General features: G+C 71.6%; 48 protein-coding genes and 1 pseudogene. 14 read left to right on the top strand and 35 right to left on the bottom strand.

Annotated elements, in window-relative coordinates; translation table 11 throughout:
* Positions 1-177 precede the first annotated feature (177 nt).
* Positions 178-1,728 carry an NCS2 family permease gene (locus tag ACFYPN_RS02690; RefSeq protein WP_389296500.1) on the bottom strand — a complete coding sequence of 517 codons (1,551 nt, stop codon included), beginning with the start codon at positions 1,726-1,728 and terminating at the stop codon, positions 178-180.
* A gap of 263 nt (positions 1,729-1,991) precedes the next feature.
* On the opposite strand from ACFYPN_RS02690, the gene ACFYPN_RS02685 reads away from it, so the two are divergent.
* The gene (locus ACFYPN_RS02685) at positions 1,992-2,567 is read left to right on the top strand and encodes a SigE family RNA polymerase sigma factor (RefSeq protein WP_389296499.1); all 576 of its coding nucleotides are present in this window, start codon (positions 1,992-1,994) and stop codon (positions 2,565-2,567) included.
* Positions 2,567-3,283, top strand: coding sequence for a hypothetical protein (locus ACFYPN_RS02680; RefSeq protein WP_389296498.1), 717 nt, complete (start codon positions 2,567-2,569; stop codon positions 3,281-3,283). Before ACFYPN_RS02685 ends, ACFYPN_RS02680 begins: the two co-directional genes overlap by 1 nt.
* Before the next feature lie 121 nt (positions 3,284-3,404).
* On the opposite strand, the gene ACFYPN_RS02675 is transcribed toward ACFYPN_RS02680, so the two are convergent.
* From ACFYPN_RS02675 to ACFYPN_RS02610, 14 genes are all read right to left on the bottom strand, one after another.
* Positions 3,405-4,730, bottom strand: a complete 1,326-nt coding sequence (locus ACFYPN_RS02675) for a polysaccharide lyase family 1 protein (RefSeq protein WP_389296497.1) — start codon at positions 4,728-4,730, stop codon at positions 3,405-3,407.
* 74 nt (positions 4,731-4,804) lie between these two features.
* Positions 4,805-5,629 carry a rhamnogalacturonan acetylesterase gene (locus ACFYPN_RS02670; protein WP_358761347.1) on the bottom strand — a complete coding sequence of 275 codons (825 nt, stop codon included), beginning with the start codon at positions 5,627-5,629 and terminating at the stop codon, positions 4,805-4,807.
* A 139-nt stretch (positions 5,630-5,768) separates the two neighbouring features.
* Entirely contained in the window at positions 5,769-7,103 is a 1,335-nt protein-coding gene (locus ACFYPN_RS02665; protein WP_358761346.1) for a sugar ABC transporter substrate-binding protein, read from the bottom strand.
* Between the two features lie 62 nt (positions 7,104-7,165).
* Positions 7,166-8,896: a pectinesterase family protein gene (locus ACFYPN_RS02660; protein WP_389296496.1), complete on the bottom strand. Its 1,731-nt coding sequence runs from the start codon at positions 8,894-8,896 to the stop codon at positions 7,166-7,168.
* A 251-nt stretch (positions 8,897-9,147) separates the two neighbouring features.
* Entirely contained in the window at positions 9,148-10,683 is a 1,536-nt protein-coding gene (locus ACFYPN_RS02655; RefSeq protein WP_389296495.1) for a family 43 glycosylhydrolase, read from the bottom strand.
* Positions 10,680-11,507, bottom strand: coding sequence for a PmoA family protein (locus tag ACFYPN_RS02650; RefSeq protein ID WP_358761343.1), 828 nt, complete (start codon positions 11,505-11,507; stop codon positions 10,680-10,682). The genes ACFYPN_RS02655 and ACFYPN_RS02650 overlap by 4 nt, the downstream gene beginning before the upstream one ends.
* Positions 11,504-12,664: a Gfo/Idh/MocA family oxidoreductase gene (locus tag ACFYPN_RS02645; protein WP_358761342.1), complete on the bottom strand. Its 1,161-nt coding sequence runs from the start codon at positions 12,662-12,664 to the stop codon at positions 11,504-11,506. The genes ACFYPN_RS02650 and ACFYPN_RS02645 overlap by 4 nt, the downstream gene beginning before the upstream one ends.
* A gap of 6 nt (positions 12,665-12,670) precedes the next feature.
* Entirely contained in the window at positions 12,671-13,579 is a 909-nt protein-coding gene (locus ACFYPN_RS02640) for a carbohydrate ABC transporter permease (protein ID WP_358761341.1), read from the bottom strand.
* Positions 13,576-14,505, bottom strand: a complete 930-nt coding sequence (locus tag ACFYPN_RS02635; RefSeq protein ID WP_358761340.1) for a sugar ABC transporter permease — start codon at positions 14,503-14,505, stop codon at positions 13,576-13,578. Before ACFYPN_RS02635 ends, ACFYPN_RS02640 begins: the two co-directional genes overlap by 4 nt.
* Positions 14,506-14,634: 129 nt before the next feature.
* The gene (gene araD, locus ACFYPN_RS02630) at positions 14,635-16,362 is read right to left on the bottom strand and encodes an L-arabinonate dehydratase (protein WP_389296494.1); all 1,728 of its coding nucleotides are present in this window, start codon (positions 16,360-16,362) and stop codon (positions 14,635-14,637) included.
* Complete coding sequence (locus tag ACFYPN_RS02625; RefSeq protein ID WP_358761338.1) at positions 16,359-17,261, bottom strand: dihydrodipicolinate synthase family protein; 903 nt, start codon at positions 17,259-17,261, stop codon at positions 16,359-16,361. The genes araD and ACFYPN_RS02625 overlap by 4 nt, the downstream gene beginning before the upstream one ends.
* 26 nt (positions 17,262-17,287) lie before the next feature.
* Entirely contained in the window at positions 17,288-17,980 is a 693-nt protein-coding gene (locus tag ACFYPN_RS02620) for a GntR family transcriptional regulator (protein ID WP_358761337.1), read from the bottom strand.
* Between the two features lie 530 nt (positions 17,981-18,510).
* Complete coding sequence (locus ACFYPN_RS02615) at positions 18,511-19,731, bottom strand: hypothetical protein (RefSeq protein ID WP_389296493.1); 1,221 nt, start codon at positions 19,729-19,731, stop codon at positions 18,511-18,513.
* Positions 19,728-20,687, bottom strand: a complete 960-nt coding sequence (locus ACFYPN_RS02610; protein ID WP_389296492.1) for a 5-dehydro-4-deoxyglucarate dehydratase — start codon at positions 20,685-20,687, stop codon at positions 19,728-19,730. The genes ACFYPN_RS02615 and ACFYPN_RS02610 overlap by 4 nt, the downstream gene beginning before the upstream one ends.
* 316 nt (positions 20,688-21,003) lie before the next feature.
* Here ACFYPN_RS02610 and ACFYPN_RS02605 point away from each other — a divergent pair, with 316 nt between their 5' ends.
* On the top strand, positions 21,004-21,666 hold the full coding sequence (locus ACFYPN_RS02605; protein WP_358761334.1) for a response regulator transcription factor: 663 nt from the start codon (positions 21,004-21,006) through the stop codon (positions 21,664-21,666).
* A pseudogene (locus ACFYPN_RS02600) lies at positions 21,663-23,038 on the top strand (sensor histidine kinase). Before ACFYPN_RS02605 ends, ACFYPN_RS02600 begins: the two are co-directional and overlap by 4 nt.
* Before the next feature lie 6 nt (positions 23,039-23,044).
* On the opposite strand, the gene ACFYPN_RS02595 reads toward ACFYPN_RS02600, so the two are convergent.
* Both ACFYPN_RS02595 and ACFYPN_RS02590 read right to left on the bottom strand, forming a co-directional pair.
* The gene (locus ACFYPN_RS02595) at positions 23,045-23,935 is read right to left on the bottom strand and encodes a hypothetical protein (RefSeq protein ID WP_389296491.1); all 891 of its coding nucleotides are present in this window, start codon (positions 23,933-23,935) and stop codon (positions 23,045-23,047) included.
* Positions 23,936-24,088: 153 nt separating this feature from the next.
* Positions 24,089-24,928 carry a hypothetical protein gene (locus ACFYPN_RS02590; protein WP_389296490.1) on the bottom strand — a complete coding sequence of 280 codons (840 nt, stop codon included), beginning with the start codon at positions 24,926-24,928 and terminating at the stop codon, positions 24,089-24,091.
* Positions 24,929-25,197: 269 nt separating this feature from the next.
* Here ACFYPN_RS02590 and ACFYPN_RS02585 point away from each other — a divergent pair, with 269 nt between their 5' ends.
* The 3 genes from ACFYPN_RS02585 (at position 25,198) to ACFYPN_RS02575 (ending at position 29,069) form a co-directional block, all read left to right on the top strand.
* Positions 25,198-26,001 carry a hypothetical protein gene (locus ACFYPN_RS02585; protein WP_389296489.1) on the top strand — a complete coding sequence of 268 codons (804 nt, stop codon included), beginning with the start codon at positions 25,198-25,200 and terminating at the stop codon, positions 25,999-26,001.
* Positions 26,002-26,868: 867 nt separating this feature from the next.
* Entirely contained in the window at positions 26,869-27,678 is an 810-nt protein-coding gene (locus ACFYPN_RS02580) for an NAD(P)-dependent oxidoreductase (protein WP_358761375.1), read from the top strand.
* 152 nt (positions 27,679-27,830) lie between these two features.
* The gene (locus ACFYPN_RS02575) at positions 27,831-29,069 is read left to right on the top strand and encodes a TerD family protein (protein ID WP_358761329.1); all 1,239 of its coding nucleotides are present in this window, start codon (positions 27,831-27,833) and stop codon (positions 29,067-29,069) included.
* A gap of 156 nt (positions 29,070-29,225) precedes the next feature.
* Here ACFYPN_RS02575 and ACFYPN_RS02570 read toward each other — a convergent pair whose 3' ends face one another.
* The 4 genes from ACFYPN_RS02570 to ACFYPN_RS02555 all read right to left on the bottom strand — a co-directional run bounded on the left by ACFYPN_RS02570 (position 29,226) and on the right by ACFYPN_RS02555 (position 33,927).
* Complete coding sequence (locus ACFYPN_RS02570) at positions 29,226-29,456, bottom strand: hypothetical protein (protein ID WP_266703095.1); 231 nt, start codon at positions 29,454-29,456, stop codon at positions 29,226-29,228.
* Between the two features lie 328 nt (positions 29,457-29,784).
* Positions 29,785-31,275, bottom strand: coding sequence for an alkaline phosphatase PhoX (locus tag ACFYPN_RS02565; RefSeq protein ID WP_389296488.1), 1,491 nt, complete (start codon positions 31,273-31,275; stop codon positions 29,785-29,787).
* Positions 31,276-31,473: 198 nt separating this feature from the next.
* Complete coding sequence (locus tag ACFYPN_RS02560) at positions 31,474-32,976, bottom strand: hypothetical protein (protein ID WP_389296487.1); 1,503 nt, start codon at positions 32,974-32,976, stop codon at positions 31,474-31,476.
* Positions 32,977-33,237: 261 nt separating this feature from the next.
* Positions 33,238-33,927 (bottom strand): DUF4232 domain-containing protein, encoded by a 690-nt coding sequence (locus tag ACFYPN_RS02555; RefSeq protein ID WP_389296486.1) that lies wholly within the window; start codon positions 33,925-33,927, stop codon positions 33,238-33,240.
* 215 nt (positions 33,928-34,142) lie between these two features.
* On the opposite strand from ACFYPN_RS02555, the gene dapA reads away from it, so the two are divergent.
* From dapA to ACFYPN_RS02540, 3 genes are all read left to right on the top strand, one after another.
* Complete coding sequence (dapA, locus tag ACFYPN_RS02550) at positions 34,143-35,024, top strand: 4-hydroxy-tetrahydrodipicolinate synthase (protein WP_358761325.1); 882 nt, start codon at positions 34,143-34,145, stop codon at positions 35,022-35,024.
* 201 nt (positions 35,025-35,225) lie between these two features.
* Complete coding sequence (locus ACFYPN_RS02545) at positions 35,226-37,169, top strand: S53 family peptidase (protein ID WP_358761324.1); 1,944 nt, start codon at positions 35,226-35,228, stop codon at positions 37,167-37,169.
* A gap of 312 nt (positions 37,170-37,481) precedes the next feature.
* Positions 37,482-38,681, top strand: coding sequence for a PP2C family protein-serine/threonine phosphatase (locus tag ACFYPN_RS02540; RefSeq protein WP_389296485.1), 1,200 nt, complete (start codon positions 37,482-37,484; stop codon positions 38,679-38,681).
* Between the two features lie 93 nt (positions 38,682-38,774).
* Here ACFYPN_RS02540 and ACFYPN_RS02535 read toward each other — a convergent pair whose 3' ends face one another.
* Both ACFYPN_RS02535 and dapD read right to left on the bottom strand, forming a co-directional pair.
* On the bottom strand, positions 38,775-39,959 hold the full coding sequence (locus ACFYPN_RS02535) for an alcohol dehydrogenase catalytic domain-containing protein (protein WP_389296484.1): 1,185 nt from the start codon (positions 39,957-39,959) through the stop codon (positions 38,775-38,777).
* 139 nt (positions 39,960-40,098) lie between these two features.
* Positions 40,099-41,097 carry a 2,3,4,5-tetrahydropyridine-2,6-dicarboxylate N-succinyltransferase gene (gene dapD / locus ACFYPN_RS02530; protein WP_358761321.1) on the bottom strand — a complete coding sequence of 333 codons (999 nt, stop codon included), beginning with the start codon at positions 41,095-41,097 and terminating at the stop codon, positions 40,099-40,101.
* 278 nt (positions 41,098-41,375) lie between these two features.
* On the opposite strand from dapD, the gene ACFYPN_RS02525 reads away from it, so the two are divergent.
* Positions 41,376-42,563, top strand: coding sequence for a hypothetical protein (locus ACFYPN_RS02525; RefSeq protein ID WP_389296483.1), 1,188 nt, complete (start codon positions 41,376-41,378; stop codon positions 42,561-42,563).
* A gap of 47 nt (positions 42,564-42,610) precedes the next feature.
* On the opposite strand, the gene ACFYPN_RS02520 is transcribed toward ACFYPN_RS02525, so the two are convergent.
* From ACFYPN_RS02520 to ACFYPN_RS02470, 11 genes are all read right to left on the bottom strand, one after another.
* Positions 42,611-42,976 (bottom strand): VOC family protein, encoded by a 366-nt coding sequence (locus ACFYPN_RS02520; RefSeq protein WP_389296482.1) that lies wholly within the window; start codon positions 42,974-42,976, stop codon positions 42,611-42,613.
* Positions 42,977-43,097: 121 nt separating this feature from the next.
* Positions 43,098-45,119, bottom strand: a complete 2,022-nt coding sequence (locus tag ACFYPN_RS02515) for a phosphocholine-specific phospholipase C (RefSeq protein WP_389296481.1) — start codon at positions 45,117-45,119, stop codon at positions 43,098-43,100.
* A 186-nt stretch (positions 45,120-45,305) separates the two neighbouring features.
* Positions 45,306-46,652: a hypothetical protein gene (locus tag ACFYPN_RS02510; RefSeq protein ID WP_389296583.1), complete on the bottom strand. Its 1,347-nt coding sequence runs from the start codon at positions 46,650-46,652 to the stop codon at positions 45,306-45,308.
* A gap of 224 nt (positions 46,653-46,876) precedes the next feature.
* Positions 46,877-47,215, bottom strand: a complete 339-nt coding sequence (locus ACFYPN_RS02505) for a metal-sulfur cluster assembly factor (protein ID WP_358761317.1) — start codon at positions 47,213-47,215, stop codon at positions 46,877-46,879.
* Positions 47,212-47,667, bottom strand: coding sequence for a Fe-S cluster assembly sulfur transfer protein SufU (gene sufU / locus ACFYPN_RS02500; protein WP_358761316.1), 456 nt, complete (start codon positions 47,665-47,667; stop codon positions 47,212-47,214). Before sufU ends, ACFYPN_RS02505 begins: the two co-directional genes overlap by 4 nt.
* A 16-nt stretch (positions 47,668-47,683) precedes the next feature.
* Entirely contained in the window at positions 47,684-48,952 is a 1,269-nt protein-coding gene (locus ACFYPN_RS02495) for a cysteine desulfurase (protein WP_358761315.1), read from the bottom strand.
* Positions 48,949-49,713: a Fe-S cluster assembly ATPase SufC gene (gene sufC / locus ACFYPN_RS02490; protein WP_358761314.1), complete on the bottom strand. Its 765-nt coding sequence runs from the start codon at positions 49,711-49,713 to the stop codon at positions 48,949-48,951. The genes ACFYPN_RS02495 and sufC overlap by 4 nt, the downstream gene beginning before the upstream one ends.
* Positions 49,714-49,720: 7 nt before the next feature.
* Positions 49,721-50,038, bottom strand: coding sequence for a bifunctional 3-phenylpropionate/cinnamic acid dioxygenase ferredoxin subunit (locus ACFYPN_RS02485; protein ID WP_358761313.1), 318 nt, complete (start codon positions 50,036-50,038; stop codon positions 49,721-49,723).
* Positions 50,038-51,219 carry a Fe-S cluster assembly protein SufD gene (gene sufD / locus ACFYPN_RS02480; protein WP_389296480.1) on the bottom strand — a complete coding sequence of 394 codons (1,182 nt, stop codon included), beginning with the start codon at positions 51,217-51,219 and terminating at the stop codon, positions 50,038-50,040. Before sufD ends, ACFYPN_RS02485 begins: the two co-directional genes overlap by 1 nt.
* Positions 51,220-51,288: 69 nt before the next feature.
* Positions 51,289-52,710: a Fe-S cluster assembly protein SufB gene (gene sufB, locus ACFYPN_RS02475; RefSeq protein ID WP_358761311.1), complete on the bottom strand. Its 1,422-nt coding sequence runs from the start codon at positions 52,708-52,710 to the stop codon at positions 51,289-51,291.
* Positions 52,707-53,471 (bottom strand): helix-turn-helix transcriptional regulator, encoded by a 765-nt coding sequence (locus ACFYPN_RS02470; RefSeq protein ID WP_389296479.1) that lies wholly within the window; start codon positions 53,469-53,471, stop codon positions 52,707-52,709. The genes sufB and ACFYPN_RS02470 overlap by 4 nt, the downstream gene beginning before the upstream one ends.
* A gap of 172 nt (positions 53,472-53,643) precedes the next feature.
* Here ACFYPN_RS02470 and ACFYPN_RS02465 point away from each other — a divergent pair, with 172 nt between their 5' ends.
* From ACFYPN_RS02465 to ACFYPN_RS02455, 3 genes are all read left to right on the top strand, one after another.
* Positions 53,644-54,570 carry an ABC transporter ATP-binding protein gene (locus tag ACFYPN_RS02465; protein ID WP_358761309.1) on the top strand — a complete coding sequence of 309 codons (927 nt, stop codon included), beginning with the start codon at positions 53,644-53,646 and terminating at the stop codon, positions 54,568-54,570.
* Positions 54,567-55,334 (top strand): ABC transporter permease, encoded by a 768-nt coding sequence (locus tag ACFYPN_RS02460; protein ID WP_389296478.1) that lies wholly within the window; start codon positions 54,567-54,569, stop codon positions 55,332-55,334. The genes ACFYPN_RS02465 and ACFYPN_RS02460 overlap by 4 nt, the downstream gene beginning before the upstream one ends.
* A 123-nt stretch (positions 55,335-55,457) precedes the next feature.
* The gene (locus tag ACFYPN_RS02455; protein WP_389296477.1) at positions 55,458-56,468 is read left to right on the top strand and encodes a heme A synthase; all 1,011 of its coding nucleotides are present in this window, start codon (positions 55,458-55,460) and stop codon (positions 56,466-56,468) included.
* Between the two features lie 75 nt (positions 56,469-56,543).
* Here the strand turns inward: ACFYPN_RS02455 and ACFYPN_RS02450 are convergent, their stop codons facing one another.
* On the bottom strand, positions 56,544-56,909 hold the full coding sequence (locus tag ACFYPN_RS02450; protein WP_389296476.1) for a hypothetical protein: 366 nt from the start codon (positions 56,907-56,909) through the stop codon (positions 56,544-56,546).
* Positions 56,910-57,062: the final 153 nt, after the last annotated feature.

Here is a 57,062-nt window from a genome sequence, read left to right as displayed (position 1 = left end):
CCCACCCCATTCGATTCGTACCTCCGGCCGCGGCCCGTGCCCGGCGCGGCGGGGCACGGGAGGCGGCGCCCGTGGACGGGCGTCGGACCGGGCACTTTATCCGACGTCACCGGCGTGACCGGCGGTGGGCCCGTCCGCGGACGTGGCCCCCCGTTCAGCCGATGGTGCGTCCATGCCTCACTTCACGCCGAGCAGTTGCTCGATCGGGTCGATCGCGAAATACACCACGAAGAGCGCCGAGGTGGCCCAGAGCAGCCAGTGGACCTCGCGCGCCTTGCCGAGGGCGGCCTTGATCACGACGTAGGCGAGGAAGCCCGCGCCGATGCCGTTGGTGATCGAGTACGTGAACGGCATGACGGCGATCGTCAGGAAGGCCGGGATGGCGATTTCGTAGCTCTCCCACTCGATGTGGCGGACCTGCGCCATCAGGAGGAAGCCCACCGCGATGAGCGCCGGTGCCGCGGCCTGGGCCGGGACGACGGTGGCCAGCGGGGTGAGGAAGAGCGCGACGGCGAAGAGGGCGCCGGTGACCAGGGAGGCGAAGCCGGTCCGAGCGCCCTCGCCGACACCCGCCGCCGACTCGATGTATGCGGTGTTGGAGGAGGCGGAGGCTGCTCCGCCGACGGCGGCGGCCGCTCCGTCGATCAGCAGGACGCGGCCGATGTTCGGGACGTCGCCCTTCTCGTCGAGCAGTCCGGCCTCCTGGGAGACGCCGACGACCGTGCCCATGGTGTCGAAGAAGTCGCTGAGGATCAGGGTGAAGATCAGCAGGACGATGGTCACGACGCCGACCTGCTGGAAGGCGCCGAAGAGGCTGAAGGAGCCGACGAGCCCGAAGTCGGGGGCGGCGACGAGGTCGTCGGGGACCGAGGGGACGGTCAGGCCCCAGGCGGCCGGCGCGATGTCGGCGATCGCGTTGACGACGACGGCCAGCACGGTGGAGACGACGATACTGATCAGGATGGCGCCCTTGACCCTGCGGGCCATCAGCGCGACGGTGAGCAGCACGCCCACGCAGAAGACCAGCACCGGCCAGCCGGTGAGGTGGCCGACCGCGCCCAGCTGTACGGGAGTCGAGCCGGTCTCGCCGGGGATGCGGGTGACGAACCCGGCGTCGACGAAGCCGATGAAGGCGATGAAGAGCCCGATGCCGACGCTGATGGCCTGCTTGAGGGCGCCCGGGATCGCGCGCATCACGGCCTCGCGCAGCCCGGTGACGACCAGGACGCAGATGATGAGCCCTTCGAGGACGACCATGCCCATCGCGTCGGGCCAGCTCATCAGCGGGGCGATCTGGAACGCGACGACCGCGTTGAGGCCGAGGCCGGCGGCGATGGCGAGCGGGAGATTGCCGCCGAGGCCCATGATCGCGGTCATCACGGCGGCCACCAGCGCGGTGACCGTGACGAGTTGGGGCGTGGAGAGATGGGCGCCGAACTTGTCCTCGGCCGAGCCGAGGATGATCGGGTTGAGGACCAGGATGTACGCCATCGTGAAGAAGGTCGCGAAGCCGCCGCGTATCTCTCGGCCGAGGCTCGATCCGCGTGCGGTGATCGCGAAGTAGCGGTCCAGCGCGTTACGGGGAGCGCCGGGCGACCCGGCGGCCGGTGCGGGACCGGCTGCGGCATCCGGTACGGCCTTCGCCGTCCGCGGCACCTCCGGTGCCTCTGGTGCTGCTGATGCTTCTGCGGCCTCTGGTGCTTCTGGTGCTTCTGGTGTCTCGGGCATGGCGTTCCTCGGGTCGTGAGAGGTCGTGAGAGGTCGGGATCGGTCCGGAGGGATCTGCGGGGCGAGTGACTGAATGTTCCCCTGCGGAAAGGGGGTTCAGGTTTTCGCCGTGTTACGCCTTACTTGGAGTGACACCCGGTTCGCGGCGCGTCCGAGGTGCGCTGGTACGCTCTCGCCCCGCTCGCACCCCTGGGTGCCGCTGAGGGAACGTACACAGCCACCGCGGTTCGCGTACAGGGATTCGAGAGCAGGGAGAGGTACCCGTGGGCACTGTGGTCGACGCTGCCGCTGCCGCCGAGTTCCATCAGTTCTTCGAGGCGCACTACGCCGAACTGGCCCGTCTGGCACATCTGTTGACAGGCGAGGCGGATGCGGCCGATGATCTGGCCGCTGACGCACTGATGGCCCTCTGGCACCGCTGGGACCGGCTGAGGGAGGCCGATCACCCCGTCGCGTACGCGCGCGGGGTCGTCACCAACCTGGCACGCACCCGGATCCGCAGTGCGGTGCGCGAGCGCCGCAGGGTCGCCCTGTTCTGGGCGCCGCGCTCCGGTGGCGGCGACGGGTTCGCCGTCGACGATCCCGACGTGACCACCGTGGTGGACGTCCAGGAGGCGCTGCGTAGGCTGCCGTTCAGGAAACGGGCCTGCGTCGTGCTGCGGCACGCGTTCGACCTGTCCGAGCGGGACACGTCGTTGGTCCTCGGGATATCGGTCGGTACGGTCAAGAGCCAGACCTCCCGGGGGTTGGCGGAGTTGCAGCGGCTCCTGGGCCCCGGGGCGGGCCCGGCTCCTGCGCGGGTGGCCGCGGCGGGGCAGCCCGGCGGAGGAAGGCATTGATGGACGAAGAGCTGCGGGAGCGCCTCCGCGGTGCGGCGCTGGAGCACCGCCCGGACCGCGAACGGATGTGGGCGCGGATCGAGCGCGGGATGGCGCAGGACCCGCCGCCCGGACGCGTGGCACGCCCGCCCCGCGCGGCGATGCCGAGGCTGCGGATCGCGGCGGCGACGGCCGCGGTGTGCGGGGTGCTCGTGGCGGTCTCCCTCGCCGTCGCGTGGACGGGACGCGACGGCGGGTCCGCGCAGCCCGTGGCGGCTTCGCCCGGACCCACGGGGACGGCTGCCGCCCTCTCCGGGGAGCGCGGCAGCCGGCTCCCGGCGGTGAACGGCCCGATGTCCACGCGCGGCACGGTGGACGCCGGAAGCAACGAGTACTGGGCGCAGAACGACGTGCTGGTGACCGCGACCCGGCCGCTGACCTCCCTCACGGTGGAGCTGCGGGTGGCGCTGACCGACGGGGTGGAGGAGACCGGTTCCTGGACCTCGGGGCACCGGGAGGACTACGCCACCTCCGTGGGCAGGGAGGGCGGCTTCCTGGTGTTCCACTGGACCCTGCTGCCGGGCCGTACCGTCCCGCCGGGCACCCTCACCTTCGCGGGGCAGTACGACCACGCGCAGGGCGAACGGGACGCCCGCGGCGACGACTTCACCGTGCGGAGCACCTTCGACGGCGGGGTGTCGGCGAGCGGCGGGGACTTCTCCTCCTCCGGCCGGTAGAGGCTGTCCCGCGATTCCTGACGGGTCCGGTGACGTGGAGCGGGAGAGGACGCGGACCCGCACAGTCCGCACCCTCTCCCGCCGGTGGAGGTCCGCCCGGGGACACCCCGGGCGGACGGGGTCAGCAGTGGCCGCCGGCTCCGGCCTGGCGGTCCACGAGCGCCGGGACGGCGCGCGGCGAGTCGATCCTGGTGCGCAGGACCGGGGTCCAGCCGGCGCCCGATGTGAGCTGCTCGGCGGGGACGCCCGCGTTGTGCACGGCGATCAGATCGGTCTTCTTCCCGTTGACGTAGTTGTCGCCGGCCGTCAGCGGGGACTCCTTCCACTTCTTCAGGATGAGCGCCGGGTCGTGGTCCGCCGAGAGCGTGAACGCGTTGTGCTCGGCGACGAGCTGTGACTCGATGCCGATGCCGTAGGAGTAGCCGTACGCGCTGCCGGCCTGGGCGACGAAGTGGTTGTTGTACGAGTCGACCTGGCCGAAGCGGACGCGCGGGGCACGCTCCTTCAGGTTCTGGAAGAGGTTGTGGTGCAGGGTCACCCGGAGCTTGCCGCGGTCGGTCGCGCCCGCGCTGTCGCTGTTGCCGATGAGCATCGTCTTGTCGTGGTCCTTGAGGACGTTCCAGGAGACCGTGACCAGGTCGGCGCCGCGCACGATGTCGAAGAGCCCGTCGTGCTGCTGGTAGACGGTGCCGAAGTAGTGCGGCTGGGCGGAGTCGGGGCGGTCGCCGTCGCTGAAGGTGTTGTGGTCGACCCAGACGTGGGTGGAGTTGGTGACGACGAGGTTGTCGTACTCCGAGTTCCACGCCCCGGTCGAGGTGTCGGTCGGGTCCCACTGCGGGAAGCAGTCGTAGGTGTCCTCGAAGCTGAGGTTGCGGACGATGACGTTCGAGACGTTCTTGACCTGGAGGCTCGCGCCGATGACGGTGGCGTCGTCGCCGACACCGATCAGGGTGGTGTTCGAGGGGACCGGCACGTTGACGGCCGCCGCCTGGAGTGCGGCGGAGGCGGCACGGGCGTCCTCCAGCGGGCCGCTGGGGACGGCGTCGGTGCCCCAGACCGCCGGGTCGTAGGCGGCGAGGTACTTCTCCAGGGTGTAGCCGCCGGTGTAGTAGTCCTCGCAGCCGATGGGGGTGCCGTTCACGTCGGAGTTGCCGTGGACGGTCCCGGCGATCCTGACGATCTTGGGGGCGTCTCCGGCGTCCTCGAACGCGGCGATCAGCTCGGCGCGGTTGGTGACCGTGTAGACGTGGTCGCGGGTGGCCGCCGAACCGCCGGTGGTCGAGCCGTCCGCGGCGGCCCAGCCGTCGTTGGCGGGGAGCACGGCGCGCTCGATCGGCTTCGGGTGCGGCCGGCCGGCGGCCTGGGCGGGGAGCGGGACGGCGAGGGCGAGGGAGGCACAGCCCATCACCACGGTGATGGCACGGATGTGACGCATGCGTGCGGGCATGGGATTCCTTCGGTTCGTTGCGGTGGATGGGTGAGCGGCGCGGGGGGCCGGGTGGAAGCCGGACCGGAGGGCGTTCACGCCTGCGGCCAGGTGATCCACTCGACCGGGACGGGGGTGGTGAGCCGGTGCGTCTCGCCCGGGGCGAGCACGCGGGCGTCCACCAGAGCGCGGGCGGTCGTCCGGGCGACGTCGATCGCGCCGCGCGGCTGGAAGTGCGTGTTGTCCCGCACTCCGTCCGGGTAGTTCGGGGACTGCCCCGGCTCCAGCCAGTTGAAGTACCCCTGGGTGGCGTCAGGCCCCAGCTCCTGCCAGCGGGCGAGGGTGAGCGCCTGGGTGTCGATCAGCGGTACGCGCTCCTCCGCGGCCAGTGCGCGCATCGCGGCGGGGTACTCGCCGTGGCTGGGCCGGGCGGTGCCGTCCTCGGCGAAACGGCGGCGCTCGACGGGGGTGAGGAGGACGGGCCGGGCGTGCCGCGCCCGGGCCGCCGTGACGTAGCTCCGCAGGTGTTCCTGGTAGGTGGTCCAGGGGTCGGTGCCGCGCAGCGGATCGGCGGTCTTCTCGTCGTTGTGCCCGAACTGGATGAAAAGGAAGTCGCCGGCGCGGACACCGGGGAGGAGCGCGGCGAGGAGGCCCTCGTCGATGAAGCTCTTCGAACTGCGCCCGTTCATAGCGTGGTTGGCGACCCGTAATCCCCGGCCGAGGAAGAACGGCAGGGCCGTGCCCCAGCCGGTCTCGGGTGCCGCGTCGGCGTACTTCTGGGCGGCCGTCGAGTCGCCCGCGATGTGCACGGTACGGGGACGGGGCCGTCCGCTCCCGCCCCTGGCCACCGCCGGGGTGGCGGCCAGGGCCAGAGGCAGGGCCGCGAGTGCGGCCGCCGTCCTTCTGCGGGTGAGTGACACGGTGTACCTGCCTCCCAGGTCGTACGGGGTGGAGGGGAGCCGGCGGCGGGGCGCGTTCCGGACCGCCGCCGGTTCCCGGTCATGGGGGGTGGTGCGGGTGCTTGTGGGGTGGCGTCCTTGTGGGGTGGCGTCCGGCGGATCAGCCGTTGCCCAGTTCCTTCCACTCCTTCTGGGCGGCGTTCAGCTCGCCGGCGATCTTGTCCAGGAAGTCCTTCGCGGAGACCTTGCCGAGCAGCAGCTTCTGGAACTCCGGCTCGTTGTCGGCCTTGCTGATGTTGTTCCAGTCGGGCAGGTAGTACGGCAGGTTCACGATCTTGGTGGAACCGTCGGTGAGGGCCTTGGCCGCGAGCGCGGTCGGCTCGGAGGCGGTGATCCACGGGTCCTTGGCCGCCTCGGTGTTGGCGGGGATGGCGCCGGCCGACTCGTTCCACTTGCTGTTGGAGGCGTGCGAGGCGGCGAACTCGATGAACTTCCAGGCGGCGGTCTTGTTCTTGCTGCTGCGGAAGAGGCCGAGTCCGTCGACCGGGTTGGAGACCTGGACGCGGGTGCCGCCGTCACCGATCGGGTTCGGGATGCCGGCGAACTTGTCCTCGCCGAGCGCCTTCACGTGGTCCTGGTAGGAGCCGAGGTTGTGGCTCAGCATGCCGATCGTGCCGGTGTCCCATTGCGCGACCATCTTGGTGAAGTCGTTGTTGACGTCGGCGGACGGCGTCGCCTTCTTGAAGAGGCCGACGTACTTCTCCAGCGCGGCCACGTTCTTGGGGTCGTTGACCGTGGTGGTGTCGCCGTTCCAGAAGTCCGTGATGCCCGACTGCCCGTAGGAGGCGTCCAGTGCCTGGGCTATGGAGCCCGCCCCGCCTCTGATGGTGTAGCCGAACTTGTTGTGCTTGGTGTCGGTCAGCTTGTCGGCCGCCTCGTAGAAGTGGGCCCAGGTCGAGGGCGCCTCCAGGCCGGCGGCCTTGAACAGGTCGGTGCGGTACCAGAGGGTTCCGTTGTTCGCCGAGGTCGGCACGGAGTACATGTCGTCGCCCCGGCCGCCGGCGTCCTTGACGCTCGCGACCATGCCCTCGACGAGCTTGCCCTTCAGCGAGGACTTCTCGATCCGGTCCTGGACCGGCTCCAGCGCCTCCTGCGAGACGATGTTGGCGAGGTACGCGGTACCGACACCGCCGACGTCCGGCAGGCCGCCGCCCGCGATGGCGGTGTCGTACTTGGACTGCACGTCGGCGATCGGGATCGGGACGTACTTGACCTTGATGTTCGGGTTCTCCTTCTCGAAATCCTTGATGATCTCGGTCCAGATCTCGGTGCGCGGGCCGCCGTTGTTGTCCCAGAAGGTGATCTCGCCCTTGCCGCTGCCCTCGGTGCCCGAGCTGCTGCCGTCGTCGCCGCAGGCGGTGGCGGTCAGGGCGAGCATCGCGGTCAGCGAGACCGCCGCGGCGGTGCGCCCCCGGGACTTCTTGGAGATGGTCATCGTTCGGCTCTTCTCTGTGGGTGGGTGTGGATGTGCCGTGTACGCCGTGTATGTGGGGGGCGTCAGTGCCGGCGGTGCGGTGCCCAGCCGTCCTCGCCCGCGAGGTAGTCGCCCACCTCGTGGAGCGCGGCATCGGCCGGGGACATCTGGGGGCGGTCCGTGGTGGCGGCGGCGCCGGGACCGTAGGTCCGGTACTCGCTGAACCGGGCTTCCCGCCAGGGGAAGCCGCTCATGTCGGACCAGGGGCTCGCCTTGACGGCGGCGGGCAGCGACGTCTCGCGGATCAGGACCTGGCCGATCGCGTCGGGGTTGCCGCTCGGGTGCCAGGGGCGGCCGAGATGGAAGGTGTCCGCGGGAGCGTCGCTGATGACCCGGCTGCGGGTGATCAGGATGCCGTACGGGTTCTCCTTCCAGGTGGAAGCAGCCGTGATGTAGCCGTTGTTGGTGTCCGAGCCACGGCTGAGCGCCTTGATCACGGAGTTCTCGACGACGGTGGTGGCGCGGCCGTAGAGGAAGTCGACGTCGCCTTCGATGTACGCGCCGGTGATGTAGACGCGGGCCTTCTGGGTGAGTGCCGGGGTGTCGGTCATCAGGGTGTCCTGGTTGCCGAGGAATCCGGTGTTCTCGAAGGTCAGCCGGTCGCCGGTGGTCTTCACGGCGAGCGCCTGCTCGCCGCTGATCTCCACGGCGGCCTCGTCGAAGTCGTTGGAGAAGGTGAGGTTTCGGGCCGTGAAGTCGTGGCCCTCCACCAGGACGGTGGCGCTTCCGGTGGACCCCTGTGTGGTGCCGTCGGGCTTGAGTTCGCCCTGCGGGGTGTTGAAGACGACGAGGGTGTCCGAGCGCCGCCGGCCGGTGCCGACGAGGGAGACGTACGGCTGGTTCTTGCCGACGCGGACGTGTTCCCGGTACGTGCCGGGCGCCAGGCGCACGGTGATCCGGCCGTCGTTGCCGGCGGGCACCGCGTCGACGGCCGCCTGCACGGTGGCGTACTCGGCGGGGACCCGCAGCACGGTATCGGTACCGATGTCCCGCTGCGGACCGGTGAGGCGGTCGGCCACTGCCGGCCGGCCGTCGGCGAACCAGTTGTGGTCGAAGGTGAGCCGGTCCGTGGCGCCGGTCGTCCGGCCGGGTCCCTGCGCGGCGTGGCGGTTCTCGAACCGGTTGCGGGAGACGGTGAGGTACCGGCTGCCGTCGCGGAGGTCGAGCCCGGTGCCCGTGCCCGTGAAGCGGTTGTGGTCGATCCAGACGTGGTCGGCGCCGTCCGTCCGGATGGCGGCGGGCTCCGCGGCGCTCCCCTCCCGGTCACCCTCGGCGGACGAGTCGTGGAGGGTGAGGTTGCGGATGATCACGTTGTGGGTGCCGGGGCGCAGGCGGAGTGGGCCGTCGACGACCCCTGCGGTCTCCCCGACGCCGACGATGCTCTTGTCGGAGGTCACGTCGATGTCGTGACCGAGGGGTTCGCCCGTCAGTGGTCCGGCGACCCGGATGATCCAGGGTCCTTCGGCGCCCGCGTAGGCCGCCAGGTCCGCCGGGGTGGTGACGGTGACGACCCGGCCGCCGCCGCCCCCGGTCGTCCCGCCGGCCAGGGCGGCGGAGCCGTACGGGACGTCGGTCCGGGTGGGCGACCCGGACGGCTCCACCTCGCCGGACGGCGGGGCGGAGACCTGGGCCGGCGGGGCGGGGACGTGGGCCGCGCCCGCGGCGGGGCTCGCGGGCAGGAGGAAGGCCCCGGCCAGGGCGAGCGCCGCGACCGGCGTGCTTCTTCGGCTGCGCGTGGTACGGAGGTGCGTCATTGCGGCTCCCATACGTGCGGTACAGATGTGTCCGTGGTGCGGTGCGAGGTGCGTGCGTGCGGTACAGGTGTGGCCGTGCTTGCGGTGCGTGACGTGCTGAGCGGCCGGCGTGCTGAGCGGGTGAGGCGATGAGCGGTTGACGTGCGGAGCGGGTGCCCGTGCGGGCGACGGTGCGCGTACGGACTGCGGGGCGGGACGAGCGGTAGTGCGGGTGCTGCGTGCCGGTGCTGCGTGCGGTGACCGGGGTGCGGTTACTCGGGTGCCGGGGCGTGGAAGGCGGTGAACTCGGCGGTGCCCGCGGGTCCCGGGCCGGCGGGCGCCGTGGCGAAGAGGCCGAGCAGCGCGCCGACCCACCGCCACGGTTCGGCGGCGAAGACCTGGCCCGAGGGGCGGAAGCCGTCCCCCGTGTCGGCGTGGAAGCGGCAGCGGGCGCCCGGGCTCACTTCGACGCGGAGCCGGACCTGCCCGTCGGGCGCAGGCCGGGGCGGTGCGGCGTCCCGTTCGTGCTCGGCGACGCTCTCCGCGTACCGGTGCACCAGCGACACCGCGCCGTCCTCGCCGCGTTCGAGGCCGATCCAGCTGACCGCGTCGCCGAGTACGGCCAGTCCGGCCTTGGCACCGGGCACGTCGCTGCCGAGGGTGAGCGACACCTCCACGGTGAACTCCTCGGCGGGCAACCGCTGGACGAGTACGTTCGGCAGGGTCCGCAGGTCGTGCGCGTGCGCGGTGCGGACACAGGCGAGCCGTAGCCCGTCTCCGGCGTGTTCGACGGTCCAGCCGGCCCGCGGGTTGGCGGTCCACTGCCACTGCCGCCCGTACCGGCCGCCGGGGAAGCCGTCCGCGAACGCCGGTGCTTCCACCGGCTGTTCGGGCGCGACCGGCTTGGCGTGCACGAGGACGGGTTCGCCGTCGTCGCCGAGGACCGGCCACCCCGTCTCGTCCCAGCGCATCGGCTGGAGGTGGACGACCCGTCCGTACGCGCCCCGCTCCTGGAAGTGCAGGAACCAGTCCTCGCCCGCCGGGGTGCGGACCCAGCCGCCCTGGTGGGGGCCGTTGACCGCGGTACGGCCCTGGGCCAGGACGACGCGCTCCTCGTACGGCCCGGAGAACTCCTTCGACCGGAAGGCGCCCTGCCAGCCCGTGGTCACCCCGCCGGCCGGGGCAAAGATCCAGAACTCTCCCTGGTGCCGGTAGAGCTTGGGTCCTTCGAGGGTGAACCAGCCGGGGATCAGATCCCCGTCGATCAACGTCGCCCCCTCGTCGAGGAGTTCACGTCCGTCGGCGCTCATCCGGTGGCCGGTGAGCCGGTTCTTGATCCCGGAGCGGGACTTGGCCCAGGCGTGGACGAGATAGGCCTCGCCGGTCTCCTCGTCCCAGAGCGGGCAGGCGTCGATCAGGCCCTTGCCCGCCTTCACCAGGTGCGGCGCGCTCCACGGGCCGCGCACGTCCGCGGCGTTGATCTGCTGGATGCCGTGGTCGGGGTCGCCCCAGAAGATCCAGAACCGGCCCGCGTGATGGCGGATCGAGGGTGCCCAGACGCCCCGGTCGTGACGCGGCGCTGCGAAGTCCGCGGCCGGTTCGAGGGTGTCGAGGGCGTGTCCGATCAGCGACCAGTTGACCAGGTCCCGGGAGTGCAGCAGCGGCAGGCCGGGGGCACGGCCGAAGCTGGACGCGGTGAGGTAGTAGTCGTCGCCGACGCGGACGAGGTCGGGGTCGGACCAGTCGGCGTTGAGCACCGGGTTGCGGTAGGTGCCGTCGCCGAGGTCGGCGGTCCACGGCCTGGTCACGCCGTCACCACCTTGCGGACGAGGGCGGCTGCCTCGTCGCGGCCCAGCCGTCCGTCCGCGACGACGGTGACGACCCGCCGCACGACGGTTCCGCCTGGCTCGACCGGCAGCCGGTCCTCGGCCGCGAGGGAGGAGCCGACGCCCGGGTACTCCGTCGTGCGGACGAACCACGGGTCGCGCCGGGTCTCCCCGGTCGCCCCGGCGAAGACGAGGGTCCAGCCGTCGCCCGCCAGCGCGAGCCAGTCGGCCCGGACGCCGTGCACCGCTTCCTCGCCGTCGTCGGTGGCGCTGAACACCTCGGGGGCCCGGTCCTGCTTGGGCGCCCGCCAGAAGAAGCCGCCGTACCCGGCGCCGGGGCGGCCGTTGGTGGCGGGGCTGCCGATGGAGAGGGCGGTGGCGCTCCGGTTGGTGAGGGAGAAGGAGAAGTCCAGCGCCCAGGCGGTGTCGGTCAGCGGGACGACGGCCACGGTGCGGTGCTCGCGGAGCAGTTCGGTGCCGTCGGCCACCCAGCCGAGTTCCTCCACGAAACCGTCCGGGTCGCGGAGCTTCCAGCCGAGGTGCCGCTGGACGCCGTGGTTGTCGAGCGCCGTGGGTCCCTGGTCGCGGACGAAGGTGCGCCCGCCCCAGAAGTTGTACCCGGCGACGTCGGGCACGGCGACCGAGACGCCGAGGTGGTGCGGGTGGTCGGCGGGGCGTTCCTCGGTGACGGGGGTGCCCGCCAGAGTGGTGACGGGGTGCAGGTGGGGGCGCCCGGCCTGGTCGTCGGGACGGTAGCCGTAACGGCCCACGGGGCGGCCCGCGCAACTGAGGTGGAGAGTGTTCACGAGGCGCTCACCTCTCGGGAGCGGGCCCAGGGGGCGCCGAGTTCGGAGAAGAGGGCGAGGGAGTCGGCGCCCGCGTCGATCACGGCGTCGATGCCCCTGACGACGCGCCGGGGGCCCTGGGTGGCGGCCTCGCTGTACCAGGCGTCGGCGGGCAGCGCGGCGGGCTCGGCTCCGGTGCGTACCGCCTCGACCACGCGCATGAAGGCGCCGGTGCGGTGCGGGGGCACCAGGAGGGGGGTGTCGTCGGCGAGGTGGGCGGCGAGGTTCTCCAGCAGGTCGGTGCGGCCGTGCACGGTCTCCTCGGGGCCGTGTCCGGCGCGCTGGAGGAGGACCCGGTCCTGCTTGTACCAGAAGGTGATCCTGCCCCGGTCGCCGTGGACGACGACGTACGGTTCGGCGGCGCGTTCGGCGCAGAGCGTGACGCAGACCGTGACGCGGAGACCGTCGGTGGTGGTGACGCGGAGGCTGCTGGTGTCGTCGGCCTCGATGTCGTGGGCCCGGAAGAGTTCGGTCTCGATGTCGGCGACGTCCGCGGCCGTGCCCTTGTCCGCGAGTTCGAGGGAGGTGGCGACGGCGTGGGCGAGCGGGTTGGTGAGGACTCCGTCGACCACGTCGGTGGAGCCGAGCCGACGGCGCCCGGCCCAGGGCGCGCGCCGGAAGTATGCCTCCTCGCGCACCCAGGCGCCGGCCGCGCCGATTCCCCGGAGCGAGCCGATGGCACCGTCGGCGACGAGCTCGCGGATGGCGGGCACGGCGTGCGAGCCGAAGGACTGGAAGCCGATCTGGCAGGCGGTGCCCGCCTCCCGTACGCCGTCGGTCATCCGGGTGAAGTCGGCGAAGGAGGCCGCCGGGGGCTTCTCCAGGAGGAGGTGGACGCCGCGCCGTGCCGCGGTCAGGGCGAGGTCGGTGTGGGTCGGGATCGGGGTGCAGACCACGGCCGCACGGGCGCCGGTGGAGTCGAGCAGCGCACCGAAGTCGGAGGACTGGAGCGGAGGTTCGGCGGCGAACGGTCCGAGTTCGGCCTCGGTCAGGGGGGTCAGCTCGCAGATGCCGGCGAGCCGGACGACGCCCTGGCGCTGGAGGCGTTCGATGTTGGCGAGGTGCCAGCGGCCGTGGCCCCTGGCGCCGGCCAGGACGATCGGGAGGGGGGTGGTCATCGCGGGTCAGCCCTTCACCGCACCGGCGCTGAAGCCGGTGATCAGCCACTTCTGGATGAAGGCGAAGACGATCACCACGGGGACCGCGGCGATGACTCCGCCCGCGGCCAGCGCGCCCAGGTCGACGCTGTCCGCGCCGATGAGGGTGTTCAGGCCGACCGGGATCGTCTGCTTGTCCTGCTCGCTGAGGAACATCAGGGCGAACAGGAAGTGGTTCCAGCTGTGCACGAAGGCGAAGGAACCGACCGCGATCAACCCGGGGCGCAGCAGCGGGAGTACGACGGCGCAGAAGGCACGGAAGCGGGAACATCCGTCCACCCAGGCGGCTTCCTCCAGCGTGACGGGCACGTTCTTGATGAACCCGCTGATGAGGATGATCGACAGGGGGAGCTGGAAGACCGTCTCCGCGATGACCACGCTGCCCAGCGAGTTGATCATCTGGAGGTTCTTGAAGATCTCGAAGAGCGGTACGAGCATCAGCGCGCCCGGGATGAACTGCGAGCAGAGCAGCGCCAGCATGAAGGCGCCCTTGATCTTGAAGTCGAAGCGGGCCAGGGCGTATCCGCCGGCCAGCGCGACCAGAGTGGTGGCGATGAGGGTGGCGACCCCCACCATCATGCTGTTCTGGAAGAAGACGGCGAAGCTGCGTTCCGTCCAGACCTTCTCGAAGTGCTCGCCGGTCATCGGCCAGGGCACCAGCGAGGTGGAGCCGGCCGGGCGGACGGCGAAGAGGAACATCCAGTAGAACGGGATGAGGGTGAAGATCAGGTAGATGCCGAGGGGGAGGTAGATCTGCCAGCGCGGTACGTCGTCGTACGAGCGCGTCCGTCCACGGCGGCGGTGGCCGGCCGGAGGGGTCGCGTCGACGGCCGGAGGCGGGGCGGTGCCGGTCTTCTCGGCGAGTGCTGCGGTCATGTGTGGTCGCCTCCGAACTTGCTCAGGCGCAGATAGACGATCGAGCAGAAGAGCAGGATCACGAAGGCGACGGTCGTCAGCGCGGACGCGTAGCCGAAGTCGTGCCCCTCGATGCCGGTGTTGGCCACGTAGAGGGGAAGTGTGGTGGTCACACCCGCCGGTCCACCGCCCGTGAGGGTGTACAGCAGGTCCACGTTGTTGAACTCCCAGACCGCGCGGAGCAGTGTGGAGAGGATGATCGCGTCCCGCAGGTGGGGCAGGGTGATGTGGATGAACTGCCGGACCCGTCCCGCGCCGTCCACGGAGGCCGCCTCGTAGAGCTCCTTGGAGACGGACTGGAGGTCGGCGAGGATGAGGATGGCGAAGAAGGGGACGCCACGCCAGAGTTCGGAGACGGTGGCGGCCCAGAACACGGTCCCGGTGTCGGAGAGGACCGAGGTGCCGTAGTCGCCGATGCCGGCGTCCGCGAGGTAACGGCTGAACCCCGTCGAGGAGTTGTAGAGCAGGATCCAGATGGTGCTGGTCAGTACGCCGGAGACGGCCCAGGGCGAGAAGACCATGGCGCGGGAGATGCCGCGGCCGATGAAGGACTGGTTGACGATCAGCGCCAGGGCGAGCCCCAGCACGAGCTGGAGGCTGACCTGGGTGACGACCCACTGGGCGCTGAAACCGAGGGTGGACCAGAACTGGTCGTCGTCGGTGAAGATCTTGGTGTAGTTGTCGAAGCCGGCGAAGCCGTTCCGCCAGGGCTTGGTGACGTTGTAGTTCTGCAGGCTGTAGTAGAAGACGCTGAGGACCGGATAAGCGATGAACCCCACCATCAGCAGACCTGCGGGCGCGATCAGCAGATAGGGCAGCTTGCGGGGGGTCGCCGAACGGCGCCTGGGCACCTTGGGCGGTTTGGCCACGGCGGCGGCTTGTGCCATGACACCTCTCCGTTCTCTCGTGTTTCCGGTCGTGTTGCGGTCCTGCGCAAGCGCTTTCCCCTCGCCGTGCGAGGCCCCGGAGGGGTTCTCTCGCAGGGGGTGGGTGCGCCGGAATGCCGGGGGCCGGTGTCAGCCGGCGTACGGATCGGGTACGTCGCCCTCGCGGGCCAGGAAGGCGAAGTCGCAGCCGGTGTCGGCCTGGGTGATCTGGTCCTGGTAGAGCGCGCCGTAGCCGCGGCCGTACCGGGCGGGCGGCGGGGTCCAGGCGGCCCGGCGGCGCTCCAGCTCCTCAGTCTCGATGTCGAGACTGAGGCGGCGGGCCGCCACGTCCAGGGTGATGGGGTCGCCGGTGCGGACGAGGGCGAGCGGACCGCCGATGAACGACTCGGGCGCGACGTGCAGCACACACGCCCCGTAACTCGTGCCGCTCATACGGGCGTCGGAGATCCGCACCATGTCACGGACGCCCTGCTTCAGCAGGTAGTCCGGGATCGGCAGCATGCCGTACTCGGGCATTCCGGGGCCGCCCTTGGGACCGGCGTTGCGGAGCACCAGCACATGGTCCGGGGTGATGGCGAGAGCCGGGTCGTTGATGGTGCGCTGCATCTCCCGGTAGTCGTCGAAGACCACCGCGGGGCCGGTGTGGCGCAGCAGCTCCGGTTCGGCCGCGATGTGCTTGATGACCGCGCCGTCGGGGCAGAGGTTGCCGCGCAGTACCGCGACACCGCCCTCCTCCGCGAGCGGCTTGTCGCGCTCCCGGATGACGTCGTCGTTGTGCACGAGGGCCCCGTCGAGCTGTTCGCGCAGGGTGTCGTGGGTGACGGTGGGCCGGTCCAGGTGGAGGACGTCGGTGAGCCGGGAGAGGAAGCCGGGGAGCCCGCCCGCGAAGTGGAAGTCCTCCATGAGGTACTTGCCGCCGGGGCGGAGGTTGGCGAGCACCGGCACGGTGCGGGCGATCCGGTCGAAGTCGTCGAGGGAGAGCTTGACGCCGGAGCGGCCGGCCATCGCGATGAGGTGGATGACCGCGTTGGTGGAGCCGCCGAGCGCGAGGACCGTGGCGACGGCGTCCTCGTACGCCTCCGGCGTGAGGATCTGCGACAACGTTCGTTGCTGCCACACCAGTTCGACGATACGGAGGCCGGAGTGGGCGGCCATCCGGTCGTGGCCGGAGTCGACGGCCGGGATCGAGGAGGCGCCCGGGACGGTGACACCCAGCGCCTCGGCGGCGGCCGTCAGGGTGGACGCGGTACCCATCGTCATGCAGTGGCCCGGGGAGCGGGCGAGCCCGTTCTCCAGTTCGGCCATCTCGCAGTCGCCGATGAGTCCGGCCCGCTTGTCGTCCCAGTACTTCCACATGTCGGTCCCGGAGCCCAGGACCTCGTTGCGCCAGTGGCCCGGCAGCATCGGCCCGGCCGGCACGAAGACGGTCGGCAGGTCGACGGAGGCGGCGCCCATCAGCAGCGCGGGCGTCGACTTGTCGCAGCCGCCCATCAGCACGGCCCCGTCGACCGGGTAGGAGCGCAACAGCTCCTCGGTCTCCATGGCGAGCATGTTGCGGTAGAGCATCGGGGTCGGCTTCTGGAACGTCTCCGACAGCGTGGAGACGGGGAATTCGAGCGGGAAGCCGCCGGCCTGCCAGACACCGCGCTTGACGGCCTGCGCCCGGTCGCGGAGGTGGACGTGGCAGGGGTTGATGTCGGACCAGGTGTTGAGGATCGCGATCACCGGCTTGCCGAGGTGCTCCTCGGGGAGGTAACCGAGCTGCCGGGTACGCGCCTTGTGGCTGAACGAGCGGAGTCCGTCGGTGCCGTACCACTGGTGGCTGCGGAGCTCCTCGGGAGTGATGCGGGCGTTCACACCGACCACCCGGCGATCTGGTCGGCGACCTCGGCACGCTGCGCCTCGGGCAGGACCCGGCTGGGGGCGCGGACGTCGCGCCGGCAGAGGCCGAGGACCGCGAGCGCCTCCTTGACCACGGTGACGTTGTTCGCGGACTGGCGGTCCGCGCGCAGTTCCTCGAAGCGTCGGATGCTCTCCCAGACCTTCATCGCGGCGATGTAGTCGCCCGCCCGGAGCGCCTCCAGCATGGCGAGCGAGACGGCGGGGGCGACGTTGACGAGGCCGGAGGTGAACCCGGTGGCGCCGGTGGCGAAGTAGGAGGGCGCGTACAGCTCGGCGAGCCCGGCGATCCACACGAACCGGTCCAGTCCCGCGTCCCGGGCGAAGGCGCCGAAGCGGGCGGCGTCGGGGACGGCGTACTTGACGCCGATCACGTTGGGGCAGTGGTCGGCGAGTTCGGCGAGCTTCTCACCGGCGAGCAGCGGGTTGCGGATGTACGGGACGACCCCCAGCTCCGGGACGGCCTCGGCGATGGCCCGGTGGTAGTCGACCCAGCCGTCCATGGAGACGTACGGGTGGACCGGCTGGTGCACCATCACCAGTTCGGCGCCGGAGTCCCGGGCGTGCTCGGCGGCGGCGACGGCGGTGGGCATGTCGTGTCCGACCCCCACCAGGACGGTGGCCCGGCCCCTCACCTCGTCGATGGTCAGCTCGGTGACGGCACGCCGCTCCTTCGGGGTGAGCGCGTAGAACTCCCCGGTGTTGCCGTTGGGCGTGACGATGCGGACGCCGCCGTCGAGGAGCCGCCGCAGCAGCGCCCGGTGGGTGTCCTTGTCGATCGTCCCGTCCTGTGCGAACGGGGTCACGGGGATCGCCACGACGTCGGCGAGGGCCGCCTTGAGCGGGATGAGGTCCATGCCAACTGGCCTTTCGTCGATGTGGTTCACGCCTGGCCGCCCTCGGTGGCGTCGGCGGTGCCGGCTGAGCCGTCGAGGCCGTGGAGGCCGTCGGGGAACGCGCGGCGCACGAACGACGCGATGTGGTCGTGGAGAGCCGCCGCAGCGCCCGCCGCGTCCGCGCCGAGCGCGAGTCGCAGGATCTCCCGGTGCTCGGCCGCCTCGCGTTCCCAGGACGGGTTGCTCGCCCAGGCGACGGTGGAGACGAGCGCCGCCTGGTCGCGGACCTCGTCGAGCATCCGGCCCAGCAGCGGATTGCCGCACGGCAGGTAGAGGGCCCGGTGGAAGTCCCGGTTGGCCAGCGACCTGTCGGCCTTGTCGGCGGCCGAGTCGGCCCGTTCCAGCGCCTCTTGGGCCGCCTCCAGGGAGGCCCCGCCGGTGATCGTGCGGCGCAGCGCCTCGGGTTCGAGGAGCAGGCGTACGTCGTAGACCTCGCGCGCCATCTCCGCGTCCACGAGCCGGACGGTGGCGCCCTTGTACTGGCTCATGACCACCAGACCGGTGCCGGCGAGCGTCTTCAGCGCCTCGCGCACCGGCGTCTTCGACACCCCGAACCGCGCGGCGAGTTCGGTCTCCACGAGCGCCTGCCCCGGCTGCAACTGGGCCGTCAGGATCGCGTGCTTGATCGCCTCCAGCACGAACTGCGTCCTGGACGGGATGGGGGTGGGCGCAAAAGTCATGAAGGGCTCTCGCATCTCGCGTATCGCGTCTCATATATGACGTACGAAGTACGACGCGATGAAGCTAGAGCGGTCGCGAATGTTTCGTCAACGCTTCGGACAGAAGAAGTTCGGCCGACTTTCCCGGCGCCATGCCGCCCGCGGAGCAGGGGCGTTGACGGTGCGGGGACCCCCGGGCCGCTGCGGCGCAGGTGGGACCGGGCGTCGCGACCCCGGCCATGATCCGCCGGACACCGCCCGGCGGTCGGGCACGGCACACCCGGACCGGGGACGAGCCCCGCGCCGGCAGGTTGGGCCAGGGGCCCCGGGCGGGACGGGCCGGTCGACGGGCGGGGCGAGGGCTGGGAGGGCCCGCGCGGCAAGGGCGGTCGACGGGCGGGGCGAGGGCTGGGACGGCCCGCGCGACGGGCATGCCGAGGACCGGCGGGAGGTCAGGATCTCCCGCCGGTCCTCGCGCCCCGGCCGCCGTCGCCGGTGCCGCCCGTACCGGAGTCCGGTACGGGTCGTCTCATGTCCCGGTACGACTCATCTCATCCCGCGATACGGCCCAGCGCGGCGGAGACGGCCGCGAGGTCGGCGTCCGAGGCCAGCCCCGCGTGGTAGAGCCGGAGTTCGGTGGCGCCCAGGGACGCGGCGTGGGCGGCGTCGCGCTCCAGGGTGGCGGGGCTGCCCCCCATGCCGGAGACCACGCCGAAGTTGGCGGCGAGTACGCCCCGGTGGCCCGCGAACGGCCCGAGTACCGCTTCCCGGGCCGCGTCGTCCCCCGTGCACGGCAGCACCACGCCGTCGGCGACGGAGAGGATGTGCCCGGGGTCGACTCCGACGTTGGCGCCTGTGCGGTGGAACGCCGGGTCCGCGTGCAGCAGGACCCGGAAGCGCTCCTCGTCGGAGTGCGAGTCGGAGGCCGGGTCCCGGTCCGAGGTGCCGGCCTCCGCTTCCCTCACGGCGGCGACGGCCGCCTCCTGGAAGGCGTGAGCGGCCTCGCGGCGCCACCCCAGGGTGGCCGCCGCCCGTTCGGCGCCGAGCAGCTCCGCCACCCCGGCCCAGCCGGCGGCGGGTTCGGCACCCGTCCACACGGGTTCCAGCGCGCCGCGCACGGCGGCGCGCAGGCCGTCCGGGTCGAGCCCGTGCCGGGCGTACCCCGCCGCGCAGGCGGAGCAGAAGCAGAGCGACATGAGGTACTGGGCCGCCTCGCCGAGTGCCACCCCCTGGACCTTGTCGTGGCCGTGCAGGTGCCCGAAGCCGTACCAGCCGCACGACTCCAGTTCGGTGCCGCGCGCGCCGGGCCGGGTGGCGGCCTCGGCGGCCAGGTCCACGAGATGGGCGCGGACCTCGGGCCGGGCGACACAGGGCGCCCACGGATAGCGGTCCCCGTAGGCGTTGACCACGGAAACCCGGGGGTATTCCTCGCCCAGGCGGGAGTTGTGCGCGAGGACGACCCAACTGTGCACCTGCACGCCGGCGTCCACGAGCGCTTCGGCCGCCGCGGCCCAGGGGTCCTCGCCGGGCGTCCAGTTCTGCGTGCGGGGCGCCAACTCCCGCCCCGCCCAGCGCTTCTCGTCCGGCGGGTAGAGCACCGCCGCGTACGAGGCGGTGACGATCCTGGTCGCGGGGTGGCGGGGGGTGAGCGCCCGGGTGGAGTGGTACGCCGAGGCGAGGGTCACCTGCTGGACGCCGAGTTCCGCGATGCGGGCGGCCGCGTCCGGGTCGCCGACGACGTCCCAGGGGTAGAGGAAGGCCGAGGTCTTCACGCCCCGCTCCCCACGGCACGCTCGGCCAGCAGGGCCCGGCCGTCGTCGATGATCTGCGCGAGTTCCTCGACGTGCGCGGCGGGCGGCTCGGTGAGCGGGGTGCGCACCTCGCCCACATCGAGCCCCTGGAGCCGTACGGCTGCCTTGACCAGGGAGACGGCGTAGCCGCGCCCCTTGGCGCGCAGCTCCACCAGCGGCCGGTAGAAGCGGTCCAGCAGGGCGTCGGCCAGTGCGTCGTCGCCCGATTCGAGCGCGCGGTAGAAGGCGAGCGCGATGTCCGGGGCGAAGGCGAAGACGGCGGAGGAGTAGAGCGTGATGCCGATGCCCCGGTAGGCGAGCCCGGTGAGTTCGGCGGTGGGCAGCCCGTTGAAGTAGAGGAAGTCGCCGCCGGGCCGCGCCGTGCGCACGGCGCTGACGATGCGCTGCATCAGGTCGAGGTCACCGACCCCGTCCTTGAGGCCGATGATGCCGGGCGTCCGGGCCAGGGCGACGACGGTCTCCGGGGTGAACACGGCGTTGTCGCGCTGGTAGACGATCGTCTCCAGCCCGGTCGCCGCCGCGAGCGCGGTGTAGTGCGCCAGCAGTCCCCGCTGGTCGGCGACGACGAGGTACGGGGGCATGGCGAGGAGCCCGTCCGCGCCGGCCTCCTCGGCGAGCCCGGCGTACTCCACCGCGAGCGCCGTGCCGTAGCCGGCTCCCGCCACGACGGGTACCTGCCCGGCGGTCTCCTCGACCGCCGCGGTGACGACCCGTCCGAACTCGGCGGGCGTCAGGGCGTGGAACTCGCCGGTGCCGCAGCAGGCGAAGACCGCCGCCGCTCCGGCGTCGATGCCGGCCCGCACGTGACGGCGGAACGCGACGAGGTCCACGTCCCCGTCCGGGCCGAACGCGGTGACGGGGAAGAAGAGCGGCCCGGCGACTGCGGTGAGCCGGGCGGCGAGGGGGGCTGGGGTCACGGGCGCTCCCTGAGCGAGTTCCGGGCGTACACAATTCTGATTGATGTCCATACTCGTGAACGACGTCACGCTAGGGCAGCGCCCCGGCGCCGGTCAAGGCAGAGACCGCGACGCACTGGGCCACCCCGCACTTTCCGGGTCGGCGCTCCTCACCCCGCGGTCGTCTACAGTTCAGTAGACCGTCTACAGAGCTGTAGTCACTGCTTGAGGGGCCGCGCCGGACGGCTCGGAGCGCGGCGGTACTGGACGGCCCGGTGGCTTCCCGCACCGTCCGACCCGGGCCCACGTCCTCCGGCCGAAGATCCGACGGAGGACCATGCGCCACAAGATCCTGATCGTCGAGGACGACCACGCCCTGCGGGACGTGCTGCGCCGCGGCCTGTCGGACGAGGACTTCGAGCCCGTGCTCGCCGCCGACGGCGCCGGCGCCCTGAGACTGGCCAAGGACGACGTCGCCGCGGTCGTCCTCGACGTGGGGCTGCCCGACGCGGACGGGCGGGACGTCTGCCAGGCGTTGCGCGCCAACGGGTTCGGTGCCCCGATCATCTTCCTCACGGCCCGCCACCACCTCACCGACCGGCTGTCCGGCTTCTCCGCCGGGGCTGACGACTACCTGCCCAAGCCGTTCCACCTCGCCGAACTCGTCGCCCGACTGCGGGCCGCGCTCAAACGCGCCGGACCACCGGCCGTGACCGTCGCAGGGGATCTGGTCCTGGACGCGACCCGGCACAGCGCGAGGGCCGGCGAAGCCGACGTCGATCTGTCACCGACGGAGTTCCGGCTGCTGGCCACGCTCGTGGCCGCGGGCGGCGCCCTCGTGAGCCGGCGCGACCTGGTGAGGGCCGCGTGGCCGGACGGCGCGCAGGTCAGCGACAACACCCTCGACCAGTACCTGAGCCGACTGCGCCGCAAGCTGCGCGAGGCAGGCAGCGGCATGAGCCTCACGACGGCGCGCGGGATCGGACACCGCCTGTCATGAACCCTCTCCCGCGCAGCCTGGCCCCCCGCACCCTGCGGGGCCGGCTCTCCCTCGTGGCGCTCACCACTGCCGCACTGCTGATGACCGTGCTGACGGTGGCGTTCAACACCGTGATGGACCGGCACCTGCGGCACCAGGCGGACGACCAGCTCCGCGACCGAGCCGCCGCCGTCGCCACCACCATCGACACCAGCGGTCCCCGGGTACGGGTCCTGGAGACCGCCAACGACCGCCTCCTCGACGCCAACGCGTGGATCTATGAGGGGACACGGCTGCTGGAGCGGCCCCCCGCCACCGCTCCCGGCAGCACGCTGACCCGGGCCGCCGCCCGGGTCGCCGCCCGGGACGAGCGCGCCTGCTCGACCGTCGGTCCTCGGAGCCCCCACCCCGTCCGCCTCTGCTCCGACCTCGTGGGCGGCCACCACGGCGCCACCGTGGTCACGGCCCTGGACCTGGAGCCCTACCGGAGTTCGGCCGACACCTCGCTGCTGGGTTCGCTGATACTGGACGCCGTCATGCTCGCGTGCACCTACGCGCTGACACGCCTGGCGGTCGGACGGGCGCTGCGCCCCGTACGCCCATGACCGACCAGGCCACCCGGTGGAGTGCCGTCGCGGCCGACGTACGCTTCGGCGCGGAGAACCATCCGGCCGAACTCGCCGGACTCGGAGCGTCGTTGGACACTCTGCTGGACCGCATACGCACCGTGCTGCGCCACGAGCAGCAGCTGACCGGCGAGCTCTCCCACGAACTGCGCACCCCGCTCACCCGCATCGTCATCGAGCTCGACTGGTGGCAGGCGCGCCCGCGCACCGCCGCCGAGACCCGCGCCACCCATGGGGTGATCGCCGAGGCGGCCCGGTCCATGCGCACCATGTGCGACACGCTGCTCGACGACGCCCGGGACAGAGCCCAGAACACCTCGGCGGCCCCCGCCGGCACCACCGCCGTGGTGCCGGTCCTGCGCCGGCTGGTCGAGAGCCTCGACGCGCGGGACCGGGTGGAGATCTTCGTCGACGGAGGGGACCCAGGACCGCGGACGGGAGTCGCGTCCCCGCTCCTCGAACGCATCGTCAGCCCGCTGCTGAGCAACGCGGTCCGCTACGCCCGCGCCACGGTGACCGTGTCCGCGCGGCAGCTGCCCGGCAGTGTGCGTATCGACGTCACCGACGACGGCCCCGGTGTGCCGAGGGCGTTCGCCGACGAACTGTTCCAGCCGGGTCGCCGCGCCGACCTGGACGACGGTCACGACGGCGCGGGCCTCGGACTGGCGCTCGCACGGCGTCTGGCCCGCTCCGTCGGCGGCGAGGTCTCCCACGCGCACGGTCACCCCTGCGGGGCGTGCTTCCGGGTCGACCTGCCTGTCGGATGACCGGCCTCAGCCGGGCTGCGGAGTGACCGGCTCCTGTTCCGTGGGCCGCGACGCGGTGGTCCGGCGTTCCCGCACCTGCGCGCAAGCCACCAGACCGAGCAGGACGGCCAGCAGCACGGCCGAGGACCCTGCGGTGCCGAGGTCCAGGCCGCCCTTGGCAACCGGCTTGGTCAGGAAGTCGCCCGCGGTGGCACCCAGCGGGCGGGTCAGGACGAAGGCGATCCAGAACAGCAGCACGTTCGGCACCACCGGCAGCGTCATCAGGGCGACGAGGACGGCGAGTGCCCCGCTCACGAGCAGTGCGCCGCCGGCGTAACCGAGTCCGGAGCTGTCGGACAGGAAGTCGCCCATGGACGTGCCCAGGGTGTTGGAGACGAGGATCGCCGACCAGAACAGAGCCTCGCCGCGGAAGGTGACGATGTCACGGATCCGGAAGGTCGTCCCGGTGGCCTTCCACACGGTGAAGACGGCCAGCAGGACGGAGACGAGGATCGCCGCACCGGCCGGGTAGCCGAGACCCAGCCCCTGCGGTCCCCAGCCGAGCGAAGTGGCACCGCCGGAAAGGAACGTGGTGCCCGCGTCCCGGTTCAGGAAGTCGGACGTCGTGGTGCCGGCCATGCTGGTCGACAGGATCACGGTCCAGTAGAAGAACGGGTGGTAGCGGCTCGACCCGAGTTGGACGACGAGCGTCACCACGAAGAGCAGGAGCAGGGCGATCGTGGTCAGGAAGTAGCCGATTTTCAGGGTCTGGGCGAAGAGGTCACCGGCCGTCTCACCGAGGGTGGTCGCGGCGATCTTCATGATCCAGAACGCCAGGGTGACTTCGGGCAGTTTCTTCCGCACCGATGTGGTCGCGCTCGCTGCGTCGAGATCGGTGATCCGTCGCGGTTGTCGCACGGTGGGGGCTCCGATTCGGTCGTACGACAGAGCGCCCGCCCCGCGAGGGGAATGGGCACTCTGCGCCATGGGGCGACCCCGAAGAGTGATCGCCGCGACCGATCCTGGCAGCGTCGGCCTGAACGCATCCTGAACGTCGGCCGCGTCTCCTCGTCAGGCCGTGTGCCGGGCGTCGCTCCGCGCCCGTGTCACGTCCTTGCGGGTCACCGAGAGGTACACGACCAGTCCGGAGATGACCGCGAGGAAGAGCGCGCTGGTGACCACCGTGCCGAGGCCCAGGCCGCCGTCGCCGATGGGCTGGGAGAGATAGTCGCCGATGGACGCGCCGAGCGGCCGGGTGAGGACGTAGGCGATCCAGAAGCTCCACACCGCGTCCAGGCCGAGCGTGAAGTGCGCGAGGGCGACCGCGGCGATGGCCAGGCCGAAGAGGAGTGCGGCGAGCCAGTAGCCGAGATCCATGCGCTCGGAGACCAGGTCACCGGCCGCGGTGCCGAGTGCGAAGGTGACCAGGACGGCGAGCCAGTAGTAGGACTCCCGGCCGGTGGTGTCGATGCGGTGGATGGACAGGGTCCGCTCACGCCGGTACCAGACCACGAAGACGATCGCGAGGATGATCGCAAAGGCCGCGGTGCTCGTCTCCAGCGGTACACCCAGGTTGTCGGTGAGGTTGTCGCTGAGCAGCGTGCCGACGACGCTGATCAGCGCGACGGCAGGCCAGTACACGCCGGGCCGGTAGGCACCGGTGCGGAACTGCGCCACCAGGACGGCCGCCAGCAGCGCGCTCATCAGCACCGACACACCGGTCAGACCGAGGCCGGCCTTCTCGTTGAGCAGGTCGGCAGCCGTCTCGCCCACGGTGGTGCACAGCACCTTGATGATCCAGAAGTAGGCGGTGACTTCGGGCACCTTGTTCCGGAGCGGCCGACGACCGGAGGGCACCGCCCGGGTGCCGGTCGCCGAGGACTCGGGGGGTTCGGAGATCTCGTATGTCATGAGGCCGCACCGTGCCACGGGGTACCTGAACGCATCCTGACTGCCGTGCGGCAGCACCCGCCGCGTCCGCGCCCCTTCCTGCCGGACACCGGCGCCCGTCCGTCGCCGCCGGCGCCCCACCGGCCACGCCGGAGCCCGGAAGCGTCCCGACCCGGTCGTACCGGGGACTGATCCGCGTCCTTCGGGCCGTACCGCGGCACCTCATGACACCGCTGCCGTGCTCATGCTGTTCAGGTCGCGTTCAGGCTCGAAGTGCCATCGTGCGGATCATGACCGCAGAGCATGCCCTCGATGACCCGCCCCTCGCCCCCGTACGCCGGACGGCGAACAAGGTGCCGGAGGTGACCGCCTACTTCTGGATCATCAAGGTACTGACCACCGGCATGGGCGAGACGGCCTCGGACCTCCTGGCACGGACGCTCGGCCCGATACCGGCGGTCGCGCTGGGCGGCCTCGCCCTGGCGGCCGCTCTCGCCGTCCAGTTCACTCTCCGCCGGTACGCCGCCTGGAGCTACTGGACCGCCGTCGTCATGGTGAGCGTGTTCGGCACCATGGCAGCCGACGTACTGCACGTGGGCCTGGGCGTGTCGTACGCGGTGTCGACGCCGGCCTTTCTCGCCGTACTGGCCGTGCTCTTCGTGCTCTGGTACGCGAGTGAGCGGACCCTGTCCATCCACACCGTCCGCACCCGTCGCCGCGAGACGTTCTACTGGGCGGTCGTCCGCGCCACCTTCGCCCTCGGCACGGCGGCGGGCGACCTCACCGCCACGGTCGGCTTCGGCTACCTGGGCTCGGTCGTCCTCTTCGCGGCGGGCATCTGCGTACCTGCCCTGGCCCACCGCTTCGGCCCCCTGGACGCGGTGACCGCGTTCTGGACCGCGTACGTCGTCACCCGCCCCCTCGGTGCGTCCCTCGCCGACTGGGTGGCACTCGGCCACACCCGTGGCGGCCTGGGCCTCGGCCTGGCACCGGTCACGCTCGCCTGGACTGCCGCGATCATCGGATGCGTCGGCTACCTCGTGGTGTCCCAGCGCGGCAGGCGCGTGCTCGCCGCGACCGGGAAGCCTCAGTGAGGTCCCGGACGAGGAGCAGGCCAGGGGCTGTCCCGCACCTCGTGGTGGATCAGTGCGCGGCGTCGAATGCGGTGCATCGCAAGGCGGAGGGATGTCCGCATACGGGATGTATGCGGACGTTCCGACAACGCGGCGAGGCGCCGTAGCCGACGTCGCGCACCCGCCAGGAATTGCGGGACAGCCCTCAGGCCGGAGCGGCCCCGCGCCGGCTCGGGCGGAACACGCGAGGGTCAAGGATCGCGAAGAGCGTCACGCGCGTCCGGCGGGCCGGCCCGGAGTCTTCGGGCAGGCGCGGTGCTGCTCCGTCCCACCCCCTGCTGTCACGGGGTCCGACCTGCCGGGACGCCCCCCGCCGCACCCCGGCCCGGAGCGTCCCGCGCACGGCGACGCGGAGGCTCCGGAGCCCGGACGGGCGACCCGGCCGCAGAGAGGCGAATCGGACCGGGGCGGCGCGCAGGCCGCCGCAAGGGCCGACAGAGCGTACTGAGCATCTCCGGCTCCGGAGAGTGCGGGGCAACCCACCGCTCGCGGAGCATCGACGGATGGAGATGATCTTCGCGGGGGGAGGCTCCGCGAAGATCAACCGCAGGTGTGTCCGCCCTGCCGGCCCTCTGGCGGGACGTGGTTGACGGGCGCCCGGCGGGCGGTGATCGAACCGCTTCTCCCTGTGCGTGAGGTGCGGCGCGGGGACCGTCCGTCGGAGTGTCGCGGCGGATGACCCTGGGCGCGGTGGCGAGTTCGGCGAATCCGGCGCTCTTGACGCGGACCGCCACCCGTCCCTAGTTTGTCCACGCATGTGAATGTCGTCCATGGATCTGGCGCGTCGTGGTTCAGCCTCCGTCGCGCCGAGGAGGCCCAGTGCCCGGTTTGCCCGCTCCCCGCACGATCCTGCTCACCGGAGCCGCCGGCGGCCTCGGCACGCTGATGCGCGAGCTGCTCCCCGCGTACGGCTACGAGCTGCGCCTCTTCGACCTCGTGCCGATCGAGGGGGAGCCGGACGCGATCACCGCCGACCTGGCCGACAGGGAGGCGCTGCGCGAGGCGGTACGCGGCGTCGACGCGATCATCCACCTCGCCGGCATCTCGCTGGAAGCCTCCTTCGAGAAGATTCTGCGCGCCAACATCGAGGGCACCCACCACCTCTACGAGGCCGCCCGCGAGGAGGGTGTCCGCCGGATCGTGTTCGCCTCCTCCAACCACGCGATCGGCTGGACCCCCGCGCCGGCCGCCGGTGAGCCACTCATCCCGGTCGACACCCCCCGGCGCCCCGACACCTTCTACGGCCTCTCCAAGTCCTTCGGCGAGGACCTGGCCCAGCTCTATCAGGACCAGCACGGCATCGAGACGGTGTCCGTCCGCATCGGCTCCTGCTTCCGCGAACCGACCTCGGTGCGGATGCTGTCGGTCTGGCTCAGCCCCGAGGACGCCGCCCGCCTCTTCCACGCGGCGCTCACCGCCCCGGACGTCTCCCACACGGTGGTCTACGGCTCCTCCGCCAACACCCGCCTGTGGTGGGACCTGTCGTCCGCCCGGGCGCTCGGGTACGAGCCGAGGGACGACTCGGAGCGGTTCGCGGAGAAGCTGGTCGCCGAATTCGGCGAGCTGGACCCGGACGACCCGGCCCAGACCCATGTCGGCGGCCCCTTCGTCACCGATCCGCCGATCTGGCCGTACTGACGGCCGGCGGGCGCCTCTCCCTTCCCGGAGGGCGCCCGCCGGGGCCCTCCGGAAAGGGGCACGCGAGCGCGTCGCCGGTGCGCTCCCCCGGACGGGTGAACCGTCACGGAAGGTAAGGGAACGGCAAAGCGGGGTCGTTCGTTACCCCGGTCATGACCGCAATGACCCCCGGCTCGAACATCCCTCTCTCCGCCGCCCGCGTGGCGGTGGACGTCGCCGCCCCGGTGCGGCTCGACGTCTCGGGCCTGCTGCTCTCCGCCGACGGCAAGGTCCGCTCCGACGACGACTTCATCTTCTACAACCAGCCCTCGGGCCCCGGAGTGACCTACCGCTCCGGGGGCGGCACGGCGCCGGACTCGATCGTGGTGGACACCGCCGCGGTGCCGCCCGGCATCGAGAAGATCGTCGTCACCGCGAGCCCCGACGCGGCGGGCCAGACCTTCCAGGGCATCGAGCCCACCGCCACCGTGCGCGACGCCGACAGCGGCAGCGCCCTCGCCACCTTCACCCCGCCGCGGCTGGGCGCCGAGACGGCACTCGTGGTCATCGAGATCTACCGCCGTCAGGGCGCCTGGAAGGCCCGTGCGGTCGGCCAGGGGTACGCGAACGGCCTGGCGGGAATCGCCACGGACTTCGGCGTGACGGTGGAGGAGCCCGCCGCGCAGCCCGCCACCCAGCCCGCTCCCCCGGCCGCACCGGCGTACCCGCAGGCCCAGGCCCACCCGCAGGCGGCGCCCGTGGACCCGAGGACCGCGCCGCCGATGCCGCCGGTGCCGCCCGCACCTCCGGCCGCCCCGTCGGCGCCCGCGTCCGGGAAGATCAACCTCGACAAGGGCCGGGTCAATCTCCAGAAGAACCAGACGGTCTCCCTGGTCAAGGGCGGCCGTCCGCTGCTCTCGCAGGTCAAGATGGGCCTCGGCTGGGAGCCCGCGTTCCGTGGCAAGGACATCGACCTGGACGCCTCGGTGATCGCCTACGGCCCCGACCGCAAGCACCTGGACAGCTGCTACTTCGGCAAGCTGTCGATCCTCAACGGCGCGGTCAAGCACTCCGGCGACAACCTCACCGGCGAGGGCGCGGGGGACGACGAGGTGATCGTCGTGGACCTCGGCCGCATCCCCGCCGAGGCCACCGGCCTCGTCTTCACGGTGAACTCCTTCACCGGCCAGAAGTTCACCGAGGTGGCGAAGGCGTACTGCCGGCTGCTCGACGCGGCCACCGGCGAAGAGCTGGTCCGCTTCGACCTGAGCAGCACGGAGCCGCAGACCGGCGTGATGATGGCGAAGCTCATCCGGCAGTTCACCGGCGAGTGGGAGATGACCGCCATGGGCGAGTACGTGAAGTCACGCACCGTGCGCGGCATGGTGAAGCCCGCCGCCGCGGCGCTCTAGCCGATCACCGCAAGCCGATCACGGGAGGGCGACGGGAAAAGCCCTGGAACGGCTTCCGGGGCACCTGTGAATCTCAGGTGCCCCGGTTCCGGGTGTCCTCCGGCGGACGGCCGCTCTTGCCCGTGGACATGTCCGTCCGACATGTCCTTGGCGTTTTCAGAGCTTGGTCAGCTTGGAGTACGGGCTGAGGATCCTCCCCTGACGCCCGGCGAAGTCGATCAGGACAGCGTCATTGTCGCCCTCGACAGCGAGAACCCGTCCGAGGCCGAACTGGTCGTGCGACACCCGGTCGCCCACGTCGAAGCATTCGACCGGTGGGGCCGCCTGGGCCGGGCGGTTGAAGGGACTGGAAGGCAGGTGGCGCCGGGATCCGGCTGACTGTTTCATTACCTTGAGTATGCGCCACCCGGACGCCCGGCGCCATGCCCGTCCCCGCCCTCGGCCCAGTAGTGCCGCATTCGTGATGCGCCCGCGACCAGGGACGGTCGCCGCCACGGCGCGCTTCCGGGCGCCCCGCGGCCCCGGACGCCGGGCCCGAAACGAACCCGAAGGTGTGGCGGTTCGCCGCGCCGGATGCCGCACGGAGCTCAGCGGGCGGGAGGTGGGCGGGAGAGGTGCGGGACCGGCCTGGAGCCGCCCCCGCACGGCCGCAGGCCGGTACGGAACCCCTGGATGGGCCCGTACCGGCCTGCGGCGTGAGGAGCGGCGTCGGAGGTCAGTGCTTGTTCGGCTGACGCTTCCAGGGGCCCGTGATGGCGAGCATGATCCCGGGGGTCTGGATGTTGGCGAAGAGGGTCTTGCCGTCGGGCGAGAAGGTGACGCCGGTGAACTCGCTGTAGGCGGGCGCCTCCGCGGTGCCCTCGTTCAGCTCGTTGCGCGCGATGGGGTACGTGGCACCGCTGTCGGTCGCCCCGAAGAGGTGCTGGACGCCCTCGCCGTCCTCGGCGATGACCAAGCCGCCGTACGGCGAGACGGTGATGTTGTCCGGGCCGTCGAAGGCGCCGTCCTTCGACGGGTCGGCGTTGACGCCGAGGAGCACCTTGAGGGTCAGCGTGCGGCGCTTGGTGTCGTAGAACCAGACTTGGCCGTCGTGCTGGACGGGGCTCTCCGCACGGGCGAACGAGGAGACGATGTAGACGCCGCCGTCGCTCCACCACATGCCTTCGAGCTTGCGGGCACGGGTCACCTCGGTGTTGGTGAACTGCTTGCGCACGGAGACGGTCTTGGCGTCGCGGTCGGGCACGTCGACCCAGTCGACGCCGTACACGGTGCCGATCTTGGTGGCGCGGGAGAGGTCGTCGACGAAGGCTCCGTTCTTGTCGAAGCACTTGGTGGCCTGGAGGACACCGGCGTCGTCCGCCAGCGTGCGGAGCTTGCCGCGGCCGTGCTTGAAGCCCTGCGGCGGGGCCCAGCGGTAGAGGAGGCCGTTGGGCGTCGAGGCGTCCTCGGTGAGGTAGGCGTGGCCGCGCTGGGGGTCGATGACGACCGCCTCGTGGGCGTACCGGCCGAATGCCTTGATCGGGCGCGGGTCGCGGTTGGCGCGCTTGTCGTAGGGGTCGACCTCGAAGACGTAGCCGTGGTCCTTGAGGAGGCCGTTCTTGCCCGCCCGGTCCTCGGTCTCCTCACAGGTCAGCCAGGTACCCCACGGGGTGGCGCCGCCCGCACAGTTGGTGGACGTACCGGCGATGCCGACCCACTCGGCGGTGTGGCCGCCCGGGCGGGTCTCCACGACGGTGCAGCCGCCCGCGGCGATCGGGTCGTAGACGAGGCCCTCGGCGAGCGGGACGGGGTGCGCCCAGCCGGCGCGGGTACCGCTCAGCTCGTGGTTGTTGACCAGCAGGGTGACGCCGCGCGGGCCCTCGAAGGCGGCGGTGCCGTCGTGGTTGGAGGGGGTGGTCTCGCCCGATTCCAGCTTGGTGACACCGCTGTGCGTGATGATCCGGTACGAGAAGCCGGCGGGCAGCGCCAGGATGCCCTTGGGGTCGGCGATCAGCGGGCCGTAGCCGGGGGCCGCGGAGTGGCCGTGGTCGTCGTGGTCGTGACCGTGACCACCGTGGCCGTCGTGGCCGTCGTGACCGCCGTGGCCGTCGTGCTCCGCGGCAAGGGCACCGGGCGCGGTGGCCAGGGTGCCGACCACCCCGGTGAGGGCGATACCGGCGCCGGCGACGGCGGACTGTCGGGTGAATTCCCTGCGGGTGAACGACATGGCGGGCTCCTGTGCGGTGTCCGGGTGTTGGCGCGCTCACAGTCCTCGGCCAGGGCCAACAGAAGTTGAACTCCGGGCGACCTGTGAGCACATCCTTGCCGTGCAACGGGCACCTCCGCACGCGGCGCACACCCGTCCGTGCACGTCCCGGCGTCGGCTGTCGCCCGCCCGCAGGGGCGGGCGGCATCCGACGGTGCGTCAGGAGCCTGCGCGGGAACGGGCCTTGAAGGCTGCCTTACGCGCTTCCTTGGCCGTCTTCTTGTCGCCGTGCAGCCGGCCCATGGCATCCAGCACCTCGGCGGTCGCCGGGTGGTCGACCCGCCAGATCTGGTCGAAGAAGTCGCCGTCCCTGCCGACGAGCCCCTCGACCAGCCCCTGGAGCTCCGCCATCTCGCCGTCGGCGTCCAGTTGCGCGGCGAGCGTGTCCACGGCCAGCCAGAAGACCATGGACTGCGGCGGCGGCGGGACGTCCGTGGCGCCGTGTTCGGCGAGCCAGACCCGGGCGAGCCCGCCCAGCTCGGGGTCGCCGAGCACCGCGCGCAGGGCGGGCTCGGCCCCGGGGCCGGTGAGGGCGAGCGCCTGCTGGCAGTGGAGCCGGCGCAGCGGGGCACCCTCGTCGTCGCCGCGGGCGGCGGCGAGCAGGTCGGCGGCGGTCGCGACGGCGTCGCCGTGGCCCTCCCCGGCGATCCACAGCCCGATCTCCGCCTGGGCGGCCGCCTCGGGGTAGTAGGCGATGCCGTCCAGGAGGGCGGCGGCGTCCTTCTCCGTGAGGTCGCCGATCGCGGGCGCGTCCACACCCGCCTCCAGCATCCGGGACCGGATGCCGTAGAGCCCCAGCGGGGTGAGCCTGACCATGCCGTACCGGCTGACGTCGTCCTCGTCGCCCACGGGCGCGGCCGACGCGTCGCCCTCCTCGAACATCAGCGTCTCGTCGACGGGGTGGTACTCCACGATGCCGATCGGTTCCAGCACCCGGAACTGGTCGTCCAGCCGCATCATCGCCTCCGACACCTGCTCCAGGATGTCGTCGGTGGGCTCGCCCATGTCGTCCGGCACGATCATGGACGCGGCGAGGGCGGGCAGCGGTACGGGGCCGTCGCCGGGGCCCCCCTCGGAGAGGGTGAGCACGTAGAGGTTGCCGAGCACGCCTTCGAGGAACTCGGCCTCCGCCTCCGGGTCCCAGTCCAGGGCGCCGAGGTCGAGCGAGCCGTCCTCACCGACCAGATCGGCGAAGTCGTCGAAGACCGGTGCGGTGGCGTCGGCGAAGGCGGCCTCCAGGCCGTCGAGCCAGACGGAGAGGACGTCCGCGGGCGACCCGCCGGTCAGCAGGGCGAGGCTCTCCCCCTGGGTGGCCGTGCCCTCGGCGGACTCCGCCGTCCCGCCGTCGCCGGAGGGCGAGTCCCCCGCGTCCCCCGCGTCGGCGGGGTCGGTCACGTCGACCAGACCGGTGTCCACGGCCAGGCGCCAGGCCTCGCTGGCGAGGGCGGCCCCGTCCTCGTCGGCGGGGAGACCGAGGTGTTCGGCCGCCTCGGGCAGCTGCGTCTCCGCCAGCTCGCCGCCGGCACCGACGCGCGTACCGGGCCCGGCCCAGCGGGCGAGGCGCACGGCCCGCACCAGCAGCGGTGCGGCCAGGGCGTCCCTGGCCAGTTCGGCCTCGGCGGGGAGCCGCACCGGCGGCAGGGTGGGACGCTCTGCGGACATCGGGGGTTCTCCTCGGTGCGTGCTCGGGTGCACGGGGTCGTACACGGTTCAGGCAGCCCAAGCCTAGGGCCTTTCCCCCGCACCGTTGCCCGGCCGCTCCACGGACGGGGGAGGCCCCTCGGGAGTGTTGACGAGCAGGCCCGCCCGGGGGCGGCGCGGCCCGCTTGACCGCTGCCCGCTGCCCGCTGTCCGACCCCGCCGGGCAGCGACAGCCGCCCCTGCCCGGCCCGTCTGCGCCCCCGCGGTCCCGGGCCGCCCCGTTCAGTTCGGCACCTCCGTGCGCCAGGCGGTCATGTTCAGCTCGTCCATCAGCCGGAGGTCGTGGCCCACCAGAGGGAAGTCGAGCGCTCCGGCGTCCGGGGCCGCCGCGATCCGCAGGGAGTCGCTCTCGATGAGGTCGCCACCCTCCTTGGTCGAGACCCAGGCGAGGACGGACTTCATGGTCCCGCCGGGCTTCAGCGCCACCGACTCCGGTCCGAGGTCGGGGCCGAACATCGAGCGGCCCGGGTTGACCGGGACCGGCAGCCGGTCGCCATTCTCGTCAAAAACCCGGACCGAGGGGTAGCCGTCGACCCGGTAGGGCTCGGTACCGCAGTTGACGAGGGTCAGCACGACGGCCCGGGCGAACATGGCCGTCTCGACCGGTCCCATGTCCACCCGGGCGCCGGAGGCGGGGCAGGGTCCGGGCAGGGCCGCGGTCGGTACGGGGGCGGCCGGCGCGACGCCCCCGGAGGGGACGGCGGAGGGCTCCGGGGTCCCCGCCGCGACGGGCCCGCCCGGGGGCGCCGGCGCACGGGTGGCGGCCGGCGTCGTCGCGGGCTCCCCCTCCCCCGCCGGTACGAAGGCTCCCGCGCAGCCGGTCAGGACCAGCGCCCCCGCCCCGAGCAGTGCCACGGCCCCGCTCCCCCGCCGTATCCGTCCACCCGCAGACATGCGCATCCGCTCCCCCATGGCCCTCTGCCGCGTTACCTCCGGATCATGAGGGACGCCACCGCACCCCGGACGGTTCGGTGGGCCGACGAGGCACCGCGCCCCCGCATCCCTCGCGGCCTTCCCCGTGCCGCCCGGCGTGCACCTGGTCTGCGCCATCGTTCAGCTCCGCTACATCGACGGGGCAAGCAGAACTCGCTGGACCCGGGTGCCCGGCCCTGTCGACACTGCCTCACATGACGACCGACCTTCCTCGCCCCTTCGGCCGCGCGCTCTGCGCGATGGTCACCCCGTTCGCCGCCTCGGGCGCGCTCGACCAGGACGCCGCGGGGGCCCATGCCGCCGCCCTGGTGCGCGACGGCTGCGACGGCCTCGTCCTCAGTGGCACCACCGGGGAGTCCCCGACCACGACGGATGCCGAGAAGACGGCGCTGGTACGCGCCGTGCGGGAGGCGGTCGGTGACGGGGTGCCGGTCCTGGCGGGGGTGGGCAGCGCCGACACCCGGCACACCGTGGAGCTGGCGCGCGAGGCCGAGAGGGCGGGCGCGGACGGGCTGCTGGTGGTGACGCCGTACTACAGCCGGCCCCCGCAGGAGGCCGTGGAGGCGCACTTCCTGCGCGTCGCGGAGGCGACCGGGCTGCCACTGATGCTGTACGACATCCCCGGCCGCACCGGCACCCGGATCGAGCCGGAGACCCTGCTGAGGCTCGCGGAGCACCCCCGCGTCGTGGCCGTGAAGGACTGCGCGTACGACATGCTCGGTACGACCAGGGTGCTCTCGCGCACGGGGCTCGCGTACTACTCCGGCTGTGAGGAGCTCAATCTGCCGCTGTACGCGGTCGGCGGCGCGGGGTACGTGAGCACGGTGGCCAATGTCGCGCCCCGCCACACACGGGCACCGCTCGACGCGTTCGACGGAGGCCGTACCGGTGAGGCCGCCCGGCTCAACGCCCGCAACGCCCGGTTGACCGAGCTGATGATGGCGTCCGGGCTGCCCGGCGCGGTCACCGCCAAGGCGCTGCTCGACCTCGGCCCGGTCCGTGAACCGCTGCACCCCGCCGGCCGCGAGGCATCCGAGGAACTGCAAAGGGCCCACGAGGAACTTCTCGCCGGGTGAACCTCCGTATCCGGGCACCCGGGCCACAACCTCGCATTCCCGCCCGTCCTGCCCTTAACTCCCCGTTCCCGCACCCCTCTTGACGCTTTCTTGGCAAATACATGCCCCATACATGAAGGGTTCCTCGCCAGAGTGGCGAGTCACATGTGCACATCACCCAGCACATGCTCCACGCGCGAAACCCATATCGCAGGGGGTCACATGAGAATCAGCCGCGCCAGAAGTCGCGCCGGGCTGAGCATGGCAGCGACACTGCCGCTGCTCGCCGGCGCACTCGCCCTCGGCATACCGTCCGCCAGCGCGGACTCCGCACCGGGCGGGCGCGACGCGCTGCAGGGCACCAAGCCGGCCTGGGCAACGGCCCAGGCGGACCAGGGCGCCACGGCAGACAGCGGCAAGGTGAGCGTCCGGGTGCACCTCGCCGGGCGTGACGCCGAGGGGCTCGCCGCCTACGCCGCCGCCGTTTCCGACCCGCACTCCTCCTCGTACGGGAAGTACCTGAGCGCCGAGCAGGCGCAGGCCCGGTTCGGTGCGACCCAGCAGCAGATCGACGAGGTCAGCCGGTGGCTGACCTCGAACGGCCTGACCGTCACGGGCGCGAACCAGCACTACGTCTCCGCCACCGGCGACGTCGCAGCGGCCGAGAAGACGTTCAGCACCCAGCTGCACAACTACCGCAAGGGCGGCCGGACCTACCGCGCTCCGTCCGTGACGGCCTCCGTGCCGACCGGGCTGGGCGAGGCGGTGCTGGCGGTGTCCGGGCTGGACAACGCGCCGCACAAGTCGAGCCAGGACGAGGCGCTGCCGCCGCCGGACGCGGTGTACCGCAACGCGGGTCCCTTCTCCTCGTACTTCGGCTCGAACACCGCCGGGTCGCTGCCGAGCGCGTACGGCTCCAAGGTGCCGTACGCGATCAAGGGCTACACGGGGAAGCAACTGCGCTCCGCGTACGGTGCGGGCAGTTACACCGGTGACGGCGTGACCGTCGCCATCACCGACGCGTACGCCTCGCCGACCATCGCTGCGGACGCCGCCGAGTACGCCCGGCGCAACGGCGACGCCCCCTACCGGAAGGGGCAGCTCCGTCAGGTGCTGCCGGCCGACTACACGGCGACCGAGGAGTGCGGGGCGTCGGGCTGGTACGGCGAGGAGACCCTCGACGTCGAGGCCGTGCACGCCGTCGCGCCCGCCGCGGACATCGTCTACGTGGGCGGCGCCTCCTGCAACGACGCCGACCTGCTGGACTCGCTCCACAAGGTCGTCGACCACCGGCTCGCCGACATCGTCTCCAACTCCTGGGGCGACGTCGAGGCCAATGAGACCCCGGACATCGCGGCGGCGTACGACCAGGTGTTCAAGCTGGGCGCGGTCGAGGGCATCGGCTTCTACTACTCCTCCGGGGACGCGGGCGACAACGTCGCGTCCACCGGCACGAAGCAGGTCGACGTACCGTCCAACTCCGCCTGGGTGACGTCGGTCGGCGGCACCTCGCTGGCCGTCGGCAAGGGTGACGCGTACCAGTGGGAGACCGGCTGGGGCACCCTGAAGGCCGGCCTCGCCGACGACGGGAAGAGCTGGACCGGCTTCCCCGGCGCCTACACCTCGGGCGCGGGCGGCGGCACCAGTTCGACCGTGAAGCAGCCGTCCTACCAGCGCGGTGTCGTCCCCGACTCGCTCGCGCGGGCGAACGGAAAGAACCGGATGCGCACCGCCCCGGACATCGCGGCGGTCGCCGACCCGAACACCGGCTTCCTGGTCGGCCAGACCCAGACGCTGCCCGACGGCTCGCTCGGCTACGACGAGTACCGCATCGGCGGTACGTCACTGGCGGCCCCGGTCATCGCGGGTGTCCAGGCCCTCGCGCAGCAGGCCCAGCACGGCAGGCCGCTCGGCTTCGCCAACCCGGCGATCTACGACCGGTACTCCTCGAAGGCGTACCACGACGTCACCGACCACCCGCTGGGCGCGGGCCGCGACCTCGCGGTGGCACGGGTCGACTTCGCCAACGGCATCGACGCGGCGGACGGTCTCCTGACGTCGCTGCGGAGCCTCGGCAAGGACGCCTCGCTCGAGGCGGTCAAGGGGTACGACGACGTGACGGGCGTCGGCACTCCGGCGGCCGGATACATCAGCTCCTACCGCTGACGCCGGCCCCCAGGACCGGCCTGAACGACTGCCCCGGGGCTCCGGCCCCGGGGCAGTCCCCTGTCCGCGCCGGCCAGGGCCGGGTCTGACAGGAGAGCCCAGCGCCCGCCTCCGCCGAACGGCGGCGAGGGGTGGCGTCACCCGGGCGCCCCGGATTGTCTGGACGGACGACGGCGCGCTCCGGCCCGTACCACCGGTGGCGGCGCGTACCGGCGCTCTCCCCCGGCCCCTGGAGCCCGCCATGACCTGCGGCACAGCACAGCGCACCGCCACCCGCCCCGTGGACGGCCCGGCGGCGCGGAAGGCGCGCCCATGACGGAGCCCGTCCGCGGCGACGGCGAACACGCGCTGCACGCCTTCCTGGCGGAGGTCCACCCGACCGCCCCGACCAACCTGTCCGTCCTGGTCAACCGGTACGCCGTGCGCCTGGGCATCGGCCACGTGGACGTCTACCTGGTGGACCTCCAGCAACGCCGGCTGACCCTCCTCTCGGGCGAGGAGCAGCTGCCGGTGGACGGGTCCCTGGCCGGCTGGGCCTACCGCGCGATGTCACTGCGCGTGCAGAACACCGACGCCCGCACGCTGATCGTCTGGCTCCCGCTGATCGACGGTGAGGAGCGGCTCGGGGTGGTCGGCTTCCACCTCGAGACGCTCGACGGCACCCTGCTGGAGCGTTGCGAGTCGCTCGCGTCCGTCCTCGCCATGGCCATCACCTCCAAGCGCGCCTTCAGCGACCGGCTCGTGCAGCAGGCACGCACCGGGACGATGACGCTCCCGGCGGAGATGGTGCGGGCCCTGCTGCCGCCCCGCACCGTCGGCGACGACCGGGCCGTCTCCACCGCGGTCGTCGAACCGGCATACGAGCTGGGCGGGGACGCCTTCGACCACGCCCTGACGGAGTCGACTCTGCACGCCGTGATCCTGGACGCGATGGGCCACAATCTCGCGTCCGGGCTGACCACCGCCATCGCGATGGCCGGATGCCGGAGCGCCCGACGCCGGGGCTCAGGGCTGCGCGAGATGGTGAGAACCGTCGACGAGGCGCTCGCGGAGTGGCTCCCGGACCAGTTCTGCACCGGGATCGCCATGCAACTCGACCTCGCCAGCGGCATCCTCAGCTGGGTCAACTGCGGACATCCGCCGCCCCTCCTCATCCGCGACGACATGGTCCTGGAGAACGCCCTCGAATACCCGGGCGAGCCCCCCATGGGAACGCCCGGAACGATCGGCAACCCCTCGCGCACGGTGCGGGAAATGGCGCTGGAACCGGGAGACCGCGTCATCCTCTACACGGACGGGGTGACCGAGGCACGCCTGGCCGGTGGGTCGGAGTTCGGTCTCGCCGGCTTCACGAGCTCCATCATCCGCGCCACCGCGGTCGGCGAACTCGCTCCGGAGGCCCTCCGCCAGCTCATCCACTCGATCCTGGATCACCAGCACGACAATCTGGCGGACGACGCCACCATCCTCCTGATCGAGTGGCGGCAGCATCACCGCACGAGGCACGGGTGAGGAGCGGCGCGCGGGCGGACTCACGTCAGGGGTGCAGCAAGGTCAGGGGTTCGGCGGGGTCGGGGGTTCAGCAGGATCGGGGGTCCGGCCGGGTCACGGGTGCAGGAGGGTTTTGATCATGCCGTCGGCCTTCCGCTGGAAGGTGCTGTACGCCTCGGGGCCCTGCTCCAGCGGCAGGTGGTGCGTGGCGAAGGTGTCGACGCCCAGCGGGTCCGCCTCGGTGAGCAGCGGCAGGATGTCGTCGACCCAGCGCCACACGTTCGCCTGGCCCATCCGGAGCTGGATCTGCTTGTCGAACATCTTCAGCAGCGGCAGCGGGTCGACGGCGCCTCCGTAGACGCCGGAGAGCGAGATCGTGCCGCCCCGGCGTACCACGTCGACGGCGGCGTGGACCGCGGCCAGCCGGTCGATGCCCACCGTCTCCATGAGGCGCTCGGCCACGGCGTCCGGCAGCAGCCCGACCGCCCAGTGGGCCGCCTTGGCCGTCGGGGCGCCGTGCGCCTCCATGCCGACGGCGTCGATGACGGAGTCCGTACCGCGCCCCTGGGTGAGTTCGCGGATCGCGTCGCCGGGGCCGTTGTCGTACCGGCGCAGGTCCAGGCAGGTGGCGCCGTACGTACTCGCCCGCTCCAGGCGGTCCGGCACCAGGTCCACACCCACGACGAGCCCGGCGCCCCGGTGGCGCGCGATGCGGGCCGCCATGGCGCCGATCGGGCCGAGGCCCAGGACGGTGACCGTGCCGCCGGGCGGGATCGCCGCGTACTCGACCGCCTGCCAGGCGGTGGGCAGCACGTCGGAGAGGTAGACGAAGCGGTCGTCCGGCGGCCCGGCCGGCACCTTGATCGGCAGGCTGTTCCCGAACGGGACCCGGAGGAACTCGGCCTGCCCGCCCGGCACTTGGCCGTACAGCTTGGTGTAGCCGAAGAGTGAGGCCCCCATACCCCGGGAGCGCACCTGCGTGGTCTCGCACTGGGAGTGCAGGCCCTGCTCGCACATGAAGCAGCGGCCGCAGCAGACGTTGAAGGGGATGACGACCCGGTCGCCCTTCGCCACCGAGGTGACCTCGGGGCCGGTCTCCTCCACGATCCCCATCGGTTCGTGACCGAGGATGTCACCCGGGTCGAGGTAGGGGCCGAGCACCTCGTAGAGGTGGAGGTCGGAACCGCAGATCCCCGACGAGGTGATGCGCACGATCACGTCGTCCGGCTTCACGATCGTGGGGTCCGGTACCGTCTCGACCCGGACGTCCCGCTTTCCGTGGTAGGTGAGCGCCCGCACGGTGTTCCCCTTTCGAGCGGTCGGGCAGATTTCCCTTCCACTCTCCGCGCTCCCCGCCCTCTTGTCGCGTCGGCCCGCGCACGGAACAGCCCCCGGGGGGACCGGGGGCTGTGGTTCGTACGCGTGCGGCCGTGGGGGCTCAGTTGTGGGCGTGCAGGATGTCGTTCAGTCCGCCCCAGACCGCATTGTTCGGACGGGCTTCGACGGTGCCCGTGACGGAGTTGCGGCGGAAGAGGATGTGCGAGGCACCCGAGAGCTCGCGGGCCTTGACGACCTGGCCGTCCGGCATGGTGACGCGGGTGCCGGCGGTGACGTACAGGCCCGCTTCGACGACGCACTCGTCGCCGAGCGCGATGCCGATGCCCGCCTCCGCGCCGATGAGGCAGCGCTCACCGATCACGATGCGCTCCTTGCCGCCGCCGGAGAGGGTGCCCATGGTGGAGGCGCCGCCGCCGATGTCCGAGCCGTCGCCGACGACGACGCCCGCGGAGATGCGGCCCTCGACCATCGACGTGCCGAGCGTGCCGGCGTTGAAGTTGACGAAGCCCTCGTGCATGACGGTCGTGCCGGACGCCAGGTGGGCGCCGAGGCGGACCCGGTCGGCGTCGGCGATACGGACACCCTGGGGCGCGACGTAATCCGTCATCCTCGGGAACTTGTCGACGGAGGTGACCTGGAGGTGCAGGCCCTCGGCGCGGGCGTTGAGCCTGACCTTCTCCAGGTCGTCCACGGCGACAGGGCCGAGCGAGGTCCAGGCGACGTTGGCGAGGAAGCCGAAGATGCCGTCCAGGTTCTGGCCGTGCGGCTGGACGAGCCGGTGCGAGAGCAGGTGCAGGCGCAGGTAGGTGTCGTGCGCGTCCAGCGGCTTGTCGTCCAGCGAGGAGATGACCGTCCGGACGGCGACGACCTCGACCCCGCGGCGGGCGTCCACGCCGACTGCCTTCGCGGCGCCCGCGCCGAGGAGGTTCACCGCCTCGTCCGCGGTGAGCAGCTGGGTGCCGGCCGGGCCGGGCTCGGCGGCGAGCTCGGGAGCGGGGAACCACGTGTCGAGGACGGTGCCGTTCCCGGCGATGGTGGCGAGGCCGGCGGCGACGGCGCCGGTGGTGCGGGGCGAGCCCTGGGAAGTCGTGTCGGTCATGACCGAAACCTAACCGTCCGGGTCCCGCCCGGGCCAACCGGTCTCAGGAATGGGCCGGGTGCGTCGCGCTCTTCGGGGCACCGCCCCGGGAACGAGGTGGACGGGGCGCTACCGTGTGCCGGTCCGGCCTCACCGGCCGGACATCCGGACAACTTCATGGAGAGACAGTGGCTCAGGACGCGGGGTGGGGCGGCGGGGCGCACGGTGGCGCACCGTACGGCGGGGGGACGCACCAGGGCTGGGGCGGTTGGCGCGTGCCACCGCCACCGGAGCCCGGGGTGATACCGCTGGGGCCCCTGAGCCTTTCGGACATATTCAACGGCACCTTCTCCACGATGGGCCGCTACTGGAAAACCCTGTTCGGCTTCGCCGCCGCGGTCTACGCAACGGCGGCGGTCGCGTTCGTGGCCGCCCTGCTCATCGCCCTCTCGGCCGTCCACGACCACCTGGTACGCCTCAAGGGGTACTCCTCCGAGACGGACGTGGACTGGGGCCGTGACGTCACCCCGGTCCTGGTGGCTCTCGGGATCGTGGTGCTGATCGGGATCGTCGTGGCCGTCATGGCCGCTGCCCTGGTGCAGGCTGCGGTGCCCGCGGTGCTCCGGGAGGCCGTGCTGGGTCGCCCGGTGACCTTCCGCTCGGCCCGGCAGACCGCCTGGTCCAGGCTGCCGGCCATGGTGGGAACCGTGCTGCTGACCGGGCTGATCGCGGTGGTTCCCCTCGCTCTGGTGATGACCTTCGAAGTGTCCGTGATCGGGATGGCCCTGTCGGCCGGTGACTCGGACGGCGCCGCCGCGGGGCTGGGGCTCTCCGTCCTCCTGCTGCTCCCGGCCGGGCCCCTCGCGGTGTGGCTGTGGGTGAAGTTCTCGCTGGCGCCGACGGCGGTGGTACTCGAAGGCCAGGGACCGGTCGCCGCGATGCGCCGCTCTTCCACGCTCGTCCGCGGCAACTGGTGGCGGATCTGCGGCATTTCGCTGCTGGGCTTCCTGATGGCCGGGGTGGCCTCGTACGTCGTCCAGATACCGTTCTCCCTCGCCGGCGTGTTCTCCTCCGCGGTGACCACCCAGGACCTCGGTGACGACCCGAGCGTCACCACCATCCTGGTCGCCGTGGGGAGCGTGGCCGCGGTCATGATGGCCGGTCAGCTGATCGGCCAGGTCTTCGTGGGCACCTTCCCGCCGCTGGTGCTGGGCATGCTCTACGTCGACCGCCGCATCCGTCAGGAGAACCTGGCCCAGGACCTGGCCGACGCCGCGGGTCTGCCCCGGCCCCCCGCCTACGCGCCTCCGCCGTACGGCTACCCGGCGCCGCCGCCCACCTACGGCTACCCGACGCCGCCCACGTACGGCCACCCCGGGGCCGGCCCGCAGCCCGGCGCCGGTCCGCAGCCCGGCCCGGGTCCTCAGCAGGGTTTGCCGTCCGGTCCGTCGGACGGCACGGGCGGGGGCGCGGACTCCGCGCCCTGACACCACGCCACAGGGGCCGGCCGTCGAGAGAGCCCGTCAGCCCTGCTTCAATCCCGCAGCGTCCTCTTCGGCCGCAGTACGCAGAACTCGTTGCCCTCCGGATCCGCCAGCACCACCCAGCTGACGTCGTCGCCCTGCCCGACGTCCGCCCGGGTGGCACCGAGCGCGACGATCCGCTCGACCTCGGCCGCCTGGTCGTCGGGGCTGAGATCGATGTGCAGACGGTTCTTGACGGCCTTGGAGTCGGGTGCGGAAACGAAGCAGAGGCCGGGCAGGGCCCGCGCGTCCGCCCCGATCGTCACCTCGTTCCCGTCCTCGTGGACGACCTTCCAGTCCAGCACCTCGCACCAGAAACGGGCGAGCGACGGCATGTCGTGGGCGTCCACGACGAGGGTGTACCAAGAAGAGGCCATGGCCGCGACTCTGCCAGACGGAGCGGACCCTCTCCAGGACACCCGGCCGGGCTCCCCCGGAAAGGGTGCCGCACCGGTCGGAGTCGGCGCCCGTCACGGCAGTGGGCGCGGGCGGCCCGCGTCAGCCGCTGACGCCGGCCGATCCCGTCTCCAGACGTCCGGTGAACCTGCGGGACCACGTGGTGTCGGAATCGACCGTGACGGTGAAGTCGTACCAGCCGTTCTGGTGGGCGACCGCGTTGAAGAAGTCCTCCGTGGAGGAGCCCGCGGCGACGGTATACGTCCACGGACCGTCGCTGCGGTAGCGGAGGGACGTGATGGTGAACTTCACCGGAGCCGTACCGGAGTTGGCCATCGTGAAGTAGAGGGCGAGCTTGCCCGTGCCGGGCTCCGTCGCGTACCGGGTGCGGACCTCCGCCGTCCGGCCCGCCTTGGTGGCGTGGCCCTGGAAGCGGCGCAGGAAGCGGTGGGGGCCGGTCATGGTGAGGTCGTACTTGCCGTCGCCGTTTCCGGAGCCGATGTTGAAGAAGTCCGAGGCGGTACCTCCGGCATCTACCGTGTACTGCCACGGGGTGGTGTCGCGGTAGGCGTTCGGATGGATGGCGAAGTGGGCCGCCCGGGTCGCCGGCGCGCCCTGGTTGGCCATCGTGAGCCAGGCGAGGATCTTCCCGGAGGTCCCGAACTCCAGCCGTTCCAGGTACCCGTTGGGCTGGTAGGGCAGGGCCCGGGACGGGCGGGTGCCGGGCTCCTGCACGGGCAGCGCGTTGTTCGTCGGTACGGGGTTGGGCAGCGGGCCGCACGTCGAGAGCCCGATCACGCTCGTCGCGGGGAGCGCAACCGCACCCTTGACCGGGTGGGCGAAGTCGAAGACGCCGGTCAGGTCTCCGCTCACCCTGCGCCGCCACTCACTGATGTTGGGGCAGGGGGCGGGCGTGCCGAGGGCGGTCGTCCAGGTCTCCAGGAAGCGCAGTACCGACGTGTGCTCGAAGACCTCCGAGGAGACCCAGCCGCCGCGGGTCCACGGCGAGACGACGGTCATGGGGACGCGGAAGCCGAAGCCGTAGGGCACGCCGTTCAGGAACTCGCCGGGGGTTCCCGCGGGCGGGGCGGGCGGCGGCACGTGGTCGAAGAAGCCGTCGTTCTCGTCGTAGTTGAGGAAGAGGACGGTGGAGTCGAAGACGTCCGGGTCCGACGCGAGCGCCCGGTAGACCAGGTCGACGAAGTGGGCCCCGTCGCCGGGCGGGGCGTAGGGATGCTCGGAGAACGCCTGGTTGGGGACCACCCAGGAGACCTGCGGCAGCGTGCCGGCGAGGACGTCCGCCTTGATGGCGGCGGCTATGTCGTCGGGGGTGGAGCCGGTGACGGCGGGGACGGAGGACATGCCCCGGTCGTACAGCGGGTCGCCGGCCTTGGCTCCCGCGAAGGCCTTGAAGTAGGCGCAGCCGTTGTCGCCGTAGTTGTCCCGGGCGTTCTGGTAGACCTTCCAGCTCACTCTGGCCGTCTGGAGTGCCTGGGCGTAGTTCTGCCAGGTCAGGCCCGATTCCTCGCCGCCGTCGTAGCTGGCGGCGTCGACCTTGCCGCTCCACAGGTAGGTGCGGTTCGGGCCGGTGGCGCTGAGGGTGGAGGAGAAGTAGGCGTCGCAGACGGTGTAGGCGTCGGCGAGGGCGTAGTGGAAGGGGAGGTCCGAGCGGTCGAGGTAGCCCAGGGAGCGGACGTTGCCGACGCCCGCGACCCAGTTGTCCAGACGGCCCTTGTTCCACGCGGAGTGCTGGGAGGCCCAGGAGTGCGGCAGGTCGCCGCTGCACTGGGCGAGGGTCTCGCCGTCCTGGCCGCCCGCGGCCGGGGTCGCGCTCAGTTTCCAGGGGAACTGGCGGCCCGTGCCGTTGGGCTGGTCGAAGACGGAGTGGTTGCCGGCGAGGGTGATGCCGCTGCGGTCGTCGAAGCCGCGTACGCCCTTGAGCCGTCCGAAGTAGTGGTCGAAACTGCGGTTCTCCTGCATCAGGATCACCACGTGGCGTACGTCCTTGATGGTGCCGGTCGCGGTGGTGCCCGCCGCCGCTGTGCGCGTGCCCGCACCCAGCGTCATGCCGGCCGCCACGGAGGCACCGAGCCCCACGAAGCCCCTACGGCTGATCGGTGTCATGCGCCCACCCTCGTCCTCGCGGATGCCCCTGCGGCACCCGCGCGTAACGATGCCCTCTCCGCGGGGAGGCAACCCGTCCGGCGGATGATCCCCGGGTGAACGGTCCCCGGCCCCCAGGAACCCTTCACCCGGGGGCCGTTCGTCCGTAACCGTTCGTCCGGACCGCGCCCCCGAGGAGGAGCCGGGTCAGCCGCCGACGGTGAACCAGGTCGCCCGGGACTTCTTGAACTCGGCGTGGTCCAGGTCCTTCGCCTCCGTGCCGTCCCCGTAGAGGTCGGCCGAGCCGGCATCCGTGATGAGCTGCGCGCGGGTGCCCGCGACGGTGAGGTCGGGCACCGAGACGACGGCCTCCCAGCCGCCCGGGTCCGTGGTGGGCAGGTCGGTGCGCTTGACCGGGGCGTGGCCGGCGACGCCGTCCCAGCTGTAGAGGGCGTACGGGTCGGAGTTGTCGTCCGCCGCCCAGGAACCGGCGACGATGAGGTACTGGTTCGAGGCGTTCTTCCGGATGTCGCGGATGGCGAGACCGCCGAGGTCCAGCTCGATCGGCGTGCCGAACACCGCCTTCGCGCCGCTCCCGGCGACCTTGTCGAAGTTGGTCACCGGCACGATCAGGCCCTTGCCACCCGACTTCGGCGGGACGAGGGGCGCGCGGAAGCCGACGTACGCGGTGGTGGTGGAGCCGGGCGCGAACTCCAGGCCCTCCACGTTGAACCCGTCGATCTGCTTGGGTACTTCGCCGTCCTCGGTACCGGCCGCGAAACCGTACCGGTCGCCGTTCGCCTCGTCCCAGGCGACGAGGTCGTCCCGGAGCTTCTTGTACGAGCCGCCGACGGTGAGCACGGTGGACGCGCCGGAGCCGGACACCGTCGTGGTGAAGACGGTGTTGCGGTCGGCCTTGTACTCGCCGTCCTTGTTGTTGCCGAGCGAGCCGGTCCAGTAGATGGTGTTGCCGACGCGGGCCGCACCTTCGATGTCGATCTCCTTCTCCACCCCGAGCTTGGACGCGACGTCCCAGGTCTTCAGGGGCGCGCCGGAGACCGCGAGGTTGTAGAGGCGCAGGACGTTCGACTCGTCGTCCGCGACGACGGCGTAACCGCCGCCGACGTCGACGGCGGCGGAGGCGTCCGAGGAGCCGGTGAGGTACCGGGTGTCGGCGGAGTTCTGCACGGCGGCCGAGGCGGCGTAGTACAGCTTCTTGGTGGCCGTCTTGCCGCCGAGGCCGGTGACCTTGAGGGTGAGGTCGGTGTAGCCGCGGGCGTGGGCGGCGACGGAGATCTGACGGGTCGCACCGGTGCCGGTCACGGTCACGTCGGAGGTCGCGGCGACCGAGGTCTTGGAGCTGGCGGACGCGGCGACGGTGAGGGCCGAGGCGTCGGCGCCGCTCTGCGCGATCGTGACGGTGACCGTGTTGTCGGCGGCGCCGGTCGCGCCCACCGCGCCGGAGAGGTACGTCGCCGACAGGGCGATGGTGGGCGTCCCGTAGGACACGGCGTGCGCGGGGGCGGTGATCCCCAGGGCGCCGAGCGCGAGCATCCCGGCCGCTGCGGCGGCGGCCCGGCGGGGTCGGCGTGCCTGGCGGTGCTGGAGTGAAGGCTGAAGCGTCACTGCGTACCTCTCGTCGGCGTGTGTCGTCGAGTAGGTTCCGGTTCCCGCGCCAACAAGGGGCACACGCCACCGGTACGGCGGACGAACAACACGAGGACGGCCCCCCGGCGTGGCCGGGGGGCCGTCCTCGAAACGGTGCTGAGCGGGGACGCTCAGACGTTGAAGCCGAGCGCGCGCAGCTGCTCGCGTCCGTCGTCCGTGATCTTGTCCGGACCCCACGGCGGCATCCAGACCCAGTTGATCCGCAGCTCGCTGACGATGCCGTCGGTCGCGGACTTCGCCTGGTCCTCGATGACGTCGGTCAGCGGGCAGGCCGCGGACGTCAGCGTCATGTCGAGGGTGGCGATGTTGGCGTCGTCGATGTGGATGCCGTAGATCAGGCCCAGGTTGACGACGTCGATACCCAGTTCGGGGTCGACGACGTCGTACAGCGCCTCGCGGACCTCCTCCTCGGAGGCCGGCTTCAGTGCCACGGTGTCGTTCTCGCTCATGAGGTCTTCCCTTCGGACAGCGCCTTCGCCGTCGCGTCCTTCCACGCCATCCAGCTCAGCAGCGCGCACTTGACGCGAGCCGGGTACTTGGAGACACCGGCGAACGCGACCGCGTCCTCCAGTACCTCCTCCATCGCGTCGTCGGGCTCCAGCCGGCCCTTGGACTGCATCAGCTCCAGGAACGTCTCCTGGATCTTCTGCGCCTGCTCGAGCTCCTTGCCGACCAGCAGGTCGTTCAGCACCGAGGCGCTGGCCTGGCTGATCGAGCAGCCCTGCCCCTCGTAGCTGACGTCGGCGAGGGTGTCGCCCTCGTACCGCACGCGGAGCGTGATCTCGTCGCCGCACGTCGGGTTGGTGTGATGCACCTCGGCGTCGCCGTCCCGCAGGCCGCGCCCGTGGGGGTGCTTGTAGTGGTCCAGGATCACTTCCTGGTACATCGAATCCAGCTTCACCCGTCAGCCCTCAGCCTCAACCGAAAAAGTTGCGTACGTGCTCCAGGCCGTCCACCAGGGCGTCGACCTCGGCGGGCGTGGAGTACAGATAGAACGACGCCCGCGTGGTCGCGGGAATTCCGTACCGCAGGCAGACGGGCCGCGCGCAGTGGTGACCCACCCGGACCGCGATGCCCTCCTCGTCGAGCACCTGGCCCACGTCGTGCGGGTGGATGTCGCCGAGCGTGAAGGAGATCGTGGCGCCGCGGTTCTCGGCCGTGGTCGGGCCGATGATCCGCAGGTCGGGGACCTCCAGGAGGCGCGCCACCGCGTACTCGGTGATCGCCTGCTCGTGGCGGTGGATGTTCTCCATGCCGATGGCCGTGAGGTAGTCCACGGCCGCGCCGAGACCGACTGCCTGCGCGATCGGGGGCGTACCCGCCTCGAACTTGTGCGGCGCCGGGGCGTAGGTGGACGAGTGCATCGACACGGTCTCGATCATCTCGCCGCCGCCCAGGAACGGCGGCAGGTCCTCCAGGAGCTCCTGCCGTCCCCACAGGACGCCGATGCCGGTCGGGCCGACCATCTTGTGACCGGTGAAGGCCACGAAGTCGGCCTGCAGCGCCTGCACGTCCAGCACCATGTGCGGGGCGGCCTGCGAGGCATCGATGCAGACCAGCGCGCCGACCTGCTGGGCGCGGCGGATGATCTGCTCGACCGGGTTGATCGTGCCCAGGATGTTCGAGACCAGCGTGAAGGTGACGATCTTCGTCTTCTCGGTGATGATCTCGTCGATGTTGGACAGGTCGAGCCGGCCGTCGTCCGTGATGCCGAACCACTTCAGCTTCGCGCCGGTGCGCTGCGCGAGCAGCTGCCACGGAACGATGTTGGAGTGGTGCTCCATCTCGGTGGTGACGATCTCGGTGTCGCGGTCCACCCGGTAGGGCTCGTCCGCCCAGCCGAGCATGTTCGCGACGAGGTTGAGCGACTCCGAGGCGTTCTTCGTGAAGATGACCTCGTCGCGGCTCGGCGCGTTGATGAAGGCGGCGACCTTGTCGCGGGCGCCTTCGTACAGTGCGGTGGCCTCCTCGGCGATGGTGTACACACCGCGGTGGACGTTGGCGTTGTGCCGCTCGTAGTACTCGTTGAGAGCGTCGAGGACCTGGCGCGGCTTCTGCGAGGTCGCCGCGCTGTCCAGGTACACGATCTTCTTGCCGTCGTGGACCGTGCGGCCCAGGATGGGGAAGTCCTTGCGGATCGCCTCGGTGTCGAGGAGGCCGGTGAGCCCCTGGCGGGCGTCAGTCACGCGGAAGCGCCTCCCTTCGCATATGCCTCGTAGCCCTCGTTCTCCAGCTTGTCGGCCAGCTCCGCGCCACCGGACTCGGCGATGCGGCCGTTGGCGAAGACGTGCACGAAGTCGGGCTTGATGTAGCGGAGGATCCGCGTGTAGTGGGTGATCAGCAGGGTGCCGACCTCGCCCGACTCACGGACCCGGTTGACTCCCTCGGAGACGACGCGCAGGGCGTCGACGTCCAGGCCGGAGTCGGTCTCGTCGAGGATGGCGACCTTCGGCTTGAGGAGCTCCAGCTGGAGGATCTCGTGGCGCTTCTTCTCACCGCCGGAGAAGCCCTCGTTGACGTTGCGCTCGGCGAACGCCGGGTCCATCTGGAGACCGGCCATCGTCTCCCGGACCTCCTTCACCCACGTACGCAGCTTGGGGGCCTCGCCGCGGACGGCGGTGGCGGAGGTGCGCAGGAAGTTGGAGACCGAGACGCCGGGGATCTCGACCGGGTACTGCATGGCGAGGAACAGACCGGCGCGGGCCCGCTCGTCGACGGACATCTCCAGGACGTTCTCGCCGTCCAGGGTGACGGTGCCGCTCGTGATCGTGTACTTGGGGTGACCGGCGAGCGAGTACGCCAGGGTGGACTTGCCGGACCCGTTGGGGCCCATGATGGCGTGGGTCTCGCCCTGCTTCACGGTCAGGTCGACGCCCTTGAGGATCTCCTTCGTGGCGTTGTCGGCCTCGACGGTGACGTGCAGGTCGCGGATTTCAAGCGTTGCCATGGGTGACTCAGGACTCCTGGGTGACGGAGACGAGCACATCGTCCCCTTCGATCTTGACGGGGTAAACGGGGACGGGGCTCGTCGCGGGAAGACCGGACGGCTTGCCGGTGCGCAGGTCGAAGGCCGAGCCGTGCAGCCAGCACTCGATCATGCAGTCCTCCACCTCGCCCTCCGACAGCGACACATTGGCGTGCGAGCAGATGTCGTTGATGGCGAACACCTCGCCCTCGGTGCGGACGACCGAGACCGGAGTGCCGTCGAGCTCCACCCGCTTCGGGGTGTCGTCCTCCAGCTCGCTCAGCGCGCACACCTTGACGAACGCCATCAGACGGACGCCTTCAGCTCTGTCTCGATCTTGTCGAGCAGGCGCGCCTCGACGTCCGGCAGACCGATCTGCTGGACCAGCTCGGCGAAGAAGCCGCGCACGACGAGACGGCGGGCCTCCTCGGCCGGGATGCCGCGGGACTGGAGGTAGAAGAGCTGCTCGTCGTCGAAGCGGCCGGTCGCCGAGGCGTGGCCGGCGCCGACGATCTCGCCGGTCTCGATCTCCAGGTTCGGCACCGAGTCGACGCGGGCGCCGTCGGAGAGGACCAGGTTGCGGTTCATCTCGTAGGTGTCGGTGCCCTCGGCCTTCGCCTGGATGAGGACGTCCCCGATCCAGACCGCGTGGGCCCCCTCGCCCTGGAGGGCGCCCTTGTACACCGCGTTGGACTTGCAGTGCGGGGTGTTGTGGTCGACCAGGAGGCGGTGCTCCTGGTGCTGGCCCTTGTCCGTGAAGTACAGGCCGAAGAGCTCGGCCTCGCCGCCGGTGCCGGCGTACGCGACCCGGGGGTGCAGCCGGACCACGTCGCCGCCGAAGGTGACGACCACGGACTTGAAGGAGGCGTCGCGGCCGATCAGCGCGTTGTGCTGAGCGACGTGGACCGCGGTGTCGTCCCAGTCCTGCACGGAGACGACGGTGAGCTTCGCGCCGTCGCCGACGACGAAGTCGACATTGGCGGCGAGGACCGCGTCACCGGTGTGGTCGATGACCACGACCGCCTCGGCGAAGGCGCCCAGCTCGACGAGCTGGTGGCAGTAGGCGGTACCGCCCTCGCCGTGCACCGCGATCCGGATCGGCTCGGTGAGCACGGCCTCATTGGCGACGGTGACGACCGAGGCCTGGGTGAAGGCCGAGTACGCCTGGGCGGCGACCCGGTCCACCGGGATGCCGGCGCGGCCGAGCCGGGCGTCGTCGCGGCCCACGGTCTCCACCGTGACGCCCGCGGGGGCCTCCACGACGACCTTGACGCCCCCGCCGTTCGCCACCGCGGTGCCGTCGTGCAGCCCGCGCAGGCGCTCCAGCGGCGTGAAGCGCCACTCCTCCTCGCGCCCGTGCGGGACCGGGAAGTCCGCCACGTCGAAGGAGGGCGGGGCGCTCATGCGCGTGGCGACGGTCGACTCGGCGGCCACCGCGATGGAACCGGCGGTGGTGGAGCCCACCGGGGAATTCTGAGCCTCAGCCATGGCTGTCGTAGTGCTCTCTTTCTTAGGTCGAGAAGTGGGGTTCGGTCGGGCGGACGGCGCGGCGCCGAACTAGCCGACCGAGCCCTCCATCTGCAGCTCGATCAGCCGGTTCAGCTCCAGGGCGTACTCCATCGGGAGCTCCTTGGCGATCGGCTCGACGAATCCGCGCACGATCATCGCCATGGCCTCGAACTCGGTGAGGCCCCGGCTCATCAGGTAGAAGAGCTGGTCCTCGGAGACCTTGGAGACGGTCGCCTCGTGGCCCATCGACACGTCGTCCTCGCGGACGTCGACGTACGGGTAGGTGTCGGAGCGCGAGATCGTGTCGACGAGCAGCGCGTCGCAGAGCACGTTGGACTTCGCGCCCGGCGCGCCCTCGCCGATCTCGATGAGACCGCGGTAGGAGGTACGGCCGCCGCCCCGTGCCACCGACTTGGAGACGATGTTGGACGAGGTGTTCGGAGCCATGTGGACCATCTTGGCGCCGGCGTCCTGGTGCTGGCCCTCGCCCGCGAAGGCGATGGAGAGCGTCTCGCCCTTGGCGTGCTCGCCCATGAGGTAGACGGCCGGGTACTTCATGGTGACCTTGGAGCCGATGTTGCCGTCGACCCACTCCATGGTCGCGCCCTCGTACGCCACGGCGCGCTTGGTGACGAGGTTGTAGACGTTGTTCGACCAGTTCTGGATGGTCGTGTAGCGGCAGCGGCCGCCCTTCTTCACGATGATCTCGACCACGGCGCTGTGCAGCGAGTCCGAGGAGTAGATCGGCGCGGTGCAGCCCTCGACGTAGTGGACGTAGGCGTCCTCGTCCACGATGATCAGCGTCCGCTCGAACTGGCCCATGTTCTCCGTGTTGATACGGAAGTAGGCCTGGAGCGGGATCTCCACGTGCACGCCCTTCGGCACGTAGATGAAGGAGCCGCCGGACCACACGGCCGAGTTCAGCGAGGCGAACTTGTTGTCACCGACGGGGATGATGGTGCCGAAGTACTCCTTGAAGAGCTCCGGGTGCTCCTTCAGCGCGGTGTCGGTGTCCATGAAGATGACACCCTGCGCCTCCAGCTCCTCGTTGATCTGGTGGTAGACGACCTCGGACTCGTACTGCGCGGCGACACCGGCGACCAGCCGCTGCTTCTCCGCCTCGGGGATGCCGAGCTTGTCGTACGTGTTCTTGATGTCCTCGGGCAGGTCCTCCCAGGACTCCGCCTGCTTCTCCGTGGACCGCACGAAGTACTTGATGTTGTCGAAGTCGATGCCCGACAGGTCCGAGCCCCAGTTCGGCATCGGCTTCTTCGCGAAGAGCTTCAGGCCCTTGAGGCGGAGCTTCAGCATCCACTCGGGCTCGTTCTTCTTCGCCGAGATGTCACGGACGACATCTTCCGAGAGGCCGCGCTTGGCCGCCGCGCCTGCCGCGTCGGAGTCGGCCCAGCCGAATTCGTACGTACCCAGGCCCTCGAGTTCGGGGTGGGCAGTCTCCGTAGGGAGCGTCATGCGGGGTTCCTCCCGGCAGTGCTTGCTGATACTGAGGTGGTGGTCTGTGGGGGCGCGCCGGCGTCGGCCGTACCGCCGCCGGGACCGCCCTTGGGTACGTACGTCGTGCACACGCCGTCGCCGTGGGCGAGGGTGGCCAGACGCTGCACATGGGTCCCGAGCAACGCGGAGAAGAATTCCGTCTCCGCCTCGCACAGCTGCGGGAACTGCTCGGCGACGTGCGCGACCGGGCAGTGGTGCTGGCAGAGCTGCTCACCCTGCTGGGGGCCCGGGGCGCTGCGCGCCGTAGCAGCGTACCCGTCCGCGGACAAGGCCCTGGCCAGCGCCGCTGTCCGGTCCTGGGGGGCCGCGGCTTCGACGACGGCGCGGTACTTCTCCGCCTGGGCCGTCATCCGGGAACGGGCGAACGTGACGACCGCCTCGTCGCCCGCGGTCTCGGCGATCCAGCGCAGCGCCTCGGCGGCCAGCTCGTCGTAGGACTGGTCGAAGGCGTCCCGGCCGCTGTCCGTCAGTGCGAACACCTTCGCGGGGCGGCCGCGGGTCCGGGTGCCGTAGACCCGCTGCTCACGGGCTTCGACCACTCCGTCGCAGCCGAGAGCGTCCAGGTGGCGCCGGACGGCGGCCTGGGTGAGTCCGAGCCGCTTCGCGAGATCGGCGGCGGTGGACGGGCCGTGGTCGAGGATGGAGCGCGCGATCCGGTTGCGCGTCGGGCGCTCACCGGTCGCGAGTTCCTCCTGCGGAGCCTCGCCAACGTATTTCACAACGCCATTGTTGCGTAATTCGGAGCGGCATGACAACCACGGTCCGGAATGATCAGCGGTGTGGTTCGTCACTTAGGGTCACCTAATCTGTGCCCCGGAGCCGGTGTCCGGCATGGGTCCTGGCCCTCCCCGGCGGCCCTCCCACCAGCGGCCGGACTTAGACTTACCGGCCATGAGCAACGAGCCTGTCGTACGGGTCGAAGGCCTGGTGAAGCGGTACGGCGCCAAGACAGCCGTCGACGGACTCGATCTGAGCGTCGCGGCGGGCACGGTGACCGCGGTCCTGGGCCCCAACGGCGCCGGCAAGACCACCACGATCGAGACCTGCGAGGGCTACCGCCGCCCCGACGCCGGCACCGTCCGTGTGCTGGGCCTCGACCCCGTCGCCGACGCGGCCCGGCTGCGCCCCCGGATCGGGGTCATGCTCCAGTCCGGCGGTGTCTACTCCGGTGCCCGAGCCGAGGAGATGCTCCGCCACATGGCGAAGCTGCACGCGCACCCGCTCGACGTCGACGCCCTCGTCGAGCGCCTCGGCCTCGGCAACTGCGGCCGCACCACCTACCGGCGCCTCTCCGGCGGCCAGCAGCAGCGCCTCGCGCTCGCCATGGCCGTCGTCGGCCGCCCGGAACTCGTCTTCCTCGACGAGCCCACCGCCGGGCTCGACCCGCAGGCCCGCCGGGCCACCTGGGAGCTCGTACGGGAGCTGCGCGCCGACGGCGTGTCCGCCGTGCTCACCACCCACTTCATGGACGAGGCCGAGGAGCTGGCCGACGACGTCGCCATCGTCGACGCCGGGCGCGTCGTCGCCCAGGGCAGCCCCGAGGAACTGTGCCGGGGCGGCGCCGAGAACACCCTGCGCTTCTCGGGCCGGCCCGGGCTGGACCTCGGCTCGCTCATCAAGGCACTGCCGGACGGCTCCGGCGCGGCCGAACCCGTCCCCGGTTCGTACCGCATCTCCGGGACCATCGACCCGCAGCTGCTCGCCACCGTCACCTCCTGGTGCGCCCAGCACGGGGTGATGCCGGACGGCATCGCCGTCGAACGGCACACCCTGGAGGACGTCTTCCTGGAACTCACCGGCAAGGAGCTGCGCGCATGAGCGCCGGTACGTACGCCCCCCGCCCGGGCGCCGCCCCACTGTCCCGGATGATCGCCGCGCAGACCGCCCTGGAGACCCGGATGCTGCTGCGTAACGGCGAGCAGCTGCTGTTGACGGTGATCATCCCGGCGCTGCTGCTGGTGCTCTTCGGCTCCGTCGACATCGTGGACACCGGCTCCGGCGACCCCGTTGACTTCCTGGCGCCCGGCATCCTCGCACTGGCCGTGCTCTCCACCGCGTTCACCGGCCAGGCCATCGCCACCGGCTTCGAACGCCGGTACGGCGTCCTCAAGCGGCTCGGCGCCTCCCCGCTGCCGCGCTGGGCGCTGATGACCTCCAAGACACTGTCGGTCCTGGTGACCGAGGTGCTCCAGGTGGTCCTGCTGACGGTGATCGCCTTCGCGCTCGGCTGGTCCCCGCACGGCAACCCCCTCTCCGTGCTGCTCCTGCTGGTGCTGGGCACCGCCGCGTTCTCGGGCCTCGGTCTGCTGATGGCGGGGACGCTGAAGGCGGAGGCGACCCTCGCGGCGGCGAACCTGGTCTTCCTGCTGCTGCTGGTCGGCGGGGGCGTGATCGTGCCGATGGAGAAGTTCCCGGACGCGGTGGCCTCGGTGCTCGGCCTGCTGCCGATCGCGGCGCTCTCGGACGGCTTGCGGGACGTGCTCCAGCACGGCGCGGGCGTTCCCTGGGGCGACCTGGGCATCCTCGCGGTCTGGTCGTTGCTGGGGCTCGGCGCGGCGGCGAAGTTCTTCCGCTGGGAGTGACGTGGGAGCGACCCGGGACTGGCCGCCGGAGTGACCCGGGAAGCGATCCGGAGCCGGTGACGCCGGTCACGGTTCGGGACGACTCGTCCCCCTCGTGAAAGCTTGCACAAGCTGCCGCTTACGATGGTGGGCGTGCCCAAGCTGACCCGAGCCGAAGTCGCTCAAGCCGCGCGGAACCCCCTCCAGTACATCGCCGAACGGTGGACCCCGGACCCCCGGACCGTCCGCCGGGCCGCCATGTCCGCCGTCGTGATGGCGGTGATCATCGTCGCCACCGGTGGCGCGGTGCGGCTGACCGGTTCCGGTCTCGGCTGCCCCACCTGGCCGAAGTGCACCGAGGACAGCCTCACCACCACCAGCGCGATGGGCTTCCACGGCGTCATCGAGTTCGGCAACCGGATGCTGACGTACGTGCTCTGCGCCGCGGTCGGCTGGGCGATCGTCGCGGCCCGCGCCCTCAAGCCCCGGCGCCGCAGCCTCACCCGGCTCGGCTGGGCCCAGTTCTGGGTGGTCATGGGCAATGCCGTGCTCGGCGGCTTCGTGGTGCTGGTCGGCCTCAACCCGTACAGCGTGGCCGCGCACTTCCTGCTCTCCGCCGCCCTGATCACCGTCGCCGTGGTGATGCACCACCGGATCGGCGAGGGCGACGACGCCCCGAAGCCGCTGGTCGGCAAGGCGGTCTCGCAGCTGACCTGGATCCTCGTGGTGGCCGCGGGGCTGCTGGTCGCCGTCGGGACCGTGGTGACCGGCGCGGGCCGGCACGCGGGCGACTCCAGCGACGTGCACCGCATCCCGCTCGACTGGAAGCTGATCAGCCAGCTCCACGCGGACCTGGCCTGGGTCGTGGTGGCGCTGACCCTGGCGCTGTGGTTCGTCCTGAAGGCCGTGGACGCCCCGCCCGGACCGCGCCGCCGGGCCGCCGAGCTGTTCCTCGTGCTGATGGGCCAGGGCGTCATCGGGTACGTCCAGTACTTCCTGGACACCCCGGAGATTTTGGTGGGCCTGCACATGGTCGGTGCCTGCCTGGTCTGGATCGGCGTCCTGCGGGTCCTGCTCTCCCAGCGCGAGCGTCCGGTGTCCGCCGCCGACGCCGCCCCCCTCCCCCGGTCCGGCGAGGCGCTGACAGCCGTCTGAGCCGCGCACTCCGCGTCCCCCGTACACGACGGAGCCCCCCGGCCACCGGGGGGCTCCGTCGTGTACGGGGGACGTTCAGTCCCGGTTGGCCGGGCCACCCACCTGGATGCCCGCCATCCGGGTCCACTCGTACCGGCCGGTGCGCACCTTCGCGGCGAACTCCCCGTCGAAGCTTTCGTGCAGGGTCAGGCCGGACTGCTGCGCGGCGCTCTCGGCGACCGCGTGCGAGGGGGCGACGAGGTCGCCCCAGCCGCCGTCCTCGCCGACCAGGACGATCCTGGTGCCCGCCTGGCCGAGGTACGCCAGCTGCCCCTCGGCGCCGCCGTGCGTCTTGGCGAAGGCGGTGATCTCCTTGGCGAGCCGGGCCGCCCTGCGTGCGTCTCGGGCTTCCTGCTTGCCGTCCACCTGCTGGGTCACCTGGGTCTCATCGGTCTCTGCCATGGACAGGATGCTACCGATGGGTAGGCCGACGGGCGACGGGCGGGGGGGGGGGGGGGGGGGGGGGGGCCCCCCCCCCCGGCGGGGGGGGGGGGGGGCCGGGGGGGGGGGGGGCCCCCCCCCCCCCCCGCGGGGCGGGGGGGGGGGGGGGTTGCC

The sequence above is a fragment of the Streptomyces sp. NPDC005576 genome (genome assembly GCF_042871745.1).
Lineage (GTDB): Bacteria > Actinomycetota > Actinomycetes > Streptomycetales > Streptomycetaceae > Streptomyces.
Note: the sequence above shows the minus strand (reverse complement) of the source record. Positions and strands in the feature narration are given on the sequence as shown.

Coding starts and splice junctions, on each gene's coding strand:
- ACFYPN_RS02590 (WP_389296490.1), bottom strand. CDS start 24,928: ATGACATACGAGATCTCCGAACCCCCCGAGTCCTCGGCGACCGGCACC.
- ACFYPN_RS02675 (WP_389296497.1), bottom strand. CDS start 4,730: ATGCCCGCACGCATGCGTCACATCCGTGCCATCACCGTGGTGATGGGC.
- ACFYPN_RS02520 (WP_389296482.1), bottom strand. CDS start 42,976: ATGGCCTCTTCTTGGTACACCCTCGTCGTGGACGCCCACGACATGCCG.
- dapD (WP_358761321.1), bottom strand. CDS start 41,097: ATGACCGACACGACTTCCCAGGGCTCGCCCCGCACCACCGGCGCCGTC.
- ACFYPN_RS02450 (WP_389296476.1), bottom strand. CDS start 56,909: ATGGCAGAGACCGATGAGACCCAGGTGACCCAGCAGGTGGACGGCAAG.
- ACFYPN_RS02640 (WP_358761341.1), bottom strand. CDS start 13,579: ATGACCGCAGCACTCGCCGAGAAGACCGGCACCGCCCCGCCTCCGGCC.
- sufB (WP_358761311.1), bottom strand. CDS start 52,710: ATGACGCTCCCTACGGAGACTGCCCACCCCGAACTCGAGGGCCTGGGT.
- ACFYPN_RS02545 (WP_358761324.1), top strand. CDS start 35,226: ATGAGAATCAGCCGCGCCAGAAGTCGCGCCGGGCTGAGCATGGCAGCG.
- ACFYPN_RS02515 (WP_389296481.1), bottom strand. CDS start 45,119: ATGACACCGATCAGCCGTAGGGGCTTCGTGGGGCTCGGTGCCTCCGTG.
- ACFYPN_RS02660 (WP_389296496.1), bottom strand. CDS start 8,896: ATGACGCACCTCCGTACCACGCGCAGCCGAAGAAGCACGCCGGTCGCG.
- ACFYPN_RS02690 (WP_389296500.1), bottom strand. CDS start 1,728: ATGCCCGAGACACCAGAAGCACCAGAAGCACCAGAGGCCGCAGAAGCA.
- ACFYPN_RS02605 (WP_358761334.1), top strand. CDS start 21,004: ATGCGCCACAAGATCCTGATCGTCGAGGACGACCACGCCCTGCGGGAC.
- ACFYPN_RS02625 (WP_358761338.1), bottom strand. CDS start 17,261: ATGGACCTCATCCCGCTCAAGGCGGCCCTCGCCGACGTCGTGGCGATC.
- ACFYPN_RS02635 (WP_358761340.1), bottom strand. CDS start 14,505: ATGGCACAAGCCGCCGCCGTGGCCAAACCGCCCAAGGTGCCCAGGCGC.
- ACFYPN_RS02585 (WP_389296489.1), top strand. CDS start 25,198: ATGACCGCAGAGCATGCCCTCGATGACCCGCCCCTCGCCCCCGTACGC.
- sufD (WP_389296480.1), bottom strand. CDS start 51,219: ATGGCTGAGGCTCAGAATTCCCCGGTGGGCTCCACCACCGCCGGTTCC.
- sufC (WP_358761314.1), bottom strand. CDS start 49,713: ATGGCAACGCTTGAAATCCGCGACCTGCACGTCACCGTCGAGGCCGAC.
- ACFYPN_RS02665 (WP_358761346.1), bottom strand. CDS start 7,103: ATGACCATCTCCAAGAAGTCCCGGGGGCGCACCGCCGCGGCGGTCTCG.
- ACFYPN_RS02565 (WP_389296488.1), bottom strand. CDS start 31,275: ATGTCGTTCACCCGCAGGGAATTCACCCGACAGTCCGCCGTCGCCGGC.
- ACFYPN_RS02465 (WP_358761309.1), top strand. CDS start 53,644: ATGAGCAACGAGCCTGTCGTACGGGTCGAAGGCCTGGTGAAGCGGTAC.
- ACFYPN_RS02620 (WP_358761337.1), bottom strand. CDS start 17,980: ATGACTTTTGCGCCCACCCCCATCCCGTCCAGGACGCAGTTCGTGCTG.
- ACFYPN_RS02570 (WP_266703095.1), bottom strand. CDS start 29,456: ATGAAACAGTCAGCCGGATCCCGGCGCCACCTGCCTTCCAGTCCCTTC.
- ACFYPN_RS02485 (WP_358761313.1), bottom strand. CDS start 50,038: ATGGCGTTCGTCAAGGTGTGCGCGCTGAGCGAGCTGGAGGACGACACC.
- ACFYPN_RS02680 (WP_389296498.1), top strand. CDS start 2,567: ATGGACGAAGAGCTGCGGGAGCGCCTCCGCGGTGCGGCGCTGGAGCAC.
- ACFYPN_RS02455 (WP_389296477.1), top strand. CDS start 55,458: ATGGTGGGCGTGCCCAAGCTGACCCGAGCCGAAGTCGCTCAAGCCGCG.
- dapA (WP_358761325.1), top strand. CDS start 34,143: ATGACGACCGACCTTCCTCGCCCCTTCGGCCGCGCGCTCTGCGCGATG.
- ACFYPN_RS02645 (WP_358761342.1), bottom strand. CDS start 12,664: ATGACCACCCCCCTCCCGATCGTCCTGGCCGGCGCCAGGGGCCACGGC.
- ACFYPN_RS02540 (WP_389296485.1), top strand. CDS start 37,482: ATGACGGAGCCCGTCCGCGGCGACGGCGAACACGCGCTGCACGCCTTC.
- ACFYPN_RS02505 (WP_358761317.1), bottom strand. CDS start 47,215: ATGAGCGAGAACGACACCGTGGCACTGAAGCCGGCCTCCGAGGAGGAG.
- ACFYPN_RS02460 (WP_389296478.1), top strand. CDS start 54,567: ATGAGCGCCGGTACGTACGCCCCCCGCCCGGGCGCCGCCCCACTGTCC.
- ACFYPN_RS02560 (WP_389296487.1), bottom strand. CDS start 32,976: ATGTCCGCAGAGCGTCCCACCCTGCCGCCGGTGCGGCTCCCCGCCGAG.
- ACFYPN_RS02575 (WP_358761329.1), top strand. CDS start 27,831: ATGACCGCAATGACCCCCGGCTCGAACATCCCTCTCTCCGCCGCCCGC.
- ACFYPN_RS02510 (WP_389296583.1), bottom strand. CDS start 46,652: ATGCTCGCGCTCGGCGCCCTGGGGATCACCGCCCCCGCGCACGCCGTG.
- ACFYPN_RS02555 (WP_389296486.1), bottom strand. CDS start 33,927: ATGGGGGAGCGGATGCGCATGTCTGCGGGTGGACGGATACGGCGGGGG.